Raw genomic sequence first — 57,671 nt, 5'->3', positions numbered from 1 at the left:
AACGTACCTTCATTGCATCCTTTTCAAGGATTGCAATCGGAACAAGCGCGATTAATTGCCATGCTTGGTTAGCAAACATAATTGTTTCTTTAATCGTCAGGTAATCTTTATTTGGCTCTGTTTCATTGGTATAGTTCTCCGGAAGTTCACCTGATTGATACATCGTTCTTCCAAACTCGTTCTTTATAATTAGGTTACTTCCTTTTCCTATCTTCGTATAATTGACACTGTCGAATAGATCCTGAATCCTTACATTAATCCGCAGGAATCCAATCTCTTTAGGCTTAAGAGGCTCGTATGTATCAATTAATCTACGGAGCAACGAGATCCTATTATTCTCTACATCGCTCTCGATCTGCCACCATTTCATAGTTTCAGCGTATTTTTCAGTTGGAAAATCATAATACCAGGACTTATCTTCAATCCGTTTCATGTGGTAGAGATGATAAAAGCTACTATTGTCCAAATAGCCCTCAAGTGAATTCGAATAGATCTCAGGGATCGATTCATTCTTTAAGAATAGTGACATCCCTATCTTCACACCTGTAGATTGAATCGCTACGTCAAGCTTCGGCAGCACCTTCTTAGACATCCGATCGTAATTTTCCCAGCCTTCCTCATAGCTCCGAAGATTTCGATAAAAATCAAAGTCACTGTATAATTGCGTTGATATTCGAGTAACTTCGTCCATTTTATAATCAATATTGTCACGAATCTGCAATAACGTTCCTTTAATATTCGTATTGATATGTTCGCGTAATGAATCATTATACATGGAATGAGAGACGAACCCGATTAGGGATACAGGGATAATAATAAAAAACATATACGTCAGCATTAACTTATAGCCAATCGGCACATACTTATGTCTTCTTCGCATTTTCATAGAACTTCATCCCCCATCACTTGTCGCGCTTACGATACTCCATAGGTGTCATACCATAAGCCTCTTTGAACTGTCTGCTGAAATAAGGGAGATACCGATAGCCTACCTTGCTAGCGATTTCATAGATTTTGCAGGTCGGATCTTTTAAAAGCTTGCCTGCTTGATCCATTCGAAGCTGTGTAAGTACTTCACTGAACGTTTTCCCTGTTTCTTCTTTGAATAGATAGCCCAAATAGTTAGGGGAGAAAGAGAACTGCTGCGCAATATCTTTAAGCGTAAAGTTATCGCTCATTCTGTCCTGCATCGTTTGGATGATTTCTCTAATCAATTTATGGTTCACTGAATCTGATTTACTACGCAGGTACTCGGAGATCTCAAACGTTTTGAGTACGAGCCACGAACGAATATCACTGATCGTATCGAATTGGTGTAAAACATCTAAACTATGTATTTCCATACCTAAAATTTCAAATAAATCCTCACTAACATCCTTTAACTGCTGATCCAGCTTCCAAATGATATACATTGCCAGATTATGAATCGTGAATTTGGATCTTAAACTACTTACAGAGCGGAATAACTTGTCGATCTCATCATAAATAAGTACTAACTCATACTCTTTCACCGCTTTAAACAACGTATCCATACGGGTATCTAACATACGAGCATCGATCATCCCTGGTTCACTGCTAACGGTCTCATACATTATAAGATTGCCTTTGCCAATAAACATTTTTCCGTCCACAGCTTCCATAGCTTGTCGATAGGAGATATGAATCTGTTCCATAGAAAATGTTGGTTTGCCTACACCTACAGTCATTGTGACTGGAAACTTCGCACGAATCGAGGCGTAAATATCCTCAGTGAACTTTTCCATTTCCTGCTCGTTAATCAATAATGCAATCCGATAGGACGATACCTTGTAGCAATGTGGCATTCCGTGCTTCTGACCTATTCTATTCACTTCATAAAGGAAGTCCTTGGCCATTTGATGTTTAGATAGATTATCCTGTCCTTGAAGCCAGTTGAAGTAGTCAAGCTCCAAGACAGCTACACGAACAGGCCAATTCAGCTTATCCAGACCGTATGACTTCACAAGCGATAACATTCCGGCCTGGCTACCCTCTTCCCCTTCCCATTCCCCTTCGAATAAGCGTATCAACAAATCATTTTTGGCCATTGGAATCATATGCTGATAGGCTTCTTCAACATCACGGCGTTTACGTTCATCGTCTAAATCCTGCCTTACTTTCTGAAGTGCAGCAATGAGTTCACTATCATCCATTGGCTTAAGGACGTAGCTATACGCCTTTAGTGACAGTGCTTGCTTAACATAGCTAAAATCTTGGTAACCGCTTACAAATATCACGCGTATATCCTTTTTTTTCTCTATGGCAATTCGAGCCAGCTCAAGGCCCGACATATTCGGCATATTCACATCGCTTACGATAATATCAATAACATGCTGATCTAAAATATCGCACGCGGTAAACGCGTTATTTGCTGCCTCCACAACTTCCATACCAAGCTCATTCCAAGGAATAAATTGTCTCATACCTTCTAGATCCAGCATCTCATCGTCTACTAATAATACGTTGTACATCAACAAGTCCCCCTTTGAAATGCATAAATCTGTCCCTGTAAATTCTACCATTACTCTTTCACAGTATACCATTCATAAATTTGTCTAACAGCCTATAAACAATGAATCATCAGAATACAACGTAAAAACGAAGGCTTGCCTAGTAGCAAACCTTCGTATTACTAATTATTATTTTCCTAAAGCTTTCTTGTTTTCTGTCCATACTTTTGTAACATAATCAAGGAATTTCTCATAACCAACCTTCATGGAATCATCATGTGCTTTGTCAAGAATGGCTAATGCTTCTGCATCGGTCTTCGCATACATTGATTTCGCTCTAGCAGTTAGCCAGATATCTCTAACGCTTTGTCTGATAATACCTTCTTCACTGTCTGGAGCCGGATCCCAGTTTAGGAACTCCGTAAAGTCGCCTTGTGAAGCCCACGTTACTTCCATCTGCCAACGGTTACTAAAGTCGATCTTATCAGCTGGAAGGGTTTGCAACATCATTTTCTTGGTATTATCCAAGAAAACCGTGTTTCCTACCCAAACCAAGTCACCAGCCTTACCGCTGATTTCAGACAATGCTTCTGGCTCATTTAGATATTTATCTTTATTAAATTTAGGAGTAAGTCCATCTGCTTCAAATCCATCCCAGTAAGCGTCTGGTCCTGGAGGGCCCCAGTTCAGAACCATAGAACCTTCTGCACCTGTCATCCAATCAAGCATTGCGAATACAGCTTCTGGATTTTTAGCGTTTTTAGTGATTGTAGCAACGTTCCATCCTAACTGATTGTACGTTCCCGGTGTGATTTTACTTTGATCCAAGCCCGGTTTGTAGATTGGTTTAATAAACATATAACCATCTTCCGGATTTTTCTTCTTCATCTCTTCATCAGCAGTAGCCAGCAACTTCATCGGATCGAATGTCGCAATCACAGCGAACTTGCCATTCATCGCTTTCTCTCTAATTTGGTCTTCTGTTTGGGTATTCGCATCCTGTGTCATAAGCTTCTCACGCATTAATTTAGCACCAAAGACAACGGACTCACGGAACCCTTCATCTTTGTAAATGGAAGCCATTTTGTCGCCATCAGGTACAGCATATATTCTAGTATACGAAAGGTTATTCTCTTTAAAAGAGGAGAACAACTGGTCAATACCGTTACCATCTTTCGCTAAGCCAGTCTCAAACGGAATAACATCTGGGAACTTCGCTTTAACAGCATTTAAGTAAGCATACAAATCATCCGTAGTCTCTAGCTTAGGAGAACCGAGTTCTTTGTAAATTTTCTTATTGATCGCATAACCGGCATTACCGTTTGGCTGTGTTGTATAATAATTCGGCAGCTGATAGATTTTACCATCAGGAGAACGAAGCAATTCCAAATGTCCAGCTGTTAAGTACTTTTTAAAGTTTGGATATTTATCAATGTATTCATCCAAAGGAACTAGCATATCCGCTTGACGAAGACGCTCTACGTCAGCACCTTTCTCAGTCCATACAATATCCGGCAGCTCATTACCAACAATCATCGTTTGCAGCTTCTGAGCATTATTACCACCAGAGCTAATTCCAGTGACATTGATTTTCAAATTATCTAAAATCCATTTAGAAGCAGCATCTTTGCCCCATTTCGGCATTTGATACCAGCCGTAGTTTCCGTAGAATGATACTTCAAGCGGTTCTTTCCCTAACTCATACAAATCAGCCGCTGGAGCTTCAGTTGCTGTGTTAACCGCTGTTCCTCCTTCTTTCACTGGTTCAGCAGTTGCAGCTGGAGCGCTTGAATTGTTGCCACTACAACCCGCCACCACAGTCGACAATAGCAAGGTAGACAACGTTCCGAGAAGCATCTTTCTCTTAGTCTTCAATGTATTTTCCCCTTTCAATTTGTAATCTATGTTCAAAGCAATACGCTCTAAACCCCATCTCATTCTATCATCCTACTCTTTCAATGATCCGACCAAGACACCTTTAACGAAGAATCTTTGTAGGAATGGGTATACACATACAATCGGAATGGTTGCAACCATGATCGTAGCCATCGTTAATGACTTCGACGTTATTTTCTTGGCTGAGTTAATATGAGCAATGGAACTTGCATCTACATTAGACAGCTGTTCTGAAGCAATATTAGAGAACAAAATCTGTCTCAAGATGGTCTGAATCGGCATTAACTCCTCTTTCGTAATGTAAATACTCGCTACGAACCACTCATTCCAGTGATTGACTGCTGTGAACAATGATAATGTTGCGATGACTGGCCCTGACAAGGGAAGTACGATTCGGAGAAAAGTTCCCCAGTATCCGCAGCCATCAATCTTTGCTGACTCCTCTAAACCTTGCGGAAGACCTTGGAAGAAGGTCCGGAATATGATCATATTCCATACGCTGACAAGTGCAGGAATAATAAACACCCAAAATGAGTTGAAGAGGCCTAAACTTCTGATAAGCATGTATGACGGAATGAGTCCCCCACCGAAATACATTGTAATGATACACATAATCATGTAGTATTTGCGACCCATTAGTTCGCGCTTCGACATCCCATAAGCAAATATCGAAGTGGCCAATATCGCTGTTACTGTACCAATTACCGTCCGCAATGTTGCAATGACGAATCCACCCATTAAACGAGAATCTTCAAATACGATCTTATAATTCTCAAGCGTGAACTCACGGACCCAGAAAGTAATTCCGCCTTTGGAAGTATCCATCCCCTCATTAAAAGAAATCACAAGTGAATTCCAAAATGGATAAAACGCGGAGAATGCCAGTAAGGTCAAGAATACATATATGAATCCAATAAACAATCGGTCTCCTATGTTAGTACGTTTCATAATTCAGTCCCCCTATATTGAGTAATTCATTACCACAAGCTGTTTCCCGCTCTTCTGGCAATGAAATTTGCAAAGGTAAGTAATGTCACACTGATAACGGCCTTGAACAATCCGATAGCAGTCGCATAGGAGTACCTGAAGTTATCTATACCGACACGTACAACATATACATCAACTGAATCTGATACCTCTCGTAAAGCCGGATTGGAAGCAAGGATCAAAATATCTTCAAATCCTGCATTCACCAGATTACCGATCGCCAGAATCATAAAGATGATCACAACTGGCATAATGGAAGGCAACGTAATTAAATATATCTGTTTAAAGCGACTCGCACCATCCATCGAAGCAGCTTCGTATAAGTGCGGATCAATACCAGCAATGGCCGCTAAGTAAACGATCGAGGCAAATCCAATTTCCTTCCACACATTGGTTGTAACTAAAATGCCCCAGAAATATTCGGTCATAGACAGGAAGTTAATCGGTTCATCGATAAATCTCAATTTCTCAAGCAGCATATTTATACTGCCATTATCTACGGATAGCATCGAGGTAACCATCGAGCCGATAACCACCCAAGATAAGAAGTGAGGCAAGTATGTAACGGTCTGAATAACCCGTTTAAAGAACATCTTACGAACTTCGTTCAGCATTAACGCCAAAATAATCGGTGCAGGAAATCCAAAACAGAACTTCAGTAAGCTGATTATGATTGTATTTTTCATAACCACTTCAAATTCAGGAGCATTAAAGAAGTAAATAAAGTGCTTTAATCCAACCCAATCACTGCTAATAAAGCTATTACCTAACTTGTAATCTTGAAAAGCGATTAGAATACCGTACATGGGGATATAGGCAAAAATAAAAACTAAAACAAGTGCTGGCAATACCATAAGCTGCAGATCTATTTGCTTAAAAAAGCGTCTTATCCCGCTGGTCCGATGCTTGCCGAGATTCGGTCTTGATGTCTTGTCTGGTGCGACGCTTGCGTTCGCCATATGTAAGTCCTCCTAAACCTAGATTCTTATAAATAAAGCATCTTTCATGGCTTTCTCTCTTTTTGCAGCCTTGGTTCTCCTCTACTCTCCCTCCGTTGATTTGCTATCTATGAATTAATCTTAATATCTAAGCGCTTTCAAAGGTATATGACAAAACAACTATTATTGATACTTTGACACTTTCTTGAAATAGCTCGTCCAATTTAATAAAAGCATAATTAAAAAAAGCCCTATGCAGAGATATCTGCATAGGGCTTTTCCATCAATTCGTTAGAGCATTCAATATGTTATCACTTATCTTGTCTGTAATTACTCTTTGGATCTTTCCATCATCTAGATAAACAATAGAAGGAACTGAATCTATTCCTAGCTTGGCAGCAAGTCCGGGTGACTTATATACATCTACCTTTGTGACCCTGATCTCAGTATGGGATTGTTCAAACGCCTCAAAGAGTGGTAATAGCTCCCGGCAAGAAGGATCAGTTGCATTCCATAAATAAACAACGGATGGTTTTCCTTGATTTAGAATTTGATGCTCATAGGTCTCACATTCAGAGATATACTTCTCTGCACCATACCCTGCAATGGCACCATCACCGACAGCTGTAGCCACTTGCTTAAGGAACTTATCACATACATCGCCTGCTGCGAACACACCAGGTATATTTGTTTCCATTTTTTCATTGACTAGGACATATCCATTTCGATTCAACTCAACTACACCTGATAAAATTTCTGTGTTCGGGGTATATCCAATAAATAAGAAACATGAATCAACCTTTACGTTTTGCAGTTCATTAGATTTTAAATTTTTCAGGACGACGGAATTCAAACGTTCCTCACCTTCGAAAGAACTTACCACCGTATTCCACATGAATTCCATTTTAGGGTTTTCTAGTGCCTGCGTTTTGGCAATTTCATTACAATCCATTTTCCCATGATCATGCATAACAGAAACGATTACTTTATCTGCAAACTTGGTCAGAAACATTCCTTCTTCAATAGCTGCATCACCACTGCCAACAACCATAACCGTCTTTCCCGTATTTGCTGCAGCGTCACAGGTTGCACAGAAAGAAATTCCTTTATCATATAAGAACATATCTTCATTTACTGCCCCGGTAATTCTTGGTTTTCCCCCACTGGCTATAATAATGACCTTGCACTCATAACGAACCCGAAAGGTCTCCACTACCTTAATATCTTCCGCTACCGAAACAGATTTTACATCTGTCATTTTAAAATCCACACCAAATTTCTTAGCTTGTTTATGAAATAATCCCATAAGGTCTGTACCGGTCGTTCCTTCAGGAAAACCAGGATAATTTTCTATTTCATTAGTATAAGTGGCAAGACCACCTACCAGTGATTTTTCCAAGAGAAGAGTCTTTAATTTTGCACGTCCACAATAGATTCCCGCTGTTAAACCAGCAGCCCCGCCACCGATAATGACGACATCATACTGTTCTGTCTTCTTTTCCATTCCTTTTGTCCCTCCTGTGAGTCTGTGCCTTAATAAAATAGGCTGACTCTCGTCAGCGCTACAAGCTCAGCCTATTTCACTTTTACATAAAGAATTTGGCTAATAATTTACTGCCTATAAATGCGCCAACCAGCAGGAACAATCCAAATATCCATCCTGAAAGCGATAAAGAAGCTATAGCCGTAAACAATGCACCAATATTACATCCATTAGCCAGTCTAGCTCCGTACCCCATGAGCAATCCACCAAGTACCGCTGCTACAACCTGCTTTTTGGACTTAATTTTCTTCAACTTGAATTCGGAAGCAAACAAAGTCGCTGCTAAAGCACCTAATATTATCCCTAGATTTCGAATCGAACCACCATCATTCAAAAATCCGGAAGATAATGTTTTTTGTGCTTTTTCCGAACTAAAATATGCCCATTGATCTACATTTCCGCCTGCTAATCGATACAACCAAGCTCCCCAATCTGCAAAAGCGCTAGTTACTCCCCATCCTTTAGAGAAAACAGCCAGATGTGCTGTAGCGAACACAGCAAGAAGTACAGCTCCAGTTACATAAGTAAACGGTTCTTTGAGCAAGCGCTTGTAAAAGCGGTTAGACGATATCTTCAACCAGAATTCGTTCACCGTTTCATTCACCGTCCTTTCCTACTCAGCGATCCTATTTTACCTTCTCAATAACAACTTCCCACTCGCCATCATCAACCTCTTCGATTTCCACATTATGTCCCTGTTTTCTCGCCCATTCTGGAACGTTCTTCATTGCGCAGCTATGATCAATAGCTACTACTAGTACATCACCTACATTGAGTTCAGTCATTTTCTTTTCTGTTCTCATTAACGGAACCGGACAAGCTTCTCCCATGCAATCAAGTGTAAATTCAGCCATCTTAAAAACCACCTTTATATTTTTTTGGAATAACAATAGTGAAAATATTCACGTAATAATCTAAACTAATCTGCGCTTCCCATCTTTTTCTCTTGCCATTTAACAGCTGCAATGTATAACAGAAGAATAATCAGGAACTGAACAACCAGTGCTCCAAGCCAACCGAATACATCAGGCAAAAATACAGTTGGTGCATCCTTTATAACGTTAGCTCTCCACCAACCCATATCATGTGATCCCCAAAGTGAACCAATGACAAAAAACACAAGTGAAAGCATCTGCATCGTGAATCCTTCACCTACACGCATCAATGTACCCGAAGCGCATCCACCCGCGATAACCATGCCAATTCCGAATAATACAGCACCAATGATCAAAGCCAAGCTGATTTGACCCACATTATCCATCCCAGGAATCGGTTTACCATCTAGAAACGCTGGGTACTTAATCGCTGTAAATCCGATGGTTGCAAGGGAAAAAGCAATCAGAACCGCTCTTGTAACTGATGTGCTGCCTGTAATACAGGGATCTCTAAGTGATGCAGTAAAGCAGAAACGTGATCTTTGCAAAATAACGCCAAACGAAATACCGAAAAGCAGGTAGACAACCATTTTATCGTGGGAATGGTCTAGGAAAAAACCAAACCCAATAATGAGAGCTGTGACCAGCAACGCGATGGGCAACTGACTCTTTTTAGGTTTTCTAGGAGCTCTGGTTCGGGTTGATCTCGTTTCGGGACTTACGGTTTGCCCCATAGTCTAACACCTCCATCGTTTTTATGTAATTGACTATGTGAAAATAGTAACATACTTATTTAAGCTGTGGTTATCTGCTTTCTTTATGCTGTATAAGTGTTACTAATGGCACAGATGGAGCGTAATCAAGTATGCTATAGTGTGCACTAACAGCGGGCAACAGGAGGAATAAGTATGAATATGGAAACGCTTAAATTATTTTTAGATATTGCTTCGTTAAAAAGTATATCTAAAGCCGCTCAGAAATCTCATATCACCCAATCCGCACTTAGTCAGCAGTTGAAATCATGGGAGAATACCCTGGGTTCTGAACTTTTTGTGAGAAGTAATAAAGGCGCTAGCCTAACCGAAGCAGGGATTATTGCGGAGAAGTACGTGGAGCAAATCTGTAAATTGTATGATGATATGATCACAGAAATCAATCATTTACAGCCAACACAACACGAGCTGTCCATTTATGCGATTCCGGAGGTCTGTAATTATGCTCTCCCTTGTACCTTGTATGAGGTGAAAAAACATTTTCCCAATTGCCATATCACTTTAAATGAAGGGGCATCGTCCTTAGTAGAAGAACGTTTACTTCTTGAAGAAGGTGATATCGGGTTTATTTCCGGTCCCTCTCCAAAATCCGAATTAAGCTCACATATGGTATTTTCAGATCAAGTTATGTTGGTGGCAAGCAATACGACCGTTTGCCCTGATAAAATCACATTGACTGAGCTCCCCAATTATCCTTTAATCTGGTCCTCACAGCTTCATTGTGTGCAAAGGGCTTTGAATGCAGTGGGCGAGCTTAAATTAAATATACTCTTTAATCTAGACTCTCTTGAGGCGGTAAAGCTTGCTGCCATTAGAGGGCATGGTCTCGCCTTTCTCCCTTATATGTCCATAAAAAAAGAGTTGTATAGTAAACAACTCAAGATCATTCCTATTGATCAGTTCCAGGTCAATAACGATGTCTACATGATAAAGAAACAAAATCAGCGCTGTGACAACGATACGAAACAATTAGTTCGATATATTGAAAAGACTTTAATAGATACTTTGTGTTGAGCCTAAACCTCAATCGTAATTTCCCATACTCCATTAATCACTTCTTGAATGGAATATTTTAAATTTGAACCACGACAGTAATCCGCGATAGAAACTTTCGCGCAGCTATGATCAGTAACTAGCATTACCTTTTCACCCTTCTGAATGACTTTTTGATGTTTTTTTAACATCATTACTGGTACTGGGCAGATTTCACCCAAACAATCAATTTCAATCATGAAGCTGCCTCCATTACATAGATCATTAAAGTTCTAATAATGACCCAGCATTATTTTCTTCACAAAAGGGGTTAAAGCAAGGTTGTTTAGTTGTTTGATTTCTATCCACTGTGCCCCATCAGAGTCTTGTCCGTCTCCATCGGTCTTAAGCTCAAAGTTCACATCTAACAATGAAACATTATATATGATCCCTATATGGTGTAATTCTTCTAACTGGGTATCACTGTATGGATAAATTAACGTATAGGAAATGGAATCATGAAGCAATCCTTTTAAACTTGTAATTCCGGTCTCTTCCCAAAACTCCCTCTTAAGGGCCTCATACGGCTCCTCTCCAAACTCAATAGAACCCCCTGGAAAGTCCCACTTCCCCGTATGAGGGCCTCTTGCTTTCTTAATTAGTAATACTTTATCGTTCTTCACTAAGACTCCATACACTCCAAGCTGAGTATATTTTATCATCTCCATAAATCTACCTCCCCCACAAATACCGCAGTTCCAGAAATAAACACATCCATTCTATCAGAATCTAATCGATACACTTCTACATTTACTTTCCCATCTCTACCGATTTCTTGTCCTTGTTCTACAACAAATTGGATCGAGTCCAAATGCGGATCAATATATTTTAAATAATAAGCCCCCATGACTCCCGATGCTGTACCTGTTACTGGATCTTCAACGGTTCCTGAATAAGGAGATGAGAAATGTCTGGCATGCATTAAAGCGTGCGGATCAAGCGTTTGGAGTGAAAATGGGTGTACAGATGCTTTTGGAAGTTGTGTTAAAATCTCCGGAAACAACGAGTTTATCGGCTTCATTTTATTAAAGCTATCTATACTCTTAATTGGGACTAATAGAGTCCATGCACCTGTACAGCCATAAACAATAGGCAGATCCTCTTCTATCTCATCAAGGGTTAAACCTATGGCGTATGCAAGCTTCGCTCTATCGCCGTTAAATTCAATAAACTTCGGTTGATCTTGCTTCATTTTTATTAGTAAGTGATTATTGTTGTCCATACTGAATTGGATGGGTAGCACACCCACGTTTGTTTCGATCTTTACCGAGCTAGCCTCTCCAAGTATACCCTTTGTTTTTAAAGCAAATAAAGATGCCATTGTAGCATGTCCACAAAGATTGATCTCATGGCCTGGCGTAAAATACTTAAGCCTTAAATCAGCTACATCTGATGAGATTACAAAAACTGTTTCGTTAAAACCGACTTTATGAGCTATTGATTGCATTTCACTTTCGCTTAAATGATCAGCTTCTAACACTACTCCCGCAGGATTCCCTTTGTTCGGATAGGGAGAAAACGCATCATAATGAAGCACCTTGATGTTGTTCACTGATAAGTCTCCTTTCAATTTATTTCAGTAAAGCTTGATAACTTCACGTAGTGAGAAACTCAGCAGTAAAAATTTCTATTTCTCTTAAAACTTCTTGGCGCTTAGATATTGAATTACATATATAAAAACGTTCTTTATTGTGCTCATGAAACTGTTTAATTACATTAGGCTGCTGATTGAAGAATTCTTTATAAAGAGCTTCACAATCAATTTCAGGATGAGTATCATGAAGTTCCTTGAGTTCAAATACAAGGACATCTTTTTTGCGCTGGATTATTTCACAGACCACATCTTTTGCATATATACCGTGAGTTAATAAGATTCTTAATGCCGAAAGATCATTGGCTTTTTCCTGTGAAATCTTAATTAATTCTGCTTGTATCTGTAGGATTTGTACCGTATTCCAATGATCAATTAAATCATTAAAAATCCTGTACACCCATTCTTCATCATCACTGTGTTGATTTAGTACATCTTTTACATATGGAATCATCGGATCCCCTATTTCAAGTAAAAAAACAGCTATTTCCCCCGCACCTGGCCAATTTATATCTTGTATCCATTCAAGTAAACCCGACAATATGCTTTTCACACGTGGATAACCTAAACGTATGACTGTTTCAGCCGCTCCATCCCAATAGTCTTTTGATATAGGTTGTACTAATAAATGCAAATCTTCATCCTTTATGTATTGTAGCTTATTAATTACATCTTCCTTTTCTTCTTCGGATAGATTCCATGATAACTTTTCGATTAAACTCGATATGTTTTCTATTACATCCACCTTCTCATCATCATTTCGTCATCATTGCAAGCTTCATGGATAACCTAATCGGTAGTGCAGCATTTCCCATCTGGTTCAAATCCTCCACCATAAATAAATCTTTAACCGGGTAATAAAAAGCAAAAGACCCTGTCACCCAAAGGCATAACGGATAACTCTATAGCACAGATTTCTTTCGTTTCATTATCCATATTATTAATAACACAATAATTAAAGACCCTAGTATAGAAATCCAGATCGTTTTACTTTCCAATTGACCATTGGCATATTGACCTTTATTAATGGCTTTGACAAATTCAGCTTCGTGGGTCTTAATGGCAATGATTTCTTTTGGATCGATATTCTTAATTGAATAATATGGCGTGCCCTTAGGGTAAATATTTGAAAAGTTGCCGCTATACGTTCCTTCGTGGTCTGAATATCGTGTTACTTGCCCTATCTTCTTGTCAATTTCATTCGATGGGATGAGTTCGTCGTCGGATATTTCATAAATATCACCTGAGTAAACAACAAACGAACCTGCCCAATCCGCGGAGACCGCATGTAATGGCAATAAAGCAATTATGGCTAGAATTACAATAATGAACTTCTTCATTACAACCTCCTCTATCTACGAGATTCTATTGCTTTATACAGTTCATTAAATGCTCCACCTTTATTTAATCCTTCAATAAGTTCTGCTAAGCCAGATTTTCCTACGATCCCAAACCATCTAGTAACTTCTGAATGGGCGATCTCATAATTTTCTTTTACTTGTGAGGGTTCATAAAAAGCATCTCTACTACTTAAGTCATTAATATGATCTAAGCTTAAATTTTCATTTCTTATATATCTATGATCAACTAAGGTTGCTAACCCTTCATCAAACCATACAGGTACCTTGTCCTTATTCTTTAATCTCGTTCTTAATTCACTATGCAGCAGTTCATGAGCTATTACATCTTCATTAAATCCATCAGGACCAATAACGATGTAATGCCCCCAATATGTATAATAAGTCTGTCCCGTTCGATTCTTTTGAGCATACTTCTTCAGGGCTTGAGGAGATTGAACAAATAGCATGGTTGGAGTAGAATGTAATCCGTCAAAGATCTCTGAAATTCTTTCTTTCGATTGTTCGAGATCGTTTATAATCAAATACTCAATATTCTCAGAGATGTCAGGTTCTAGATAAACTTGTTCATCCTGTTCCTCCATACTAGAAAAGTCTACCATCATCGCATGAACGGGTTGAGGATTTAACATATAGCTAGCTATTAGTAACATTATAAAGATGGATAGGAATGCGGCGATGATGAATGTCTTTTTCCTTTTTTTGATCATACCAGTAGCTCCTTTTAGATTATCAAAAATACTCTATAAGAATATTTAACGAACTCTCAATAACCTCAAGATCAGATGAGCCTATAATTTGATCAAGCACTTCCCCTTCAGAATCTATAAAGTACAATGTAGGAAAACCTGGTTCCCCATAATGTTTATAGAAAGCTCCTGTTTCATCTAGAAGTACGGGATAATCAATTTTGTATTTCTTAACATACTGTTCAACTTCTGAAACATCATCACGATAAATTGGATTAATGCCGTAGATGTTCACTTTATCCTTATATTTTTTATACAAAGAAACAATCTTTGGAGCATCTTCATTACAATACGGACACCAAGAGGTGAAAAATACTAATACCGTTGGTTTTTCCGAAAATTTGATTTGTGTTACATCCGAATTTATTAGCTCCTTTAATTCAATGTTCTCTGGACTAACTGTGGGTTTAGTATTATTGTTTACCACGATATAATTGATAGTGCTTAATGCAATACATAATATAAGTGAACTGATTATTGTGATGCTTTTTCTCAAAAGATCCACCCTTTTCATCTTTTTTCGGGACTAGTATACATTCTCTTCCACTAATCCCATCTCCTCCACATAATGCTAATCTAAATTCCTTCTATGTATATGAAAAAAGCCTCTGCTTCAGAGATTTCTTCTCTTAGACAATGGCTTGGTCTGCGGTTATTAATTTGAGCTAATACAATTAAGCTTTTTCCATTTACGAATCTTCGAACGAAAAGTCTTGAACGGTGCAACGGAATTGATATGAATCCATTTGATCATAGGCCATCTCGGATTGTTTCCTGTCCATTTCCGCACGCCTTGCGTAAAAAGTTCTTCATCACTTAAAGAATCAATCCAGCTCTGCCACTGATGTTCTGTCTCTTGAAATAAAGATCTTAACTCGTCTAATGAGTAGGCAGCATATGTATGATAAAACGATTGATATAATCCGCCAAGTTGATTCCATTTATAGTCCGGTGAAGGCATAATGACAGTTAATCCTGCTTTTTCATCCCTATCCCATTTCATCACAAGGTTCAACCAGCCCAATTGATAGGCAAGGATTTCTGCTGGAGTACGATCGACGCCTTCCATACGAGTGTCTTTTTGAGCATTCTCAATGCCCTCAAATTCAAGATCGAGAGATAGATAGGCAGTATGTATAGCATTTTTCAATACTTCTTTAGATGGGTAGTCGTGTGTAGACATCATAATTCTCTCTGACTCCTCTCTTATCAACATAAATCACCTTGAAAACCAATCATCCACCTTTAGCTCTTATAAAGTTATATTCTCACCCACAACAATACACTTACTGTCACTACCATGCCCGATCTCGTTCGTCTTCACGATAGGAAACCCGCTGATTTCCTTCAAGTACGCTTCTACGATTGAAAATTCATTATAGCTCTCAAGCTCAGTAAACGACCCAAGAATCACTCCAGCACATTTATCAAAAGTTCTAACTTGCTGAAGCTGAGCAAACAAGGAGACGATTTTGTTAGCTCTGCCACTTAAACTCTCTAAGAATAAAATCTTGTTCGAAGGGCCTGGAAAATAACTTGTTCCTGCCAGCTTCATAAAACATCGAATATTGCCGCCAATTACAATCCCACTCATCTGGTTCCCACGGACCCAATGAAAGTCGAAATCGTAAAGATCGTTATGTCCTTCGAAAAATGTTCGATAAAAAGCAGCTTGCTGCTCCGCCCCATCAGAAGATACGAGATTCATCAACTGATAGTGATAGGATTTCGAATTACTTTGTGTATGTAAAGCGTTCAAAATAACAGACAAGTCACTCATTCCGAAAAAAGGCTTCGGATGCAATCGAATATTATCGTAGTCGAGATATTCCAAGATCTGGTTCGCGGAATCCCCACCTGAAATATCAAAAATCGCAAAAATTTCATCATTATTAAATAGACGATTCAACTCCGTTGCTCTTTCCTTAGGATTGCCACTGAAATAACCATCTCTTCTAAACAAGGTGTTAGACATCACTACCTCTAGACCAACCGAGTTCAGAATTCTAATTAATTCTTCTACTTTAGGCAGGTTCTCCACTCTCACACCATCAGAACAAGCGATAAGTCCTACTTTATTCCCTGAAGTGAGTTTTAAAGCTTTGCTCATCTTAGTTAATCCTTTCATTTCTAATATAACCGATTCTCATAGCTATCCTTTAATCCCTTTGATACATCCTCTTGAGAAATCCCAAGCTCTTTTGCATGTTCTGCTATGATAACCGAAGGTTTAGGCAGCTCTGCTTTCAATGGCCAATACGTATCATCCCATAGATGTGATCTTTTAAAAGCTTTAGCACAATGCATATAACACTCTTCCACTTCAACGGCAATGCCCAATTTCGGCAGTTTACCTTGAGCCTCCATATGAACCATTATTTCTTGATCTTTGATAATCCTTGCATGTCCATTTATTCTTAAGGTTTCTTCAAGACCGGGAATAATAAATATCAAACCCACTTTTGAATTTAAAAGGATGTTGCGCAAAGAATCAAACCGTCGATTACCAGGTCGCTCAGGAATCACTAAATGTTTGTCGTCTAACACATATACAAAACCTGCAGCATCCCCACGCGGAGATACATCACAATTGCCTGATGAATCACTTGTTGCTATAAAGAGTAACGGTGATTTGGATATATAATCTCGGCAATGATGATCGATGAAGGTTATACTCTTATTGTTAACCAATTCACTGGGATACCCATACATTGACCTTAACTCTTCTTCAGAGTCTATAACTTCTTTGAAAATATTATGGTTCATCTTTCTCCCCCCTATTTTCGCAGTTTAAAAACCAAAAAATCGCTGCAGCGAAAATCCTCCTCAAAAGACGGATACTTCTCAAGCATTTCAGCAGAGGGCTTCGGCTCAATCATTTCTTCGATTTGAAATCCAGCCCGTACAATCGTATTTACATAACTGGATAACGTCCTATGAAAAATCAGAAACTTTTCCTCTTGATCTATTGGGAAGTTCTGATTATAAGTGCCCTCGTAAAAATAATTATCTACTTTCCAATAAAGCTTCTCACCAGTATCCGACTTCACCCATCCGCTACCAGGGGTTACAAAGCAAGGATGTGGAATTGAGAATATAAACGTCCCTCCATCAACTAACAACCGATACATTTCATGAATCGCCATCTCATAATCAGATAAGTCATGAATCACCATGTTAGAAACGATGAGATCATAACTCTCATTCTGAAGAAAGCTGAGATCTTCACAATTGCCATGATGGAAGTTTATCTTTAATTCCTCTGGTGATTTACTCTTGGCTATCGTTATCATGTTCTGCGAGTAATCAACGCCAGTGACTGAGGCACCTGCCTTAGCTAACATTCTGCTTAAATATCCTTCACCACAGCCTGCATCTAGCACCTTCTTATTTTCAACAGAACCCATAAGACTGAATAAAGCTGGATTCAAAAAAATTTCTCGATGGATATCCCCGTTTTTACTGTTCGAAGTTGAGATTAGTTCTGCGTATTTATCCCATCTTTTTATGGCTTCTTTACTGCCCAATTCATCATTCATTTGATCACCTCTAAATTTCTGAAATAATCCATTTTACTGTCGATAAATCCATTGTCAAAGTCAGCTGCACCAATAAGCTCACCTTCACTGAAACATAAAGCAAATAACCAAAGCTGTCTAAGCGCAACGAACATAGGTACGGCACTAATATCATTGTCACTGAGATCTCTTAAACTTATATATCCATTTAAAAATGATGCCCATAACCGTTCTACTTCATCTTTATCATGGCCGCTATGAATCTCTCTTGCCAATCTAAACTCAGCGATATCATAGGCTCTCCATCCGTAACCACAAATATCGAAATCATAATGAGTTAATTTCCCTTCGTCCGTGAAAGTCACATTCGTATTCCCATGCAAATCGCCATGGCAGATGCCCCAGTCGAGCCCCGCTTCCAGATGTACTTCAATCTGCGCTTTTAATTGTATGGCAAGGTCATACAGGAATTGATAATCCTCTTGTCGATGGCTCATATGCAGTTTGATCGTATGAAGCGGTTCCTCAATTAAATGTTCAAAATCAAGCTTACCTCTTACATGTTCACTCTTAAAGTTGTCCGTAGCTGTGTGGATTTGTGCAACTGACTGACCAAATAAATAGCTGTCTTTTACCGCATGAATAGGCTTTTCATTTCCTACTGCAAAACTAAACATAACGCCATACTTCACACCCTCAGGCACCAAAAATTCATTAAATATGATCCCATCTTTTCGAGGAATAGGAATGGAGACGTTTACACCTTTTTCGTGCAAATCGTTCAACAATTCTAATTCAAAATCAATCTCCGATCTACTCCGTCTATCCGCACGATAAACACGAAAGATGTATTTTTCCAATGCCGTTTCTAAGATGTATGTATCGTTCATGCCTCTAAGAAAATACTGCAACTGTACTGGTTCTGGAATCTCATAATGCTCTTTAATATGTAATAATAATGCGTCTGTTGCCAACAGTGAGTATGTAATAGGAAAAAAACTCAAGTGTATCCCATCCCTTTAGGTTATTGATAGTAATACTTACACCATACCATATTTAGGGAATTGAATCATTTCCTTCTTGAAGCTGTGAAACTAATGTATGGTAATATAAGTATAATAATACAGAATCAATTACATGGAGGTGTTCGAATGCGTAAATCACCGTTGATATTGAGTATGATTTTATTATCCCTAACGTTAATTATGGGCTGTAGTTCAGAAGTGGATGATGCCACTAAAGCCGCTGAGAAGTACAAAAATGTTGAATATACCATTAAGGTTTCTGATGACTTATTTTCTGAGGAATCCATTCTAGCCCGAAATGAAGAAATGAAACCGTACTTTACTGAATACTATACCGAAAAAGCTATAGGAAGCCGAATCACAACTATCCCTTTTCAAATCGCTAATAAACAAAAGCTTTCTTTAAAACCAGATAATCTAAAGTTCACCCTTTCCGAACAAAAGAAAAATATTGTTGAGTTAAAATATACTTGTGATCTTGTTATGTTGGATAAGGATGACAAAGAAAGTAAACGTGTCCCTTTGGAGGGAATACTGACTATGTTTGATGTGGATGGTCAATGGTTAGTGCAAGGAGATCGTTTTGACTCGGAGGCTTTAATGAAATTGATTTATGACTAATCACCCTTCATATACCATATTATTACTGGAACATATTATCTAACAATAGTAATATTAATTTCCAGTACATTGTAATATGATAAGGAGCTAATGAGTCATGAAGCGAACTGCGTGGATCATAGTAACATTACTTTTATTATTGGGGAGTATTCCAATTACTGCGTCAGCAAAAGCAGCAACTGCAAAATCATGGAAGACACTTTACTCTGAGTATATCAAGAAAACGTTAATGGATGCTACTAGAGATAGGTCTTATGACGGCGACTTCAATTATTTCACTTTAGTAGATTTGAACTTTGATGGTACTCCTGAACTTATACAGGGGTATTCTTTACGATTCATTCAGCCCATCAACATTGCTCTAACCGTCCAAAATGGAAAAGTCATTCCATTCAATTATCAAGGAAAACTGAAGGATATTTCAGAGGGTATATTTAATGTAGGTATGGGTGGATTTCTACCGCGCGATGAAAATCGTGGCCTGCATCTCTATAAGAACAAAAAAGATGGAACATTACGTTATATCGCTTTTGTAGATGGCAGTGGTTCGTACAATTCTAATTTGCAGGTTTTCGAGATTAGTTTCCAAGGAACCAAATTTAATGACAAAGAGATATTCTTGGCCGACATTCCAGATCAAGAAAAAACGGATGATTTGCCAAGCTATTATGTAAATCAAAAAGAAGTGAATAAATCCGCCTATGATAAGGCGTATAAGCAATATTTTTCAAACTTGACGTTAGTACCAAGTAAAGTTATCACTGCAAACTATACAGACCTGTTTAATAATGAAGTTAACAAATTCGTTCCAAATGGAATCGCTAATTTTATAAATCGTTATTCTTCATCCAAATAAAGCTTGTTGATTGATCCTCCTTCATTAGATAAAAAAGCAGACTGCTCACCATAGCAATCTGCTTTTTTGATTAAATTAGCTTTTTACTCATCCGATAATTAACTAACAGTACTCCTTTTCGTTCTACACTTTGTTTCATCATAAGCTGGTATCCCTGTCGTTCAAAAAAGGGTCTAGCTGTAATACTTGCTTCGGTATCCATTTCATGAAGACCAAGTTCTCTCGCCTTCATTTCAAGCTTGTTCACGAGAGCAGAGGCTACGCCTTGGCCTTGGAAATCTTTGTGGACATAAAGACGATCCAAATGTCCTTCCAACGTCATATCCGAAAAGCCAACTATGTACCCGTTAATTTCGGCTACATAAGTAATATTTTGACGTAAAGTAGTGCTCCAAGCATCAAGTTTGAGGGTCTTTTCCTCTTTAGGTGCCCAAGCATTAAGCTGTTCTTGTGAATAGTCTTGTTTGTTTACGAAATGAACTGTCTCATAGAACAATGAGATAAGCTGACTAATATCCGATTCTTGATAAGCTCTAATTTCCATTGTGTGTTCTCCTTGCTGGCATTGCTACAACCCCACTACATCTTTAAGCTCCAGAAGAGAACTAATCATATAGTTAGGCTTGAGGTCTTTAGGAACCTCTATATTCTGGCGATTGTAATAGCAGAAGTCAATGTCAGAATTCACAGCACCATGGTAATCATCTTGTAAAGAATCCCCAACGAACAGCACTTCATGATTGCTTAGCTGTAGATCTATTAAAGACATTTCAAAAATCCTTTTATCAGGTTTTCGGATGCCTACCTCATCAGAGATCATTATGGATTTGAATATTTCATAGATCTTACCGGCTTGAAGTCTTTTTCTTTGTGCCTCACTGATCCCATTGGTGATAATCCCCAGAGCATACTTATCTTTAAATGAAGTTAAGATCTGTTCCGCTCCTTCTTCAAAATAACAGGAATTACAAAAATAATCCCAATAAGTATCTGACAGTTTGCTATGAAAAAACTCCTCCTGTTTAAGGGTGTCTCTAAAAGAATACCTCAATACCTCTCCTATAGTCTTCACCTCACCACCACCCACAAAGTTCATCCAATGGCGAAAATTATGGCCTGAAAACTCTCCATAAAATAAAGACCACGCCTCAATATCTTCTACGAAGAGATTATGATCGTTACAGGTTCTTTTCATCGCTTCGATTTCACAAGTACTATAATTTATTAATGTATTATCTAGATCAAATATAATGGCTTTGTACATAATATCCTCCCCGAATAATGTTCTTATCTATCATAACATGAACATTAAAGTTTGGATAAAATTAACAAAAGGTTTTCATCACTCTGAGGTACTCATGAACTCTACTAGATCAATTTTCTGACCTGTTTTAGCACTTTCCAGCGCTCCAAATACCATTGCCATACTATACCGATTATCTCTACAATTTGTCTCTGCTGGACGCTCTTCTGCTAGTGAAAGGAACATTTCCTCCAAACATCCTTGATGGAAGGTTTTGTCCATATTAACAGCTTCTCCATTTACACGCTCTACATCACGAATAAATTTATCACTCTGATCTCCTGATACGACTACCTCTGCATATGGCATCTCATGACCATCCCAAATCGCAGTTCCTTTTTCCCCATTCAGACGCCAAGCTGCTTCCCAAGAGGTAGAGGCACCTTCTGCACACCAAGACCCCTGATAAGTAAATACAGATCCGTCCGACATCTCAAAGATACACACTGCCGACGCATTCCCCTTATACCATGATCCGGGAGGATTAAACTCCTGACAGTAAACGGAAATCGGATTGGCTCCACTAATAAATCGGGCCTGATCAAAGGTATGAATCGCCATATCCAGCAGCAGAGGACTTTCCATGACATCACGGAACCCTCCGAAATGAGCGCCGAGGAAAAAGCTAGAACTGATGTATCCTACTCTACCAATGGTGTCAGACTCGATTAAGTTGCGCAAAGAACGAATACGAGGGTCATAACGTCGGTTCTGCATCACAGCATGGGCATTTCCGGTTCTTTCAGAGATCTCAACAATCTTAGTGCACTCTTCCATAGTCTCGGCCAGTGGCTTCTCACTAAACACATTACATCCGAGTTCTAATGCAGTGCTAGAAATGCTGTAATGGCTTCCTGGAACTGTAACGTCAAACACAAGATTAGCTTCAGTCGCCTGAATTGCTTCTTTAATGTCAGTAAACGTCAGACAAGAAATCTCATGCTTTGCCGCCATCGCTTGTGCTGACTCCAATCGTATATCTATAAGTGCAACAATCTGAGTATCTGAACGTGATAAAGCGTATTCAATCCAGGCGTTAGCCATTCCTCCGCAACCTGCAACCGCTACACGGTACTGAGCTGTCATCATTCTCCCCCTCTATGGTTACAGCGGATTAGGTACAAAGCTACCGCCCCTGCATTGTTTCAAATAATTTAAAGCATGTACTTGTCCCATCATTTCCAGCTCATCCCGATACACAGGATCATGCCAGCCTTCAATATCAATCGTACCTTTATAACCTGCCTGACGCAAAATAGAAATAACATCAGTCCAGTTCGTATCTCCAAAGCCCGGAGTACGGTGCCATACATAAGGATTTGGCCCGTGGATACCATATTCTTTCACGATATCCCAAGCGATGGTGGCATCCTTACCATGTACATGGAAGATCTTATCTGTCCATTTACGAAGCTGCGGAATCGGATCAATCAATTGGACCATCTGATGACATGGCTCCCATTCGAGTCCTATATTATCAGCAGGCACAGCATTGAACATCTTCTCCCAAGCTAATGGATTGTGAGCAATATTCCAGTCACCTGATCCCCAGTCTCCACCCATGGAACAGTTCTCGAAAGCAATTCGCAAACCGCGATCCGCTGCTCTTTTGGACAACTCTCCAAACACCTCGGTGAACTTCGGAATAGATTCATCAATGGATACCCCTGGTAACCTTCCTGTAAAACCTGATACCATATCCGTTCCGAACAAATGAGCATGATCAATCAGTCGCTCCCAGCTCGCGATTGCATCGGAATTATCACCAGTATTCGTCAAAGGATTGCCGAAGATCCCAACAGATGAGATCACGAAGTCATGTTCTGCTGCAAGCTCTTGCACACGCTTTCCAGTTTCCACGAGATCTGTTTCCCCTGTTGTTTGCCAGAAGGTTAAGCTAAAAGATTCAAATCCATGTCCTACAATTTGTGGAATCACTCTTACAGCGTCGCCGCCGCCTACTAATGTTCCAATTCGCATTGTATCCTTCATCTTGTGACCACTCCAATATTGGTTTATAGTAAGTGCTATAACCCGAGTATAAACTGCTTCTGAGCTTAAAACTCTTATTATCTTGTGTTTATATAGTCGTATCTTGTGGGAGTTGAGTGAATTATGAGTTATCCTAATGATCTTAAAGAATATCCTCAATTAGAAGAAAAAACGTATCCATTCCGATTATTTTTTAATGAATGCAAGAACGCAAAGATCGGTCAGAATATCCTGTATTTACACTGGCACGAGCATTTCGAAATCATCATTATGCAAGAAGGCAGCGCCATTTTTCACATAGACAGCAAGCCCTATGAACTGCATGCCGGAGAGGTATTGTTTGTTCCCTCTGGAGGATTGCATGTTGGGTACAGTCTGCGGGATGATCATGTTCGTTTTATCTCCGTCGTATTCCATAGTTCTTTATTTAAGGATTGGAAGCAGGATCCTCAGCATGAGCAGTTTGTAATCCCTTATTTAGAGAATCGTTATCAGCTGCCGGTCAAACCTGCAGAGCTTGTTCCGACCTGCTCCACATATTTTTCTCTTCTGGATACCATCGTTGATGAAGTACTGCAGAAGGGACCTGCTTTTCAACTGGTCATCAAGAATCAACTGCATTTACTCTTTGTGCTGCTCTCTCGCACCTTTCTACCTGAACAAGTATCCGGTAGAACGAATGAGAGGCACTCCTTTAATCGCGAACGTTTTAAGCCACTACTAGAGTATATGGAGAACCATTTCGATGACAAAATGACCGTAGAAAGCGCCGCAAGATCCGTAAATCTAAATCCATATCATTTCTGCAAAACCTTTAAGAGGCTAACAGGTCGAACCTTCATCGATTATGTTAATCTTTGCCGAGTAAATGAAGCAGAGCGATTGCTTCTCGAGACCAATTTTACAGTGACTGAGATTGCAGGAAGAGTCGGCTGCGACAATCCCAATTATTTTACCAAGCTGTACAAGCAGTATAAAGGGATTACCCCTTCAGGGGTTCGAAAATAGGCGATTCTTTCTATTCACGAAAAATAGCACCGTTTGCCTCTCCCAAACGGTGCTGGCTATTGGATTATTCCGTAGTAGTAAGCTGTAACCTCCGCACACTTGCAAGCGCGGGAAAAGATTCATCCACCATACCGGTACTCCATAGCTCAACCTGCTGTCCAACCTTCAAATCCTTAAAGCTAATCGATTCTCCAGCTTCATTAAACATTGTTGACTTCTGATTGAATGAGAACCAGTAAGAGGGATCTTCCATGCCAGGTTCAAGGATGAGAATCCGCTTCGCCTGTTTGGTATCGATATCTACGATTTGACCTATTACATGTGGTTCGCCTAGCTCTGAAATGTCGTAGGTCAACATATCCGGAGCGATCCATTTTTCTATCTCAAGTATGGCCGTGTCAGCATAATCAGATGGAATTGTGATCGTTACTTTATTACCAATCGTGTCCACACCGGAACCGTATAGATTAAGCTTCTGGTAGAGTTCTTGTTTATGCAAAAGCTCTTGTGCAGCTAATAACTCTTGCATCGAATATTTAACATCATGGAGCTCATAAGTACCTGCCGCGAAAGTCTGAGCAAACCGCTGCTCAATCTGCGAGTTCAAACCCACTATATTGATATGAACCTTATTATCCTGTAGATAGATATCTCCGTTAGGAATCTTCTGAGCGGATAGGAAAGCTTTAATCGCTTCAGGATCACTGGAGTAAAGCACTTTTTCAGCTTTATGATCTTCTATTCCAGCGCTCGCAGTAGGCGAGATATCTGGAGTTGCAGTAATTGCAACAGCTGGAGCCGGCTCCTTATTCGACTGTTGATCTTCTGAACATCCACTTATAAATAGTATAATAACAGAAATCCATATCCAGCCACCAAGCCACTTATGCATCCTTGTCACTCCCTCACTCTTTATCTTCTCAAACGGAGATTGGAAGTGATAGGTTGCAGATTCAGAATGAATTCTTTAATCTAATGTATAAGGAGCGAGTCCAATCGGAAGAGCTTCAGGACGGGTGCAGGTACTCTTCATTTCGTAGAATGAATGAGTATCTGAAGAATCATGGAATGCCCACATCGCTTCTAGTACATGATAAGCCAATTCTCCACTGGCGCGGTGCTTTCTTTCCGTCCGAATGGCATAAGCCATATCCGCTGGACCAATTCCGCGTGTATTTTGATCATATCCAGCTAACAGCGTTTGCTCTGTCCATTCATTCTCACCTATGAGCCTGAATTTCACCGGACCGCCAAAGTTATTAGGATCCGGCACTTGAATCGTTCCAAGTGTTCCGTAGATTTCTATATGCGGCAGGTTACTGCCGCCAAAGATATCAAAACTTGTAATCAGCGTTGCTATGGCTCCATTCTCAAATCTTAATGTTCCGGCAACGTGAGTTGGAATTTGAACAGGAATTTTATTACCCGATTTCTTCTCACTTGTAATCGTGCGTTCGACTAGCGCTTTACCAGTCATCCCGCTAACCGTACGAATTGGACCCAATAACTGCACCAATGCTGTCAAATAGTATGGTCCCATATCGAACATTGGACCTCCACCAGCGGCATAGTAGAATTCTGGATCTGGATGCCAATGCTCATGTCCACGCCCCATCATAAATGAGGTAGCTGCAACGGGCTCGCCAATTACCCCCTCCTCGATCAGTTTCAATACGGTTTGGATGCCCGATCCAAAGAATGTTTCCGGTGCGCTGCCTACTAGTACGCCCTTTTCTCGAGCCGCTGACAGAACTTGGCGTCCTTCTTCTCTCGTCACAGCAAGTGGCTTCTCAACATACACATGTTTACCCGCTTCGATAGCTTTCAGGCATACATCCGCATGAACAGCTGGAATCGTCAGGTTGATAACGATCTCTATCTCCGGATCATTCAGTAATTGCTCTGTGGTGTAAACGCTTGGAATATTGTATTTATCGGCTTGTTCCTTCGCTCTCTCCAAGTCCAAGTCCGCACATGCAACTAGATCAAGAATCTCGAACTTCTGGCAATTCTCCATATAGATACTACTGATTTTACCGCATCCGATAATGCCTACTTTGACTTTATCCATTCGATGATCGCTCCCAGAGATTATTGACTGTCTGCCATTCCGCTATAGCTACTACTAACCGCTGAAATATGGGATTGCGCGTGAGCTTTACCCTCGGCAGCCCATAGCAGTCCTCTGCGCATCATTTCCTTTACCTGTGGCATAGCTACAATATCGGCATGATGTCCGAGTGAATTATAATACACTCTGCCATGACCCCAACGTTTGGTCCAAGCTACTGGCATATCCACGTCTTTGTTGAAGGAATGTGGGCCTTCAACAACTGGAAAGCGAGTCGTTGCAAGTACTTCTACAGCGGGATCTACATGCAGATAATATTGCTCTGAGCAAACGGTGAAATCTTCTATTCCATCTACCAAAGGACTTGAGCTTTGACGAATCTCTACGGTATAGTTAACTCCGTCATTGCCGGGATGAGCTACCCATTGCCCCCCTGTCATAAACTGCCAATCCACATTATTTCGGAAAGAATCACACATCCCGCCATGGCAACCCGCAAGACCCGTTCCGTTCTGAACAGCTGCAGAGACATTATTCACAAGATTCTGTTCGATTGTACCCATCGTCCATACCGGAACTATTAAATCTAGTCCAAGAAGCTTCTCCGCATCGGCAAAAGCCTCAAGTGTATTCGACACCTCAACTTCAAACTGTTCCTCTTGCAGTACCTTAGCGAATATATCAGCTACCTGTTCAGGCTCATGACCGTCCCAACCGCCCCATACTATCAATGCTTTTCTCATCTTCAGCACTCCTTCTAATAGAGGTTGTTCAAACACGCATTTTTGTTGATTACATCTCAGAGATTTCGACCCACCGGCGCTGTTCAATAGAGCGTTCTACCGCTTCTAATACAGCTTGGCATTTCACTCCATCATGGAAATTAGGTACAGGCTGACGTCCTTCTTCAATCGCGTTAGAAAGCTCCAACATTTCGTGAATAAACGTATGTTCAAAACCAATCGTATGACCCGGCGGCCACCAAGCCTCCGCATATTCATGAGCTGGGTCCGTTGCTAGCACACGCCGAAAGCCCTGAACATCCTCTGTATCTGAGGTTAAATAAACCTCGAGTTCATTCATTCGCTCGAAATCAAATTTCACACTGCCAAGGCTTCCGTTGATTTCAAAAGAATTGGTAGAGCGATGACCTGCTGCGAATCTTGTAGCTTCAAAGCTACCTAAGGCACCGTTATCAAAACGGGCTAAAAACAATGTGGCATCATCTACAGTTACCTTGCCCTTAGGAGCATCCTTATCCCCTTTGGCACTTAATCCGGTCATTTCAGCAGCAAGTGGACGTTCTTTAATGAAGGTCTCACTCATACCGATTACTTCCTTCACATCACCTACTAAGAAATGTGCCAGATCAATGAGATGCGCACCCAAGTCACCATGTGAGCCTGAACCCGCAATCTCCTTCTGCAATCTCCACACTAACGGGAACTCCGGATCAATAATCCAGTCTTGTAGAAACCAAGCCCGAAAATGATAGATCTTCCCAAGCCGCCCGCTCTCTACTAGCTTCTTAGCAAGTCTAACCGCCGGTGAAAAGCGATAATTAAAACCAACCATATGTGTAACCCCTGCATCTTCAGCGGCTTGCAGCATTTCACGGGAATCCGCCAAGGTCAGTGCGAGTGGTTTTTCACAAAAAATATGTTTACCAGCTTTAGCTGCTGCTAGAGCAATCTCCTTATGTGCATTACTAGGGGCATTTATATCAATAAGATCGATATCCTCACGAGCGATTAGATCTTTCCAATCCGTAACACAATCCGACCATCCTAATTGAGTGCCAGCCTCTGCAAGCGCTTCAGCATTCCGTCCACAAATCACAGACATCTCAGGTTTAAGCGCTTTCGGGAAAAACATTGGCAAACTGCGATAAGCATTACTGTGCGCCTTACCCATAAATTTATAACCGATCATTCCAATGCGAAGCTGTTTCATCTTATTCCTCCTCAGATTTCTTAGATTTAGATGAAGCTCGTATTACTAGTTCAGTCGGTAAGTTAATCTGGATAACTTGGGAGGGGGTTGATATTTCTGAGCGACTATTCCCCTGTAATTCTAATACCTTAGATACAGCAATTTCTCCTAGCTCATAAAAGGGAACACGCACACTGCTTAAGGCTGGTGTAGTAAGCTCAGCAGCATCTGAATCATCATAACCCACCATGGCTGGGATGCGATCTCTTGGGATGCCTAGTTCCTGTAGACCTTGCTGCAATCCAATGGCCATGCGATCATTGGCCGCTACAATGGCATCAATCTCATTCAGCAGAGGCAACATCTTCTTGGCAGCAATAGCACCGCTTTTACGACTGAAGTTACCTTCGAATAGAAGTGATTCATCTAAAGGAAGGTTAGAATCCTCCAAAGCGCGCAAATAACCAGTTAAACGATCTCGGCTGTTCGAATAAGATGCTGGCCCGTTTAGAAAGGCAATCCTCGTAAAGCCCTGATCCAGTAAGTGCCTGACCGCTTGCCAGCTTCCTTCGACATGATCAGCATCCACCTCGTGAAAAGCCTCTCCTTCAAAATGCTGATTAATCAGGCAAAACGGATGACCTTCCTCCTTCAAACGTCGAAGTGAGGCTAGCTCACCTGGATCCTCTTTGGCACCGAGTACAATACAAGCATCAATCTTCCGCATCTTAAACAATTCGTTATAGTCCACTCTCTCTTCGGCATTTCGAAACAGCATTAACAGATCATAACCCTCTTCTCGCGCCTTACTCCCAATTCCACTTAATATTTCTGAAAAATAATAAGTGGAGAACAAGCGTGCATTTGGCAAATAAGGCATTACTACACCAAGGTGCCCACTTCTTCTACGAGCAAAGCTCTGCGCGAGTGAACTAGGGGTATATCCCAGCTTGAGCGCAGCTGCCAACACTCGTTCCTTCGTTTCTTCCTTGAGCGGGCCTACGTTGTTTAACACGCGAGAGACTGTGGCTTCTGACACTCCGGCAAGCTCGGCAACCTCTTTACGGCTGGCGATAGAAATCCCTCCTACGAAAGCGCATTCAGTAAATGTACGCGCGTACATTCTCTCATGAACAAAGTCCCTCGTCAACCCTTATTTTGGATATTCATTCATAATAAAACCCCTGAATTAATCAGGGGTTTTGCTCATTCTAAACGGTGTATTCTTAGGGTTCAGGGATGCCCCATCAACCACGCTTGTACATGCTTTAGGAACTTTTTAGTGGCGGGAGATGCGTATTTCATAGAATGTACAGCGATTCCAAGTGATCTGAAACTACGTTCTTCCAATTCAAGCATCGTTACATTATAATTCTGACGGGTTAATACAAGCTCTGGCAAAATACTAATTCCGAGTCCCTTCTCCACCATGGCCATAATGGCATAATCATCACCTGCTGAGAACTTAATATTCGGTTTGATGCCCGCCTTATCCAGTACACGCCTTACATCATAATCTGAACCTGCCTTCGGGATGATGAAATCCTCTTTAGCAATTTGGGATAAGGAGAGAAAAGGTTCTGCACTAAGCGGATTTTCTTTGGATACGATTCCTAACATCCGGTCCTTTTTTAAGGGAATCACTTCGAACTTCTCACGCGTAGGCAGAGAAATAAAACCACAGTCAACGACTCCAGCCTCGATCCATTGCTCAACCTCTAAATAACCACCTTCCATCAACCTGATTTCGATATAGGGGTACTCACTGCGAAATTGCTTAATCATTCCTGGCAGCCAATGCACGGATACACTCGTGAATGTACCGATGGTAATGGTCCCGACCTCTAGCCCATGTATATCTGCTACTTCCTGCTTCAATTTTTCATTCCACTTCAGAATTTCACGGATAGGCTGTAGTACTTGCTCCCCGTTTACCGTCAATTTAACGCCAGATCTATTTCTAATTAATAACGTGAAACCAAATTCCATCTCCAAGCTACTAATCGTGTGGCTAATTCCAGATTGCGTAAAGCCCAGTACATCTGCTGCTTTTGTTAAGCTACCTAGCTCTACAACTTTTAGAAAAATCTCATACTTATTGATGCTCAACCTCTATCCCTCACCTTTTTAATTTACATAAGTTTTACTCATGTATCCTATGATAAACATTCAGTTACCTTATGTATAGAGCCGTATTATACTGAATTGAGTTGAAAATGAAGAAGGATGGATGACGCGATGAAACCGCTCAAAGCTGAGCTGATGCTGTTAGTTGTAACATTATTTTGGGGTTCCTCCTACATATTTATGAAAATGGGGTTAGGCACGTTAGGCGAATTCAATCTGATTGCACTCCGCTTCGGACTTGCTTTTATATTAGCCACAGTGATCTTCCACAAACGTTTAAGAAAAGTTGACATCAAAACATTGAAATATGGTGCTCTACTCGGATTCTTACTCCTCGGTGTGTTCACATGCATAACGTTCGGACTGAAGACTACGACAACCTCCAACGCTGGATTTTTAGTAGCCCTGACAGTCATATTTGTACCGATACTAGATCGTATACTTTTCAAAAAAAGAGTCGCACCTCCGCAGGTTTTCGGCTCCGTACTCGCTATAGCTGGAATTGGACTTCTTACGTTAAACGCTACCTTAAAAATTGGGCCAGGTGACTTCCTCTGTATTCTTTCGGCGGTGTTCTATGCGGTACAGATCTTATTTACAGGCAAGGCTGTAAAAGAGTGTGATTCACTGAATATTGGAATCTTACAGTTGGGTTTTGCCGGAGGGTTCGCTCTAGTGTTATCTGCGCTATTCGAGACACCTTCACTTCCTTCGACCTTACCAGCATGGATTGCGATCCTCGCACTTGGGATTCTCTGTAGTGCCTGTGGCTTCATCCTACAACCCATTGCTCAAAAATATACTTCACCTACACGCACCGGACTGATCTTCTCCCTTGAGCCGGTATTCGCCGCGTTGTTTGGCTATTGGTTCGCCGCTGAAAAGCTATCGATACAAGGATATGCTGGTGCAGCTCTTGTTCTACTAGGCATTGTAGCATCGGAGCTACTCGGTAAAGTTACATTCAGCCCTAGGTGGGCTCAGAAGAAACCAGAACATCTATAGGATGATTTTCTCATACAAAAAAGGCGTCGTTAGCTATACAAGCTGAACGACGCCTTTTTTTATTATCTAAGATTATCGTATAAATTAATGTCCCATCATCATTGCTGCATCTGCTTTCTGACTCTCTTCGGAGGAGGAATCATTCGAGGAAAGCTTTGGTTTGCGCAGGATAATACTCATAAGTACACCGACTACAGCTATACAACCAGATAGAAAAAATACATCATCAAAACCTAGAACTGCTGCCGATAAAGGATTACTTCCTGCTTTCAATGCTCCCATATGCACAGTGATTTGACTTGTCAGATAACCCGTCAAGCCTGCTACGGCAAAGGCCACAACCACCTGCTGTGCCGCTGCTGTAAGCGATGTGACCCGGCTCACCAATTCACGCGGTGCGGCATTTAGAACATGTGTATTGAGTGGCATCATCGCTATACCCATCCCAAATCCTAATAAAGCAAGATACATCATAATGGTGTTTAGACTTGTAGTCATCGAAATCCCAGACAGTAGGAATAGGGTAACTGTAATGATGCTCAGACCCACAAAAGCCAGCGGTCGTGCCCCTATCTTATCAAACAATTTACCACCAAGCGGCATGCCGATTACACAAGCTAAAGCTTGCGGAAGCAGAATCAGCCCCGTCTCTAGTGGTGTATAAGCCCGAATCTGCTGTAAGTATAGCGGCACGAACAGCATGGAACCAAACAGTGCGGCTTGCATGACCCATGTTAAAATAATGCCGCGGGTGAAATCTGAGGAGCGAAAGACGCGCAGATCCAGCAAAGGCTGTTTATGCCGCAGCTCAACGATTATAAATAGAATCAGTGCAACACCCCCAACAGATAATCCAAGGATTGCTGGAGTCGATGACCAACTATTCGACCCGCCTTCATTTACTCCATAAGCTAGCATGGAAAACGCAATCGGTGCCAGTATAATGCCAAGTATGTCGAGGTTGCCTTTACCGATCTTCTCCGTCTTGGGCAAATACTTAACACCAAGAATAATACCAACAATCCCAATCGGCACGTTAATCAGGAAGATCCAATGCCAGCTAACATATTCAACAAGCCATCCGGACAATATCGGGCCAAGTGCAGGTGCAAGCAGCATGGGAATCCCAAGCATTCCCATAATCGATCCTCTTCGTTCTGCTGGAGCTAACTTAAACACCATAGCCATCCCAATAGGAGCTACCATCCCCCCACCAAGTCCTTGGATCACACGAAAAATAACAAGCTGCGAAGAAGTTTGAGCCACAGAACATAACATGGAGCCGAGAATGAACAACGTGAGCGTCACCAGAAACACTTGTTTAGAACCGAAGCGATCTGTCATCCAGCCTGCGAGCGGTATTACAGCAGCTAAAGCTAACGTGTAACCTGTAATCGCCCACTGAATCGTTTTTAAATCTGAAGAAAAATAGTCCACCAGTTTGGGTATAGCCACATTCACGACGGTTCCATCCAGAATAACCATAATCATTCCGACGATAATAGCAAGAAGCGGGGGGAGGATCGCTCTTAGCGAGAAGGGCCGTTCTTCTGTCGGGCTACTCTGAGTAATTGATTTTGTCATCCAGTACTCCACTCTTTTCTCTAATTTAGTTAAATGCTTTAACAATTATTTCAAATTTTAATTTACCTTCGATGAATGTGAAAGTCAACAAATAAAACCCTTTTTTACAATAAAAATACATTGCATTTACGTTCATCTCAGTATGTTTATTGAAACACAAAAAAGGCTATGCATGGCTCCAAGAAGAAATCTCTTCTTAAGGGACGCACACATAGCCTGTTGTTCTAAACCTAAATCTTTATTATTCTCAAGATTAAATGGAAGGAAGGTTTCCTTTTAATTCAACAATCTTACCAGACTTATTGAGAACAAACTCAAGGGACGCATCCGTTACAGCAAAGCCAAGTACACATTGTATTGACATTTGATCTTCTTTTTGAATACTTTCAGTAGACTTTATCCCATGGTAAGTACCAGCTCGTGCAGTAAAATCAGCCCAATATTTCTGTAAACCCGTAGTGGAAAGCGAACGCTTCATTTCATCACTAAAGAATCGATTCTCTAACTCTTGAAATTGTCCAGTGCTCAGCAGTCCCGCTATCACACTTGCTGTAACCTCAGGCGCATAAACTTCCACTAGATTAGCTTCAGCATTATAAGAGGTTACCAGTCCTACACTAGTGAAAAAAGAGAGCGGAACATATAAGTGTTCCTTCCTAAACACAACATTATCCTTAAAGTCTCTTTTCTCTTTATCATTAATGGTAATATAGTCGTTTCCTACTTTATATTCAATCTTTTGTTTGACTCCGTTTAATGTAATGGTGTCCGTACTTTTTTGATAAGTGGTTTGATATTTCAAGACGCTTGATGCCTCTCTAAGGGGTAGCATGACCGTAGAACCGTTTGGATACGCTGAATATTGATCTGATTTCAGAACCTGACCATTCAAAACCACCTTTACTTCACTAGCATCTGCCCAAGCCGTAGAAGAGGTAGTTCCTCCAAATCCATTTACCAATAACAGTACACTTAACACTACAACAACCGCGATTTTGTTCATCCGTTCGAAACCTCCCTTTTTTTGACTATTAGTATTATGTGCGTTTCCAGCATCTGCTAATCCTAATGGTAGTAAAGCTCAACAAAAAAAGTGAATCGCTTCTTACATGGACATTCAAGTTCTAGGTTATTCCACCTTGAAGTCAAAATATTGTTTAGGATAAGGTTCCTTGATCAACGTAAAATGCCACCATTCTTTGCTGTAAGGTTTAAATCCCTGTTTTACCATCGCCTCTTTGAGGATCGCCCGATTTGCTTTCTGAGTCTTGTTGATTAAGGGCGTATCGTAATAGGAGATGTCTCCGAAAAAATCAAAAGGGCTTCCCATATCTACTTCAGCTCCCGTTTCTTTATTTACGATCGTTAAATCGACGGTGCTACCTCTGGAATGGCCTGATTTTTTAGCTATAAAACCAAGTTTAAATAGATTACGTTTATCCAGTCGCGGATAATATTGCTGTTTCATTTTAGTATCGACGGCATTCTGTGACCATCTTACAAAATGATTCACCGCCGTCTGCGGACGATAAGCATCATAAATTTTAAGAATATACCCTTTGTCCGCTAAATCCTCACTTACAGCCTTCAAAGCTGTTGCCGCTGTCCGCGAGAATATCGCTAAAGGCGCCTTGTAGCCATCAATCCGCTTCCCCACAAAATTATTATCTCCGTAATATCGAATCTCATATTGTGCCGTTGGAATCACTTCATCCAGATAGACAAAACCTTGCGGTAAATGGTTCTTCTTCTCCATATGCATTTGCTGCAGCACAGAGTCTGTTGAAGAGCCGACATAAGCAGCATCAGCACTACCCATAAACATACTGTTTGTCCACAACAACAGCACGACTGCGAAAACAGCGATTCTTATTCCTTTTGATCCTATTCTCAATTAATCCAGCCTCTTCTCAGATGTTGTCTTTACATACTCTAATAATTACGAGTTTACGGTTTCAACTAGAAATTTTTCTATTACAGGAGTGAATTTATTATTCGTAGAATTAAGTAATTGTAGTAGCTTTTCTAAAATCGAAAGAATTCTAGTATCAACTTTGCTGTTTTTCAGTGCATTCTCATACGCCTTTTTTACTTCTGGTTTGATAACTTGCTCATCATAGTCATATGCAGGTGTATTACTTGTTCCATACAATAAGCGGGACGTTGCAATGAGAAGTTCTTTTTGAAGAACGGTTGAACGGTTAGAAGCAGGATATTTCGTCACAAAATCCTCTATTGCAAGCGCTCTATTCGTTAACTCGGTCCAACTGATTACAATCGCTGCATCAGATACACTCGGTTGATTAGATTCGGTGGCCATGATGTCAATATAAGCTGCGATGTCCTTCGTAATATACGGCTTAAAGATCTTAAATCCCTCATAATGCATCACCGGATAGTACATGCCCTCACTGGTCTCCAGCTTATATCCCTTATCCCGGCCTTCAATTAACACATTGCGTACGTTGGCATCTTTGATCGTATTAAAGAGTGAGGTATAGGTTAGATTTTTGCTTTTGGAAAAAGCACTGTTTATCTCTTTCTGCATCTTGTCCGGAAAAACCTTTTCTGAGTATACAGATAAATGTGCCTTCTGTGCATTCTCGAGCTGAAGTGTCATCTGAGTCGCTGCCCAGGTATCCACTTCTTTGATATGGTTAATTAAATAATTACGTGCGTTAGCAAGAGATGTCGACTTCTGTACATACTGCTGGAATTGATTATAAACGCCTGCAGATTCCGTTGCCGTTGCGGCAGATACTGGCTCTATACCCAAAGTACTGAATCCTGTCACTGAACCAAGGGCTATAGCAATACTTAACAAGCCGGATTTTTTCCAGTTCAATAGATGACCTCCCTTTTGCCATATATGTAATTGTACTTAATATTTAGACATACGGGAAGATCCTGAATCTAATCCAGCACAGTATTATCTTGGACGCCTTCAATATCCTTCCTACGATAAATGCCCATCAAAAGTCCAATCGCAGCATATTCAAACCACACATGACTCCCATAGCTGAGGAAAGGAAATGGAATTGAGGTCAGCATCATTCCCCCACTCAAAACAGCAAGACCATAGGCAAATCTTATGGCAAGAAAAAATGCTAAGCCAACAACAAGTGCCTGTCCGTAAGGTTCACGAATCGCTCGTATCGTTGAAAGAAGCTTAATGAAAAGCCAGGTTATAACAGCTACCAGAAGCAATCCACCCGCCCAACCAAAGCAATGGATAAGATAGACTGGCAACATATCGGAGTAGACATACGGCAGCTTTTGTTCTACTGATCCGAATCCGTGACCCCACCAACCAGCTGAGCTAATCACTTCACGCATGACTTGATAAATATATCCATAACCTTCTGGATCTAAAGATGGATTTATAGCATTTATGAATCTAGCCAGTAAGTATTCACTATTTATAATAAAAAGTAGTCCAGCTATTAAAAAGAACCCTAACAACACGACGCTCTTTAACCAATCGCGAATAATCCATAAATACAGTACTAGTGAGGAGACAAGATACAACACTAACTCTGGAAGAGCGTTTAAAGAGATAAGCAACAAAGCGGGGAGTAACAAAATACCTACTTCGAACAGCCCACTTCGCCAAGTTTTCTTGATAGCTGCTTCCCTACTATTTACTAGAATCCCTACTAGCGCGACAATCAGCATAAAAGGACGATAGGATGTCATGTCAGGTAAAATGTTAAATATAGAAGGACCATAATTAATTCCATTTACTGTTACTCCCCAGAACATACTTGTTAAAATTCCTGTTATAGATAATCCATATAACACCCATGAAAGTCCCTTTAATCTTCTGAAATCAATGAAATACAATCCAAACATCAATACAATCCCAATGAGTATATTTATGGACTGCCGTCTAAGCGCATTATCTAAAAAAGAACCTTTAACAATATCACTATAGCCAGCATCCACTGAGCCCATTCCGATTAAACTAATCGCGGACAACAAAGCAATAACTCCAAACAATCCCCAAGGAACTCGTGGTTTATGTATTTGGTGAAGTTCCTTCCCTAACGTTTGCGGGTTCCCCATTTGTGCGATTGCCCAAGCTATTGCTTCATCCCGGGGCATGCCGGTCGCTTCTTTTTCACAGATCAAATCTTCTAGATGACTAGCTAATTCTTGGCGTATCTCTGGATGAGTTTTTTTCGCTTTAATCTCTGCACATACTTCGTCCAAAAATTGCTGCTGCCTCTCTTTCATCATACACCCCCCTCTCCCAGAACAGAATCAACTGCACCTTTGAACATAACCCATTCTGCCCTTTTCTCCTTGAGCTTCTCTTTACCGTCATCCAATAATCTATAGTACTTACGCTTTCTTCCGTCTACCTCCATCCAGTAGGCTTCCACCCAACGTTCGCTTTCCATCGCATGCAGAATCGGATACAAGGTTCCTTCTTTCAAAGAAAAAACACCCTCTGATCTCAGCTCCAGCTCTTTGATCAGCTCATAACCATATAATGGTTTCTCCAATAAAAGAGTCAGAATCAACGTACCCGTACTGCCTTTCAGCATTTCTTTACTTACTTTCAATGGTCTACACCTCCTGATCTCTAAATAACTCCAGTGACTAATATATCTGAATATCACGAATATTTTTTATTCTTGTATACCTAGGACAACTATACATCGTAAATCTATGTATGTAAAGTTCCCACAGTTTTAGTACGTAAAAAACTACATTAGCAATCTGGAGTTTTATGTTCCTCACCTTATTTATCAGGATTAGACACAATGATTTTGACAAATGAATATCCTAAAAAAAATAAAACAGATATATTTATTCAATATATATTGACACAATATATATCTAACCGATATATTATAAGCATGATATACAAATATTTCTAAACAACAAGGAGGTGCTATTTTGAACAGTCAGGATGTTATTTTAGGCATGCTTATGAAAGAATCGAAGACTGGTTACGAAATAAAAAAGTTATTGGAGGATGTATTCTCTAATTTCTATAGTTCTAGTTATGGAACGATTTATCCCACACTTGCTCGCATGGAAAAGGAGGGTTTGATAACTAAGGAAAATGTGCAGCAGGAAGGTAAGCCTAATAAGAATCTTTTAAACATCACGGATAAAGGAAGAGATAGTTTTAACGCCTATTTGCTAGCCCCACTAGAGGCTGACAGTATTAAGAAATCTGATTTTATGATGAGGCTATACTTTGGTGAATTTGTTGGGTATGACAAGGTTATTCTTTGGTTGAAGCAGGTACAGGAGGAATCACAACATAAGTTAGATCAGTTACTTGAGCAGTATTCACTTTATAAAGATGAAATGCATCCAGCACAGATCATCTGTATCCAAATTGGCATTGAAGAATATAAAGCAAAGCTCAAAATCATTGCCGAAGGGTTGTCAAACATGGAGCAGTTAGTGCTTACGAAGTAAGTTTTGTACGTACCAAGTGAAGATGTAACGCTCAGAAAACTTTTAGGAGGAATTGTTAATGAAAACAATTTTTATAACGGGTGCTTCGTCTGGCATTGGGAGAATTACAGCAAAACATTTTGCTGAAAGAGGATGGAACGTCGTAGCCACGATGCGTTCCCCTGAACAAGAAAGTGAACTTATTACACTTGATAATGTATTGGTTTTACAGCTTGATGTTGAGAAATCAGATACAATTCAACCTGCGTTAGCGGAAGCGATTAAGCGGTTCGGTAAAATTGACGTTCTTCTCAATAATGCTGGTTATGGAACAATGGGTCTTATAGAAGTAGCTACAGATGAGCAGATCAGAAGGCAGTTTGAAGTGAACGTGTTTGGTCTTATCAGTATGACTAAAGCCATATTGCCACATTTTAGATCTAATCAAGATGGTTTGCTAATCAATATCTCTTCTATGGGTGGAAAAGTAACCTTTCCTACAATGTCTCTGTATCATTCAACGAAGTTCGCCGTAGAAGGTTTTTCTGAATCCGTATCTTATGAATTAGCATCACAGAACATTAAAGTTAAGTTAATTGAACCAGGTGCTATTCAGACGGACTTTGGTGGAAGATCGATGGAGTTCTTTTTTAATGATACATTAACGGATTATAAACCCTTTACTACTGCATTTTTGGGTAAATTGGGTGAGATGGAAAAACAACCCACCTATGCTTCGCCTCCAGAAATTGTTGCGGAAACAATATATCAAGCCGCCACTGATGGGACAAGTCAATTCCGGTACATTGTTGGAGAAGATGCAAAAATGCTCATTCATATGAAAGAAAATACAGATGAAGAAGAGTATCTGACTAATATAGCCCAGCATTTTTCTTAAAAAGAAGTTAGGTGGCGGACGCTTCTCGGTATTCTACCGGGGAGAGGTCCCTCTTTCTTGTTATGATTTAAAAAATCCCCTCCGATTAACAGTGGTATGTTCATACGTACATGAACCTTCTCCACTATCTACCGTAAGGGGATTTTACAAATTTAATGATTAATGCATTGGTGTATTCATTTTATGATTAACGACTACTCTTTTCACGAAGAATGCAAGAATTAGACCTACAATCGCCATACTCATTCCAAAAATAAATGCATTTTGTACACCTTGCGTGAATGCAGGCAACATATTAGCTGGATCGGCTGGATCGGCCACAGTCTTCAAATAACTCTTAGAACCTGCGGACATAATGCTGACAGCTAATGCAGTACCGATCGCACCAGCAACCTGCTGCAATGTATTCATGATCGCTGTACCATCTGGATATAATTCTAACGGCAACTGGTTAATTCCGTTGGTTTGTGCAGGCATAAATACCATCGACACACCAATCATAAGCGTGCTGTGAAGTACGATTACGAATACGACCGTAGAAGCTACAGTAATACTGGAGAAGAACCATAAAGCTGTAGCTGCAATAATCAGGCCTGGAATAACGAGCCATTTGGGACCGTATTTGTCGAACAGTCGACCCATGATTGGGGACATCAATCCGTTAATAATCCCTCCTGGAAGTAGCAGCAAGCCTGCCTTGAACGCTGTATACCCTTGACCCTGTTGAAGATACATTGGAAGAATCAACATGGATGACAGGATAACCATCATACAAATAAACACCATAGCCACACCAATGGAGAACATTGGATATTTAAAAGCTCGCAGATTAATCATAGGCTGCTTCATCTTCATTTGGCGCAAACCGAACAATAAGAGTGATACCACACCTACTACGATAGCTATGATTACTTTTGGACTTCCCCAACCAGCTTCTTCACCGGCGCTACTGAAACCAAACACGATTCCACCAAACCCGATTGATGATAACACTATGGAGAGGATGTCGATCTTCGGCTTCGTAACCTTCGTTACATTCTGCATGAAGAGGATCCCGAATATCAATGCGATAACCAGGAATGGTAGTGACAGCCAGAAGATCCAGTGCCAGCTAAGGCTTTCAATTAGAAGACCGGCAATAGTAGGACCGATCGCTGGTGCTACCATGATAACCAACCCTATCATCCCCATCGCGGCACCCCGTTTTTCAGGAGCAATGATAATAAGGATCGTATTGAACATAAGTGGTAAAAGAAGCGCTGTACCCATTGCTTGTACCACACGCGCTGTTAATAGGAACTCAAAACTAGGTGATACTGCAGCTAAAAACGTTCCAAGTATTGAAAAACATAATGCAGCAACAAACAACTGTCTAGTCGAGAACCACTGAAGCAGCATACCCGAAATCGGTACTAGAATTCCCAGTGTAAGCAGATAAGCCGTCGTCAACCATTGTGCTGTTGCTGGAGTAATTTGAAGGACATTCATAAGATCACTTAAAGCTACATTCAGTGCGGTTTCACTGAACATTCCGATAAATCCTGCAAGTAGTAAAGAGACTAGAATCGGAATGGTTTTAAACTTCTTTACTTCCTTTTGTTGCTTTCCTTGCATAGTTGCTTCCACTCTTAATCCCCCTGATGTTCTTATCTATTGTCTATCTCTAACCAAGTATTGCTGGGATAATCTTCGCCGCCGCGAGAAGCGGCTGTTCATCCCGTAAAGTCAGCGTCTGAAGAAGCGCTCCTTCAAATAATGAGACTATTACTGAAGCCTTATCGGCTGCAGTGTTGCTCTCCACACCTTCTTCCAGAAGGCGTTTCTTGATCACATCCTGCAAGTCTATAAACACAGATTTACATGCAGTCCGCAGCTCCTCACTAATACAAGAGGTCTCCGCCGCTAACCAAAAACTAAATGGAACAATCCCCTCAAATGAAGATTCCACTGCATCCATAGCCATGCCTAGAATAAAATCCTCCATTGCTTCAGCTGCACTATTGCTGCTCTCCATATGACAGTTCAGTTTCTGAGCGACTGTTAGACTAGTCCGGTTAATGCATGTTAAAGCCAGCTCTTCTTTACCGTGGGGGAAGTAATAATAAAGAGATCCCTTCGGTGAATCGCTGTCTTTAATAATCTGATTTAGTCCTGTTGCATGATATCCCTGAGAAAAAAATAATTTCGAAGCGGTGTCCAGAATCGCCTCACGCGTATTCGGCTTGTTCGACAAGCTGACACTTCCTTTGCATTATAACAATTGGTCTACATAATAAAACCATATTTTTAAGAGATATGTCAACATATAAATTACTTAAATTCAAAGTAATCTACTTCCCATTCCCTCAACCTCAGCGTATACTATAATTATTCCAATAAGAAAGGTGTGAATAAAATGCAAGACGTGCCCAAAGGAATTCCACGACCATTAGTAAAGACTAATCAGGCGTTTATCGTCATTTCTGTAATATTGACATGGCTAACAGGACAGCACTGGATTCTTGCGCTGCCCTTGTTTGCCGGATTGCTCGGACTCTTGTTCGGCTATAATCCCATTATTAAACTGGCTGCTAAGTTTCTGACAAAAGAACGTTCGCACTATGTACTCGAAGACTGGTCACAGCAACAGTTCAATCAAACGATTGCTGTCTTCTGTCTCACAGGTGGTCTGATCAGCTTCATCGCGGGGTGGACGATTGCTGCTTATATTTTCACAGCGCTAGTTGCAGTGGCAGCCACTGTTGCGATACTTGGTTTTTGCATCGGATGTTTTATCCATTATCAGTGGAGAATGTACAATTACAGACGTAAACAGAGCAGCACACATTAAATCTTAATCTTTCTCTTCTCCAACAACATCCCAGCGATGGCGAAATTTTAGTAGCCTTGGATGAAGTGATGAAGGTGCAGATGGTAACAATAAGCGGATCTTTACAATCCATTCTTCAAAAGAGGAGTAAGACGCAAACTGATTCGCCACCTCAGGTGTTAGATACAGAAAAATCGGCGAAGGATAGATTTCTGCAAGATGCCGAAGCGCGGAATCAAGCGGAGTATATTTCTTTCGCTTTCCCTCCAAACTCTCAACCGTGATGAAGCTAAGTCCTTGCTCCCTCTTCCATTCATGCAGCCGGTCCTCACGCTTATAATAAGCGCTCACCGGCTCTTTGGTCATCCGTCTCACCGTTTCTTCATGAAGCGGATATAGCACTAGCTTAGTGAAACGCCGATCGGTGGCCGTTTTTGCCGCGATTACAAGTTCCTGATCTGTTATATGTTCAAAAGAATCGTAAAACACTAACGTCCCTTTACGTTGTTCAACCGGTGGCTCATAGCCGTAGGGAACATGCTGAATGTCTCTTTTCAATGAAATCCCTCCTGCTTGTTCTATTTATAAATCATATCATGTGACAATAGCAGGGCTATCATTCTTATCTTGCAGCTTAAGCAGTTCTCACTTCCCACCCGCCTCAAACAATTCCTGCTTTATCCCAAGCTAATTTAAATTCCGCTACACTCTGAAACCGCTGCTCACGCTCCAGGCTAACCGCCCGTAAAGCAATATCGTAGTGCGCTTGGCTTGCTTCCCATTTTGCAAACGACCGGTCGGAGGCTCCTCCTAAAAGAACAAATGCTGTTGCGCCCATATTGAATACATTGGTAACTTCATCAATCGGTGCACCCAAGATAAACTCTTCTGGTGACTTGAATCTCGATGAGCCCCAGAAGTTCTCTCCCAGGTCATTTACAGTTGGCTTAGCTCTATAAAAATCAATATCACAAATCCTTGTTTCATCGTTCGCGAAATTATAAAGAATACTTCCATCGTAAAAATCGACAGCGACATAGCCCTGCAACTCAACATGTTCATGAAATGCAAAGATTACGTCTAAGGACGCTAAACGTTTTTCAATAGATAGTTGCTTATAGCGGTAAAAAGGCGATTCCGGATGGCTCAACTTAGCTTCTCCCGCAAACAGCCAATGCGAATGTAAACATTCACCTTCAAACCATTCAAACACCGCTGCATATCCTTCTCCAACTTCAAAATGTGACACCAGAGAGATCAGTGTTTCAGATTCAAGCATATTATACAACGGAATAGCTTTAATCAAATTATCAATAGCATCCGAGGAGTTCCCATCGTAAGTCAAAGGCTTTGCACCAGCAAATTTCACAAAATACTTCTGACCTTCCTTCTCCACACCAAAAGAAAGATTGCCCGAATCCTGCTGATCGAACACTTTGAACACCCTGCCAAGTTTAGATAACCAAGCAAAATCACAAGGCTCTTGCAATTGAAAAGTTACTGCATCGATTTCGTATGTAAAATATTTTTCGCTCAAATGTACCTCCGCATTTACTAACCTAAGTTAGCTCTATTTTCATAAAGATTCCGGCGATGATTGTTTCATGAGGACCTATTCTTTTGACAATTTCATACGGCTTAAACCCTAACCTGGAGTATAATAACATCCCTTTAGTATTCACATTATGACAAACTAAATGTAACTCTTGAAGCTGTAAGTCCTCTTTAGCAGCAGCAAGCATGGTCGAATCAAATACTCCGCGGCTCCCTTACCTCTATAATCGGGTGAAACAATAACATTTCCTAGCCAGTACAAATCTTGTTCTTGTCATATTGCGGCATAGTCCGTAAATGTGGATTTTCGATAACTGTACGTCATTCCGTTTCCTACCTTCTTAACTTCAATCATGATCTTGCTCGATATTTAAGCACTAGAATAATAACCAGCAACACAACACATAAGGACATCGTATTCGTAATCAAAAAAGCTAAACCTACTCCCGTAACAGCCAAGCTTATCGCGTATGCTTCCATTAGACTAATTCCGAGCAGCATAAGTAAATACGACTTCAAATTTAAATCGGCTACGGATTTTGATTTGAGGATTTGAATTATTTGAGGAATCCATCCCAAAGACAGGATCACCCCACCTATTAATTGCATGATTGCAAACATAGAGCACCTCCACGGATTTTATTACTGTTGTATTCCGGGCGGCTCCATCTGGTTCCATTCTATGTCAAAATAAAAATAACAAACAACGTTCAGTTAATCTGCTTCATGAAGCTTACTATATGCATAAGAGGCGGCTCCAATCGTTCCGGCCCGACTCCCAAGCTCTGCTTGAACAATTTCACACTTACTGCCGGATAGCTTCAACGCATGCTGGCTTACAGTTTCTCTTACAGTTTGGAGCAACTTATCGCCCGCTGCTGCCATCCCCCCACCTACAATAATAAGATCAGGGTTGAGCATATTCACTACATTCGCTAATCCAAAGCCAAGTATAGTCCCTGTCTCCTGCATGACCTCCATAGAGAGAGCGTCTCCGAGTTCGTAGGCTTCAGATATCATTAGCGCGGTAATTTGCTCTTCTTGATTATTTGTCCAGGTCTGAATCATGCTGGTTCGGCCTTCCTTCAGCTTCTCTTTAAAAGTGTTCACCATGCCAAGCGCGGAGACATATCGTCCCAAGCAGCCCGAGCTCCCACATTTACAAGGTCGTCCGTTCCTGTACATATTCATGTGCCCAATTTCACCAGCGCTAAAAGACGTGCCGTAGATTACTCTCCCGTTGTTCACAATACCCGATCCTAAACCCGTTCCCAAAGTAATCAGAACTAGATTGTTATAACCTCTGCCTGCACCTTGCTGCCATTCTCCATACAGATTAACCCTTACATCGTTATCAATGAAAATAGGGAAATCATAAAACTGCTTCATCTCGTCAACAACATGTACTTGCTCCCACCCCGGAAAATTTGGCGAGAAAAAAGAAATGCCCTCTACCGGATCAAGTAATCCGGGTACTCCGATTCCCATACCTTCTACTAAATCTAACGAAATATCCGCTTCAACCGTAATCAGACGAACAGCTTCTCTAATCCGTCCCAGTACATGTGATGGACCTTTAGCTGCCTCTGTAGGTGTAGATATTTCTTTTACAGCTATAAAATCGAAATCGTAAATTCCTGCTTTGATATTCGTTCCACCGAGATCAATTCCTAAAATGTAGCGTTTCATAAGAACCTCCAGAATTAGAAATAACTTCACCTTTTATTATGAATGTCTGTAGGCTGAAACTATAGAGGGAACATACAAGTTATATGATAAAGTTCCAACATTTCTATTACAAATGACTACTACTAACTGTCGCTTCTACTTCGGCTAACATCAATCTGTTCACACCCATCTTAATCTGATTCTCAGTAAGATTAGAATAGCCTAGTAGAAACACAGGTCCCTTAGGTTTACTCTCCAGAAAATAAGAGGATGCAGGATATACACGAACTCCGTAACGGAGCGCCACTTCAGCTATACGATTCTCTTCGGCATCCGACTCCAGCTCAATCAGTAAGTGCAGCCCCGCTTCCTCGCCATAATATCGCACTCGACTCCCAAATTCAGTATTCAAGCTATTTACGAGACAGGCTCTACGAGAGGCATACAGCTTACCCATCTGTGTAACATGCCTTGCATAGTGACCATTCTGAATAAATTCAGCTAACGCTTCCTGATCTAAAGCAGAAGACATGCGATCTGTAATCCATTTAACGGCCAAAAAAGGTTGAAGCAAAGCCGGAGGCAGCACAACATAACCTATCCGCAGAGAAGGAAATAATACTTTACTAAAGCTGCCTACATAAATGACTCGACCCTCAACATCTAGACCAGCAAGCGCGGATAATTTTGGACCCTCGTACCTATATTCACTGTCATAATCGTCTTCAATAATAAAAGCATGATTAGCTTTCGCCCAATCCAACAGCTGAACTCTTCGTTTCAAGGACAGTGTGGTCCCAAAAGGAAACTGGTGAGAAGGCGTAACATAGACTAGCTTTGGCGATTTTTTAAGATTACCTTCTTTATCGTTATCACTGTTTGACTGGATCTCTTCCACACAGATGCCATCTTGATCTACTTTAACAGGTATGACCTCTACCCCAGCAAAAGAAAATATTTCACGCACAACGCTATGTGAAGGATCTTCAACAATGACTTGATCACCTTTAAATAAGAAAATCCTCGATAAAATATCAAGAGCTTGGGTAGCTCCAGAAGTAATCACGATTTGTTCTGGAACAACGGGCATAGACCGCGTGGAACGTAATAAACGAGCAATTTCTCGGCGTAGTCCCAGTGAACCCTCCGCAGGGCCATAGCCTAAAGTATCCGGTGAAGCGCGGCGGCAAGCATTCATTAGAGCTTTTTGCCATTGATCCATAGGAAACGCATCCCAAGCAGGTACACCATGTCGAAAATCGCAAAATACCGGGTTCAAATGATCAACTTCTCTAGTAGAAGGAGGATTAAGCGTAAGGATATCAGGTCCCTTCGTTATAAAATTGTAAGGGCTCTCATAATCTTTTGTAACTTTCTCCTCCAACGTCAACTCCGCAATAAACGTTCCCGCCCCTTTTCTCATCTCCAGATACCCTTCTGCCTGTAGTAGCTCATAGGATTGAAGGACCACGCTTCTGGATACTCCAAGCTGATTGGCCAAAGTTCTAGACGGAGGCAGGGGGTCCCCCCCGCTTAAAGCTCCTGAATGGATAGCATTTCGAACTTGCTCGTAAATTTGACGGCTAAATGGTATCTGTCGTTCTTTATCGAGTGTGATCAGCAAATCATGCTTCATAAGAGGTCCTCCCCTTCTGTTCCGACTTTTGATTTAAAAATATAGGGTTAGCATTTTTACGAGTATTGCTGCGGAAACAGAGCCTAGAATCACGAAGAGCAGCGGAATTTTTCTAATTAATACCAGTATAACAGCGACAGTCCCTGATGCGATACCCACAAGATTAACATCTGGGTCTACCTGAATGATTCCAGGCACCGTTAACGCACTAAGAACCGCTATGGGCAAATACTCCAGTAGCGCTTGGACTTTGGAAGAACCATTTGTATGGTTCGTAAGCAGTAAAGGCACAAAACGAAATAAAAATGTAATAACAGCCATACCTATGATGATTAATATAGTCATACGGATACCCCCTTCTCCGCTTTGACTTGCCCTTTAATTAAGGAGCCCACTGCCATGCCGATCAACATAGCTATAAGAATCGAAGAGTTTCCCAGCAAAGGATTCAGTAGCCAAGATGATCCTGCAGCTGATATACATATAGCCATATTCCGTAAGCTGCCTTTCAATTGAGGTACAACAAGTGCAATTAGTAAGGCATATAATGACGTGTTTAGCGCCGGTAAATATAAAGCTGGGATATAGGAGGCAAGGGTGATCCCCGAAGCTGTTGCTATCAGGTTAGCGACATAGGGAGGGATTTGTAGGCCTAGCAGATAAGGAAGTCCTAATGGCTGGTTCATTTTTTCATTCTCCGTTTTACGATTTACTCCTTCTCGAGGGATCATACTAACGGCATATACCTCTTCTGTTAAACTGAAGCCAATCCAAGTTCTCGCTAGTACACTGATGTTACGATTTAACTGCCCTCCAAAGGATAAGCTGATAAACAAATATCTGAAGTTAATGATCAGAGTAAGCAGTAAAATCACTGGAGCGGCGGCTCCTGCGGCAAGCATTTTTACACCGATAAATTGACTTGCCCCCGCAAATACGAGCGCTGACAATAAGAATACTTCCAGACTTCCTAGACCTAACCCCTTACCGACCAATCCAAACGTAAAGCAAGCTGGGATAAATCCTGCAACAATTGCGATAGAATCTTTTAGCCCTGTTCTAAACATTACTTTTTGATCATTCATAAGTTTCTCTCCCTTATCGTTGTTACTAGAGAGAGCATACTTGGATACAGTTCCAGTGGAAATAACCACATTGGTGCGTATGTACCATACCAATTTCTTTCTCACAAAAAAAAGACCGCCCTCTAGAGAGCGATCTTAAATGTAGGTTTAAACCTCCAGTGGACTTTCAACAATCTCGTTGATTTCCTCTAAAATCTGCGATTTAATCTGGTCTACTCGATCAAAATTCAGGGTAGAAGTATAGATTTGCTTTAATGCAACTAGGAATACTTTTGCGTCTGTAAGATGTTGTGTGGATTGTTTCATGGTACTCGAATATCGCTCTTTAATGCCGGCTATAGCTTCGGAATATTCTTCATCTGTACCAGGCAGTATACAGCGGGAATACATATCGACGATCTCGTCGGTTGCCCGATCTGGGTAGTACTCATGTGGAGCCGTACTATCAAAAATAGCAAAGCCAAGCTCACGCACAATAATCATATCAAGGCTATTAGGATCGAATCCACAGTGGTAAATCTCAACATCGAAACCACGTTTGATGCCTTCAGCCGCTATTTTCTTCAATAGTGTAGATTTTCCAGAGCCCGCACGTCCTTTAACCAGATATCTTTTTAGGCCTGAGGTTAGATTAGGAACAAAATCCACTGCCCCCTTAGGCGTCGCCGCACCTAAAAAACGATGATCTACCCGGCTGGATTTTTCAGATTTCTGATCACCATACAAAAGCTTAATATACTCCTGTGTCAGCTCGTCGGCTGCTTGAAAATCCATTTTCGCGATATAAATTGCTTCCCATTCGTCATGAATGCGAAGAGCTTCAGCAAAGCCAGCATAAGCCAATTCATGTTCTTGTTTAATGGCTCCGACTAAATTATCGATTTCCAACTTCTGCTGGCACAACTGGAACTGATCAGCAGCCTGCTCCAAATCTACGAATACGATGGACTCTTCAGGCAGTTCAGGGTTTATTACTCGCGGAGCTGTTCCATCCACAATTCCTATATTTAATTTGGGAATAATCACACCGTCGAATGAATCGTTATCTGATGCAGTGTGGATGAACCAGATCTCATAACCTTGTTGATTCAACTGCTCTCCAATTTCTCTAATCAGTTTGGTCTGCCCCGTACCTGGGCCTCCTTTTAAAACATATAGACGCGTTAAACTTTGCAATGACGACTCATAGAGGCTGTAAAAGCCGTGAGCCGTATTCCCGCCAGCAAAGAAATTGAGGATTGTTCCGTTCATAATCGCACACCTTTCCGGGCTAATGTCATGGTTCATATTTCATCGTATTATGGTTCCCTGGGAAAGGTGACACTTTAAGTGAGATGTGGTCTTACTTCATAAAATGATCCATAAATCTCTTAATGACTGGAACATCAGGAGGTGATAACTCGCTAGGCAATTCTCCATAATTAAAAAAACGGACTTCTTGCACTTCAATTCCATCTTCTTTAAGCGCACCGTCAAATTCTGTACATAGATAAGCGGCTACAACATTATAAACTTCATCACCGTTTGGATATTTGTAATAAAGCTCTTGTCCAGAAAACATGTCGAACAATTCAAGCTCCTTGGCCTGTAAACCTGTCTCCTCAAAAAGTTCCCTTTTAGCAACCTCTTCCAAAGTCTCCCCAAGCTCCATCGAGCCACCTGGCAACCCCCAGCAACCGTTGTCCGTTCTACGTTGTAATAGTAATTGCTGCTCGCTACACAACAAAACACAGGCTCCTGCCATAATAAGCGGCCTGCTACCTACTAGTTTTCTTAGCTCCATAATATAATTGCTCATTACACAGCATCCTTTTCCTAAATGGCTTGTTTTTTTGTTCTTTTCCAGAAATTCATCTTCAGTAAGTCCAGATCCGATCATCATCCTGCCAATAATAAATGCTGTAATCTATATCTCGCATAATACACTCCGAAAAGTAGTTATTTTAGTCTGTTTATATACTTAAATGCTGTTGAAGTTTTGAGTAATCATAAATATCCACAACTGCACCGTGTTCAAAATTAGGCTTAAACAAAAACTCAATGATTTGTTGTGCTGTTTCCTGTGCTGTTGTGAGCATCCCAGTATCCTTAACCACCTCAAATATCTCTGCTGATGGAAATGTTGATTTATCCTGGCTTCTAGCCTCTTTTTGCAGATTGGTATCAATCATTCCTGGCCAGATCGATACAATTCCAACTGGTGTTTTGGAGTGATTCTGTTCTAGTCCCACACATTGTGAAAAAACATCTAGTCCAGCTTTCGCTGCTGAATACAGACTCATGCCAGGATGATGATTTTTAGCAGAAGAGGATGATATATTTAAGATCCTTTTGTCGATTAGATGACCATTTGTATGCTTTATAAACATTGAGGTTAGTATAATGGGAGCTAATAAATTCACATTTATATTTCCCATTATTTCATCAACCCTAGCTGTATCAATAAATGAGACAGGAGCAATCATTGAAGCGTTATTAATAAGGTAGATTCCCTCCGCTTTTGATACGTCAATAGAATTGAAAATACTCCCCATCAGAGATTCAATCAGATGAATGTGATTCAAATCAAACTCATAGTAGGTTATATTACTACTTTTGCTCACTAAACTCTCATTTCTTTCACGTGAGATACAAAACAGATAGTGATCAGGAGAGACTAATTGTTCTGCTATTGACTCTCCAATTCCTCTTGAAGTCCCTGTAATAATGAAGTATTTCATAAGGGCAATCCTCCTCGAATTGTAACCTGATACTAATACCAACTACTAGAGTATCCCATTTAAAGAATCGCCTTGTCAAATACATCCATTCTGTGTATGTTCTCCCTAATATAAAAAAAGCTACCTCATGGTAGCTCTATAAATCCTGATTACTTGATATTTATTTCGTTTTTGGAACATGAAAACCATTGTTTTGCGCGTAATTTTCAATACTCCAGATGCCGATTCCCTGCTCTCTTGCTTTATCCTGTATAGCTCTAAATTGATCTACGTATTTCGTATTAGGTGCAAATACATATGCCACACGTGCATAACCCTGCTCTAGCAGAAGCTCATTAAACATTTTGCCATCGATATAGAGATAACAGAGTAGACGACCATATTTATCTCGTTCTGATACATCTAGTTCAATTTGCACATCTTTATTAGTAAGCATCTTTTTGGCATAATCAGAGGCTTCTATCGAAAATGGCTGTGGCTCAGGAATGTTCGGATTAACGGATTCAGGGGTATCGACTAGTAGCAAGCGTACTGTTTCTTTTTTACCGTCGATAGTCAGCTTCATGGTGTCACCATCAACTACCCGTGTTACCTTAGCATCTAATAAACGTCTGTTATCCTCTTGTGTATTCTTTGCAGTAGGGCTAGGACTTGTTGTTATAGATGGAGATGGAGCTTGAGCTTGAGCTTGATCTGAAGTAGACTGCTCGGCGAAAGTGCAAGCGGTAGCTGTTCCGAGTATGAGGGTGATTGCTAAGCAGATTTTTAATAGATACGTTTTACTCATGGTTAAACCTCTTTCTTATACATATGTAATAGCTTCATGGGGTCTAATTAAAATAAATCAAAATAGTAAAAAACACAAGTTTGTAATACTTAATATAGAAAACAACGACAGCTATGTATCAGAAAAATAAGATACATGGCTGTCGCTGTTTTAATAAATTCATAATCTCCGTTAATCACCCAGCTTAGCTTCTGTTACGTTTAAGTTAGAAATTTTTATTTTGAATATGATCGATAAGAAAGCAAGCAGGGAAAACATAATTCCGATCCAGATGAGTTGATGTATTCCTTCATGAGAAATAAACCAACCACCGATAGCAGTACCTATAGTAATTCCAAGGTTGGAAAATGAAATAAACAAGCTGTTACCGAATTCGGGAGCTTCTTTTGCCTCGGTCGTTAACCATGCTTGACTGACAATGAGTCCGCCGGAATGCACTGCCCCCCATATGATTATGATAATAACCATCGGAATGAAATAAGATCCTAGATAATAAACGAAGAGGTAAGTTACCGCATATAGCAGAGGAAACATGATGACGGTCTTTGGAATGCTTTTATGCAAAAGGCCCCCAAATATAAAATTCCCAAAAATCATGACTATACCAAAGGCCATCAACATGATACTAATCCATGATCCATTCATATGTGTTACTTGACCAAGATACTCAGCGAAGTAACTATATACAGAAAACATAGCTGCAAAGATAAAAATAACAGTCACAATATTTAACCACAATAGGGGTTTGCGTAGTATACCAAGCTGCTTGCCATAAGACATTTTTTCTTTAACAGGCATGGAAGGAAGCCAAGCGAGTATCCCTAAAAAGGCAATTATACTTACAACAGCACCAAACAGGAAAGCAACTTCTAATGATATTTTGTCCGCGAGATAAGAAGTCAAAGGCACACCAAAAGCAAACCCGACTGTGATTCCGGCGAAAACCTTTGTAACTGCTTTAGTACTCTTTTCTGGTGGGACAAGTTGAGCAGCGGTCACAAGAGCAACTGAAAAAAAGACAGGATGAAAAATAGCAGGGATAATACGAAAAATCAGCATTACTTCAAACATTGTTGTATAAGCGTACACAACATTTGAAATTGCAAAAATTAGTACAGCCGTTAATAGAATAACTTTACGATTAATACCAGAAGCCAGTAATGTTAGAAATGGACCAGAAATGGCAACAACTAAAGCAAATATACTTACAAGCCATCCAGTCTGTGAAGTCGATATATTAAATTTTTGAGTTATCTGCGGAAGAACACCTATAATTCCCATTTCCGTAGTGATAATACCAAATACACCTAAAGCCAGAATAATGATAAGCAACGGGTTAATCTTTTTCATTTTTAAAATAATCCTCCATTTATATTCACATATACAGATTTGTAGATATGTATTATCAAAAAAAAGTCTTCCCTCCTCTCATTTATAGTTTCTGTTTAATATACTCGGAAAATTCCTGAATTGTCTTCTCGTTCCGACGATAGTACGTCCACTTCCCAATTCGCTCAGATTCCAACAAACCAGCTTTTTGCATTGTCAACAAATAACTCGAGATAACAGACTGTGCAAGTCCCGCTTTAGCTTGAATATCTCCCACGCATATTCCAGTTCGAAAACTAAGGCCTTGTTGTAAATAAGGCTTCTCATCAAAGAATTCCTCTGGAGTTTTTAACCACATCATAATCTGACTACGCGTCTCGTTAGACAAAGCTTTAAATATCACTAAAGGTTCCATGCATTTTATTATATCTACTTTTATAGATTTGTAAATGCAAAATTTATTTAGTGCATGAGATATTTCCAAATTAACCAGCAAATCAGTACGGATACCCACGAAATGAAACCGAATATAATCACGATTTTGTTTTCGCTCCATCCATATTTTAAGCTGAAATGGTAATGAATCGGAGCCATTCGGAACAGCCGCAGCTTAGTTCGTTTATAGTACCAAACTTGTAATATGACCGACAACTGCTCCGCAAAATAGACGAAAAACAAAATCGGAATCAAAAGCTCGACCTTCTCAATGACAGCTAAAATGGAAAGAGAGCCACCGATCGCCAGCGATCCTGTATCGCCCATAAACGCTCTTGCCGGGTAAATATTGTAAAGGAACAGCCCCAGCAGACAGCCAATCATGACAAGGGAAAATGTCTGCACTTCAGGTTTGTCCGAAATCATAAAAAAGAAAAAATACGTTGGAATGGCTACATTGATCAGTAGCCCATCAAGACCGTCCGTAAAATTGATGGCATTTGCGGAGCCCACCACAAACAGCAAAATGATTCCGACATAAAGGTACAAAGGCAATTGCAAATAGTGCCCTTGAAATAACCCAATATCGCTCGTCAGGCCGAACGAATGGAACAACACATACAAAATGGTTCCAGTAAAAATAAATTGTAACACTAGCTTTGAGCGACCGGTGATGCCGGACGGATTTTGCCAAAAAGCCTTTTTGAAATCATCGAGAAATCCGACTGAGCTGAACAACAAAAACGTGACGCATAAGAGTAACATTAGAGGTCCGGGATGAAACTGTAACGAGATCGCTATCCCGATAAGCAGGACCAACCCTGCCATAAGCGGTGTACCACGTTTGGCCTGATGATCCGCAGGTAACTTTGAGCGAATTGGCTGCGTTAGCCTCAGCCTGTGCAGTGTCCAGATCAACAACGGCGTAAATATCGCCACTAGAAGAAAAGACAGGCCGGAAATAGCCATAATTCCAAACATATAATAAACTGCCCCCTCTTTGAAAAACAATATTTTAAAACTTCCACTCCAAATACTCTACTCTGGAACCTAACTCACACTCACGAAATTGATTTGAGAGTTATTAAGATCGCTTGAATTATGTAAAGTTTTATCCCTCTCACTTGTATCTTTAGTAAAATGATATATGTAAATAAAACTTTGATAAAGAGAAAGTATTCTGTTTTTATTTCCTATTTTTGCTCCTCATTAAGAAATACTTCCGATCAAAAAATAAAGGACTGCCTATCGGCAGCCCTTCATTTATTTCGCATCCCTCTCTGTTTTCAAATCGATAATTACCTAAGAGTCTAGCTCTGCTAATTCCTGAAGGATTTTCTCAATATCACCTTCAGGATTTAACGCTTTGATCATCTCTTTTGTAATAGCTGCACCCTCATAAACTTGTGCAACAACCTCTAAGGGGAGTGTGAGTTCAAAATAACCTTCGGCAAATTCCACAAAATCCTCAGCTGTGCGGAAAATAGTCCCTAGCAAAAAGTCCGAACCATCTTCTGTCCCCGCTGGAATCTCTACCTTCCCCTTTTTCCACGTCAAGTCATTATTTTCACGCCAAAAACAAAAAGTAACATCATCCTTAGCTATCGCCTCATCTTCAAGAATAGACAATAGTGAGGTGGGGACTTCTTCATAGATTCCTGGCCAAACTTCATGTTCGTCGCGCGCATATGGACTTACTTCGGATTCATGATCAAAACCTTTAATTATCGTTCCTTGAGGTGCAAAAATAATAAACAAATTATCACCTGAGCCATTATCGATCGATGCTAGAGAAACATTCTTATCAGATTTAGAATCAAAACTATGATAGCGAAGCCATTCCTCTGAACATAGGACAATATTTAGAGAAGCAAGTATTTTCATGAGTTTTTTTAAGTTTTCGGGTGCTGGTAAAATATCTAACACATTCATCTATGATTCCTCCCCATACTAGTTATTAATGATTTTAGCATATTGATGAATTAGGAGTGAAAAAAAAGACTACCCGAAGGTAGCCTTTCCAACTTAACAAGACAATAGCTTAGCTTAAGATCCCGCGCCCTTATATCTTCTAACCCCATAACTCCAAGCTAACAGACCAATCCCAAGGAATATCGCACCTACAACAGGTGTCATCAGCGCCAGGCTCGTCATTTCTTCACGCTGCAGGAAGAGCGCTGCTGGATAGACTCCGACGAATGCAAACGGGATAATCCAAGTTAGAAGTACCTGAATAGCACGATTGTAAATCGTTACCGGATAACGGCCATAGGTCTGAATATTGTACATTAGAGGAAGAATACCCGTTGGTGCATCGGAATAGAAAGACAACGAAGTCAATGTTGTATAAATCCCAGTATAGATGGCGACGGCACTTAATGTAAGAATGATCAGAGCCGGTATCGTCCACCATTCAAAGGGAAGACCCAAATTACTACCACTGATGGCCATAATAATAATACCTATGAATGAGCCCATTAGTGCTGGTGGATCAACATTTTCCAAGAAGATCTGGAACAAATTATGCGCCGGACGTGTCAAAATACGGTCCATCTCACCTTTGACGATATAACGCTCACTAAATCCCCATAGATTCACAAAACAACTAAACACCCCAAAAGGCACCATAAAGAACCCATAGACGAACACTACTTCGTTCTGATTCCAGCCGCCAAGGCTATCCGTATGCATGAAAATTACTAGTATAAAGATAAAGTTTGTAGCCTGAAAGAGCAAATCTGATATGACCTCTACCCAAAAATCGGCGCGATAGGTGAGCCGGGACTTCATATAGTTTTTAATGTATTCAATTAATAATCCAAGGTAATACACGTTTCCTCAACCTCCCTGCACGAAGAGACGCTGCCGCGCCGCATGATATAACCAGACAATTGGAATTAGTAATGCCAGGAACCAAACGATCTGTATCCCTAGTACATTCCAAATCCCAACCCCTTGCACCCGTCCTGTAAATACAGAACCTGGCAAGTAAGTAATCGCCTGAAACGGCAGCACCTTAAGTATAGAAGATAGCCAGTCAGGAAACAGACTGATCGGCACGATCAGACCAGAGAACAGATCAACAATTACCCGCTTCATACGCATCATGCCCTCATTATTCTCAACAAAGAAAGCCGAGAGCCCAGTAATAATATTGATCTGTGAATTAATCAAAAAGCTGAAAAAGAGCATTACAAGAAAACCCGCCCAAGCAGATGGTGCTGTAGGTAATTGAACCGGGAACAACAACATCGCTATAGCCATACCCGGAATCATAAACAAGAGGAAGCGGAACATTCCCTCTCCGAGTCCTTGCATCATTTTGACTAAGACATAGTTATAAGGCCTTATAAACTGGATAGCGATACTTCCGTCTCGTATATCCGTAGAGATCTCACGATCTAGATTATTAAAATAAAACGCACGAGCCATCCAAGAAACAGCGACATAAGACGTCATTTGCGTTGCGGTAAAGCCACCAAGTGAATCCCCATTACCATAGATGGCCATCCACGTGAAATAGTTAACCCCGATATTCAGTGAATAGATAAGAATACCTGAGTAGTAGTTAATCCGATAAGCAAGCATGGTAAGGAACCGGATACGTATAAAATCTAAGTACGCCCCAAATAGTAATCTACGACTATTCTCTGGAGGACCACCTGAAGACGAACCTCCTGAGGACGAGGACATAGCTGTTGAAGCATTAAGCTTATCAGACATGTAAAGCCTCTCTTTCATCCTTCAGAGAGGCAGCTTGTTTCTCTGGTTTATCCGCAGACCCGGATTGATAAATACTGCGAACAATATCGTCCGTATTCGTCTCAATGATTTTGATATCAGTAATGTCGGCTTTCCCTACTACCCGTCCCAAAACATCGGATACATTTATATCCAGTGGTATCCAAACCGATGCTCCAAGATCGTTGTCTGCAGACCAAGTAACCGGCATCCCTTCAGTCCAAAGCTCAAGTAATTGCCGTTTCGTTGCATTTCCGAATTGAAATTGAACTTCACGTCCGGTTCCCCAGCGCTGTTTCAGATCTTCTAGTCCGCCGTCATAAATAATTCGACCATCAT

At 40.6% G+C, this 57,671-nt stretch carries 65 protein-coding genes (2 of these 65 cut by a window edge); 8 read left to right on the top strand and 57 right to left on the bottom strand.

Translation table 11 applies throughout. From position 1 onward, the window contains the following. The 9 genes from NYE25_RS03810 to NYE25_RS03770 form a co-directional block, all read right to left on the bottom strand. Window positions 1-886: the 5' portion of a sensor histidine kinase gene (locus NYE25_RS03810; RefSeq protein ID WP_341145144.1), read on the bottom strand. Its footprint begins 863 nt before the window's first position; the window shows 886 of its 1,749 coding nt (coding positions 1-886); its start codon is at window positions 884-886; its stop codon lies beyond the left edge, outside the window. 16 nt (window positions 887-902) lie between these two features. Then, window positions 903-2,489 carry a response regulator transcription factor gene (locus tag NYE25_RS03805; protein ID WP_042187852.1) on the bottom strand — a complete coding sequence of 529 codons (1,587 nt, stop codon included), beginning with the start codon at window positions 2,487-2,489 and terminating at the stop codon, window positions 903-905. Window positions 2,490-2,657: 168 nt separating this feature from the next. Next, window positions 2,658-4,343 (bottom strand): extracellular solute-binding protein, encoded by a 1,686-nt coding sequence (locus NYE25_RS03800; RefSeq protein WP_143759369.1) that lies wholly within the window; start codon window positions 4,341-4,343, stop codon window positions 2,658-2,660. Window positions 4,344-4,415: 72 nt separating this feature from the next. Further along, window positions 4,416-5,312 (bottom strand): carbohydrate ABC transporter permease, encoded by an 897-nt coding sequence (locus tag NYE25_RS03795; protein WP_042127373.1) that lies wholly within the window; start codon window positions 5,310-5,312, stop codon window positions 4,416-4,418. A gap of 29 nt (window positions 5,313-5,341) precedes the next feature. Beyond that, a complete protein-coding gene (locus tag NYE25_RS03790) occupies window positions 5,342-6,310 on the bottom strand; it encodes an ABC transporter permease (RefSeq protein WP_042127372.1) in 969 nt (322 codons plus the stop codon). Window positions 6,311-6,572: 262 nt separating this feature from the next. After that, window positions 6,573-7,793, bottom strand: coding sequence for an FAD-dependent oxidoreductase (locus NYE25_RS03785; RefSeq protein WP_076286368.1), 1,221 nt, complete (start codon window positions 7,791-7,793; stop codon window positions 6,573-6,575). 82 nt (window positions 7,794-7,875) lie between these two features. Then, complete coding sequence (locus NYE25_RS03780; protein WP_256716256.1) at window positions 7,876-8,436, bottom strand: YeeE/YedE thiosulfate transporter family protein; 561 nt, start codon at window positions 8,434-8,436, stop codon at window positions 7,876-7,878. Between the two features lie 22 nt (window positions 8,437-8,458). Next, entirely contained in the window at window positions 8,459-8,686 is a 228-nt protein-coding gene (locus tag NYE25_RS03775) for a sulfurtransferase TusA family protein (RefSeq protein ID WP_036678256.1), read from the bottom strand. Between the two features lie 65 nt (window positions 8,687-8,751). Next, window positions 8,752-9,441: a YeeE/YedE thiosulfate transporter family protein gene (locus NYE25_RS03770; RefSeq protein ID WP_076286369.1), complete on the bottom strand. Its 690-nt coding sequence runs from the start codon at window positions 9,439-9,441 to the stop codon at window positions 8,752-8,754. 174 nt (window positions 9,442-9,615) lie between these two features. On the opposite strand from NYE25_RS03770, the gene NYE25_RS03765 reads away from it, so the two are divergent. Beyond that, window positions 9,616-10,494, top strand: a complete 879-nt coding sequence (locus NYE25_RS03765; RefSeq protein ID WP_076286370.1) for a LysR family transcriptional regulator — start codon at window positions 9,616-9,618, stop codon at window positions 10,492-10,494. A gap of 2 nt (window positions 10,495-10,496) precedes the next feature. Here NYE25_RS03765 and NYE25_RS03760 read toward each other — a convergent pair whose 3' ends face one another. The 12 genes from NYE25_RS03760 to NYE25_RS03705 form a co-directional block, all read right to left on the bottom strand. After that, window positions 10,497-10,712 carry a sulfurtransferase TusA family protein gene (locus NYE25_RS03760; RefSeq protein ID WP_076286371.1) on the bottom strand — a complete coding sequence of 72 codons (216 nt, stop codon included), beginning with the start codon at window positions 10,710-10,712 and terminating at the stop codon, window positions 10,497-10,499. A gap of 33 nt (window positions 10,713-10,745) precedes the next feature. Beyond that, complete coding sequence (locus NYE25_RS03755) at window positions 10,746-11,180, bottom strand: NUDIX hydrolase (RefSeq protein ID WP_256716255.1); 435 nt, start codon at window positions 11,178-11,180, stop codon at window positions 10,746-10,748. Next, a complete protein-coding gene (locus tag NYE25_RS03750; RefSeq protein WP_341145143.1) occupies window positions 11,171-12,064 on the bottom strand; it encodes a PhzF family phenazine biosynthesis isomerase in 894 nt (297 codons plus the stop codon). Before NYE25_RS03750 ends, NYE25_RS03755 begins: the two co-directional genes overlap by 10 nt. 43 nt (window positions 12,065-12,107) lie before the next feature. Next, on the bottom strand, window positions 12,108-12,848 hold the full coding sequence (locus NYE25_RS03745; protein WP_081393225.1) for a DUF5071 domain-containing protein: 741 nt from the start codon (window positions 12,846-12,848) through the stop codon (window positions 12,108-12,110). Window positions 12,849-13,005: 157 nt separating this feature from the next. Next, entirely contained in the window at window positions 13,006-13,443 is a 438-nt protein-coding gene (locus NYE25_RS03740) for an LPXTG cell wall anchor domain-containing protein (RefSeq protein ID WP_143764137.1), read from the bottom strand. A gap of 11 nt (window positions 13,444-13,454) precedes the next feature. Further along, the gene (locus NYE25_RS03735) at window positions 13,455-14,171 is read right to left on the bottom strand and encodes a hypothetical protein (protein ID WP_076286373.1); all 717 of its coding nucleotides are present in this window, start codon (window positions 14,169-14,171) and stop codon (window positions 13,455-13,457) included. Between the two features lie 22 nt (window positions 14,172-14,193). After that, window positions 14,194-14,706, bottom strand: coding sequence for a TlpA family protein disulfide reductase (locus NYE25_RS03730; RefSeq protein WP_341145142.1), 513 nt, complete (start codon window positions 14,704-14,706; stop codon window positions 14,194-14,196). Window positions 14,707-14,865: 159 nt separating this feature from the next. Continuing rightward, window positions 14,866-15,393 (bottom strand): ClbS/DfsB family four-helix bundle protein, encoded by a 528-nt coding sequence (locus NYE25_RS03725; RefSeq protein ID WP_076286440.1) that lies wholly within the window; start codon window positions 15,391-15,393, stop codon window positions 14,866-14,868. A gap of 69 nt (window positions 15,394-15,462) precedes the next feature. Further along, entirely contained in the window at window positions 15,463-16,320 is an 858-nt protein-coding gene (locus NYE25_RS03720) for a S66 family peptidase (RefSeq protein ID WP_341145141.1), read from the bottom strand. Window positions 16,321-16,340: 20 nt separating this feature from the next. Beyond that, window positions 16,341-16,976: a pyridoxamine 5'-phosphate oxidase family protein gene (locus NYE25_RS03715; protein ID WP_076298917.1), complete on the bottom strand. Its 636-nt coding sequence runs from the start codon at window positions 16,974-16,976 to the stop codon at window positions 16,341-16,343. A gap of 11 nt (window positions 16,977-16,987) precedes the next feature. Beyond that, the gene (locus tag NYE25_RS03710) at window positions 16,988-17,749 is read right to left on the bottom strand and encodes a class I SAM-dependent methyltransferase (RefSeq protein ID WP_341145140.1); all 762 of its coding nucleotides are present in this window, start codon (window positions 17,747-17,749) and stop codon (window positions 16,988-16,990) included. Further along, complete coding sequence (locus NYE25_RS03705) at window positions 17,746-18,732, bottom strand: phosphotransferase enzyme family protein (RefSeq protein WP_341145139.1); 987 nt, start codon at window positions 18,730-18,732, stop codon at window positions 17,746-17,748. The genes NYE25_RS03710 and NYE25_RS03705 overlap by 4 nt, the downstream gene beginning before the upstream one ends. Before the next feature lie 147 nt (window positions 18,733-18,879). On the opposite strand from NYE25_RS03705, the gene NYE25_RS03700 reads away from it, so the two are divergent. Continuing rightward, window positions 18,880-19,374: a hypothetical protein gene (locus NYE25_RS03700; RefSeq protein ID WP_042187835.1), complete on the top strand. Its 495-nt coding sequence runs from the start codon at window positions 18,880-18,882 to the stop codon at window positions 19,372-19,374. A 97-nt stretch (window positions 19,375-19,471) separates the two neighbouring features. Beyond that, window positions 19,472-20,230, top strand: coding sequence for a hypothetical protein (locus NYE25_RS03695; protein WP_341054482.1), 759 nt, complete (start codon window positions 19,472-19,474; stop codon window positions 20,228-20,230). Window positions 20,231-20,300: 70 nt separating this feature from the next. On the opposite strand, the gene NYE25_RS03690 is transcribed toward NYE25_RS03695, so the two are convergent. The 4 genes from NYE25_RS03690 to NYE25_RS03675 form a co-directional block, all read right to left on the bottom strand. After that, entirely contained in the window at window positions 20,301-20,774 is a 474-nt protein-coding gene (locus tag NYE25_RS03690; protein WP_341145138.1) for a GNAT family N-acetyltransferase, read from the bottom strand. 24 nt (window positions 20,775-20,798) lie between these two features. After that, window positions 20,799-21,494, bottom strand: coding sequence for an HAD family hydrolase (locus tag NYE25_RS03685; RefSeq protein WP_339270989.1), 696 nt, complete (start codon window positions 21,492-21,494; stop codon window positions 20,799-20,801). Window positions 21,495-21,572: 78 nt separating this feature from the next. Continuing rightward, window positions 21,573-22,619, bottom strand: a complete 1,047-nt coding sequence (locus tag NYE25_RS03680) for a Gfo/Idh/MocA family protein (protein WP_076286381.1) — start codon at window positions 22,617-22,619, stop codon at window positions 21,573-21,575. 18 nt (window positions 22,620-22,637) lie between these two features. Next, window positions 22,638-23,525: a sugar phosphate isomerase/epimerase family protein gene (locus tag NYE25_RS03675; RefSeq protein WP_042127341.1), complete on the bottom strand. Its 888-nt coding sequence runs from the start codon at window positions 23,523-23,525 to the stop codon at window positions 22,638-22,640. Window positions 23,526-23,648: 123 nt separating this feature from the next. On the opposite strand from NYE25_RS03675, the gene NYE25_RS03670 reads away from it, so the two are divergent. Then, window positions 23,649-24,533: a helix-turn-helix domain-containing protein gene (locus NYE25_RS03670; RefSeq protein ID WP_341125330.1), complete on the top strand. Its 885-nt coding sequence runs from the start codon at window positions 23,649-23,651 to the stop codon at window positions 24,531-24,533. Between the two features lie 64 nt (window positions 24,534-24,597). Here the strand turns inward: NYE25_RS03670 and NYE25_RS03665 are convergent, their stop codons facing one another. From NYE25_RS03665 to NYE25_RS03640, 6 genes are all read right to left on the bottom strand, one after another. Further along, window positions 24,598-25,425, bottom strand: coding sequence for a hypothetical protein (locus NYE25_RS03665; RefSeq protein WP_341145137.1), 828 nt, complete (start codon window positions 25,423-25,425; stop codon window positions 24,598-24,600). Window positions 25,426-25,500: 75 nt separating this feature from the next. Further along, complete coding sequence (locus NYE25_RS03660; RefSeq protein WP_341145136.1) at window positions 25,501-26,604, bottom strand: Gfo/Idh/MocA family protein; 1,104 nt, start codon at window positions 26,602-26,604, stop codon at window positions 25,501-25,503. Window positions 26,605-26,624: 20 nt separating this feature from the next. Continuing rightward, complete coding sequence (locus NYE25_RS03655; RefSeq protein ID WP_341145135.1) at window positions 26,625-27,347, bottom strand: ThuA domain-containing protein; 723 nt, start codon at window positions 27,345-27,347, stop codon at window positions 26,625-26,627. Window positions 27,348-27,396: 49 nt separating this feature from the next. Continuing rightward, window positions 27,397-28,557, bottom strand: coding sequence for a Gfo/Idh/MocA family protein (locus NYE25_RS03650; protein WP_341145134.1), 1,161 nt, complete (start codon window positions 28,555-28,557; stop codon window positions 27,397-27,399). Between the two features lies 1 nt (window position 28,558). Beyond that, window positions 28,559-29,659 carry a LacI family DNA-binding transcriptional regulator gene (locus NYE25_RS03645; RefSeq protein ID WP_341145133.1) on the bottom strand — a complete coding sequence of 367 codons (1,101 nt, stop codon included), beginning with the start codon at window positions 29,657-29,659 and terminating at the stop codon, window positions 28,559-28,561. 110 nt (window positions 29,660-29,769) lie between these two features. Beyond that, window positions 29,770-30,645 carry a LysR family transcriptional regulator gene (locus tag NYE25_RS03640; protein ID WP_042187813.1) on the bottom strand — a complete coding sequence of 292 codons (876 nt, stop codon included), beginning with the start codon at window positions 30,643-30,645 and terminating at the stop codon, window positions 29,770-29,772. Between the two features lie 129 nt (window positions 30,646-30,774). Between NYE25_RS03640 and NYE25_RS03635 the strand changes: the two genes are divergently transcribed. Next, a complete protein-coding gene (locus NYE25_RS03635; protein ID WP_341145132.1) occupies window positions 30,775-31,668 on the top strand; it encodes a DMT family transporter in 894 nt (297 codons plus the stop codon). An 84-nt stretch (window positions 31,669-31,752) separates the two neighbouring features. Here the strand turns inward: NYE25_RS03635 and NYE25_RS03630 are convergent, their stop codons facing one another. The 6 genes from NYE25_RS03630 to NYE25_RS03605 all read right to left on the bottom strand — a co-directional run bounded on the left by NYE25_RS03630 (window position 31,753) and on the right by NYE25_RS03605 (window position 37,820). Next, on the bottom strand, window positions 31,753-33,252 hold the full coding sequence (locus NYE25_RS03630) for a DHA2 family efflux MFS transporter permease subunit (RefSeq protein ID WP_042187809.1): 1,500 nt from the start codon (window positions 33,250-33,252) through the stop codon (window positions 31,753-31,755). A gap of 253 nt (window positions 33,253-33,505) precedes the next feature. After that, window positions 33,506-34,255, bottom strand: a complete 750-nt coding sequence (locus tag NYE25_RS03625; RefSeq protein WP_076286390.1) for a stalk domain-containing protein — start codon at window positions 34,253-34,255, stop codon at window positions 33,506-33,508. Window positions 34,256-34,381: 126 nt separating this feature from the next. After that, complete coding sequence (locus tag NYE25_RS03620; RefSeq protein ID WP_218641855.1) at window positions 34,382-35,146, bottom strand: M15 family metallopeptidase; 765 nt, start codon at window positions 35,144-35,146, stop codon at window positions 34,382-34,384. Window positions 35,147-35,191: 45 nt separating this feature from the next. Further along, the gene (locus NYE25_RS03615) at window positions 35,192-36,097 is read right to left on the bottom strand and encodes a hypothetical protein (protein ID WP_076298910.1); all 906 of its coding nucleotides are present in this window, start codon (window positions 36,095-36,097) and stop codon (window positions 35,192-35,194) included. Window positions 36,098-36,165: 68 nt separating this feature from the next. Beyond that, the gene (locus NYE25_RS03610; protein WP_081382797.1) at window positions 36,166-37,491 is read right to left on the bottom strand and encodes an FtsW/RodA/SpoVE family cell cycle protein; all 1,326 of its coding nucleotides are present in this window, start codon (window positions 37,489-37,491) and stop codon (window positions 36,166-36,168) included. Continuing rightward, window positions 37,488-37,820, bottom strand: a complete 333-nt coding sequence (locus NYE25_RS03605; RefSeq protein ID WP_076298908.1) for a PadR family transcriptional regulator — start codon at window positions 37,818-37,820, stop codon at window positions 37,488-37,490. The genes NYE25_RS03610 and NYE25_RS03605 overlap by 4 nt, the downstream gene beginning before the upstream one ends. A gap of 337 nt (window positions 37,821-38,157) precedes the next feature. On the opposite strand from NYE25_RS03605, the gene NYE25_RS03600 reads away from it, so the two are divergent. Together NYE25_RS03600 and NYE25_RS03595 are read left to right on the top strand one after the other, a co-directional pair. After that, window positions 38,158-38,691 (top strand): PadR family transcriptional regulator, encoded by a 534-nt coding sequence (locus tag NYE25_RS03600; RefSeq protein ID WP_076298907.1) that lies wholly within the window; start codon window positions 38,158-38,160, stop codon window positions 38,689-38,691. 58 nt (window positions 38,692-38,749) lie between these two features. Then, window positions 38,750-39,568 (top strand): SDR family oxidoreductase, encoded by an 819-nt coding sequence (locus NYE25_RS03595; RefSeq protein WP_076298906.1) that lies wholly within the window; start codon window positions 38,750-38,752, stop codon window positions 39,566-39,568. Window positions 39,569-39,727: 159 nt separating this feature from the next. Here the strand turns inward: NYE25_RS03595 and NYE25_RS03590 are convergent, their stop codons facing one another. Both NYE25_RS03590 and NYE25_RS03585 read right to left on the bottom strand, forming a co-directional pair. After that, on the bottom strand, window positions 39,728-41,182 hold the full coding sequence (locus tag NYE25_RS03590) for a DHA2 family efflux MFS transporter permease subunit (RefSeq protein WP_042193817.1): 1,455 nt from the start codon (window positions 41,180-41,182) through the stop codon (window positions 39,728-39,730). Window positions 41,183-41,231: 49 nt separating this feature from the next. After that, window positions 41,232-41,801 carry a TetR/AcrR family transcriptional regulator gene (locus NYE25_RS03585; protein ID WP_076298905.1) on the bottom strand — a complete coding sequence of 190 codons (570 nt, stop codon included), beginning with the start codon at window positions 41,799-41,801 and terminating at the stop codon, window positions 41,232-41,234. Window positions 41,802-41,963: 162 nt separating this feature from the next. Here NYE25_RS03585 and NYE25_RS03580 point away from each other — a divergent pair, with 162 nt between their 5' ends. After that, window positions 41,964-42,398, top strand: coding sequence for a DUF4395 domain-containing protein (locus tag NYE25_RS03580; RefSeq protein WP_076298904.1), 435 nt, complete (start codon window positions 41,964-41,966; stop codon window positions 42,396-42,398). A 3-nt stretch (window positions 42,399-42,401) separates the two neighbouring features. Here NYE25_RS03580 and NYE25_RS03575 read toward each other — a convergent pair whose 3' ends face one another. The 18 genes from NYE25_RS03575 to NYE25_RS03490 form a co-directional block, all read right to left on the bottom strand. Further along, window positions 42,402-42,935, bottom strand: coding sequence for a hypothetical protein (locus NYE25_RS03575; protein ID WP_042187799.1), 534 nt, complete (start codon window positions 42,933-42,935; stop codon window positions 42,402-42,404). 103 nt (window positions 42,936-43,038) lie between these two features. Continuing rightward, window positions 43,039-43,914: a serine/threonine protein kinase gene (locus NYE25_RS03570; protein ID WP_341145131.1), complete on the bottom strand. Its 876-nt coding sequence runs from the start codon at window positions 43,912-43,914 to the stop codon at window positions 43,039-43,041. 368 nt (window positions 43,915-44,282) lie between these two features. Then, window positions 44,283-44,552 carry a PQ-loop domain-containing transporter gene (locus NYE25_RS03565; protein ID WP_076286400.1) on the bottom strand — a complete coding sequence of 90 codons (270 nt, stop codon included), beginning with the start codon at window positions 44,550-44,552 and terminating at the stop codon, window positions 44,283-44,285. Window positions 44,553-44,645: 93 nt separating this feature from the next. Continuing rightward, on the bottom strand, window positions 44,646-45,620 hold the full coding sequence (locus NYE25_RS03560; protein WP_341145130.1) for an ROK family protein: 975 nt from the start codon (window positions 45,618-45,620) through the stop codon (window positions 44,646-44,648). Between the two features lie 106 nt (window positions 45,621-45,726). Next, window positions 45,727-47,235, bottom strand: a complete 1,509-nt coding sequence (gene pdxR / locus NYE25_RS03555) for a MocR-like pyridoxine biosynthesis transcription factor PdxR (RefSeq protein WP_341145129.1) — start codon at window positions 47,233-47,235, stop codon at window positions 45,727-45,729. A 33-nt stretch (window positions 47,236-47,268) separates the two neighbouring features. Beyond that, window positions 47,269-47,580, bottom strand: coding sequence for an AzlD domain-containing protein (locus tag NYE25_RS03550; RefSeq protein WP_042187788.1), 312 nt, complete (start codon window positions 47,578-47,580; stop codon window positions 47,269-47,271). Further along, window positions 47,577-48,425 (bottom strand): AzlC family ABC transporter permease, encoded by an 849-nt coding sequence (locus NYE25_RS03545; protein WP_341145128.1) that lies wholly within the window; start codon window positions 48,423-48,425, stop codon window positions 47,577-47,579. Before NYE25_RS03545 ends, NYE25_RS03550 begins: the two co-directional genes overlap by 4 nt. A gap of 42 nt (window positions 48,426-48,467) precedes the next feature. After that, window positions 48,468-49,571, bottom strand: a complete 1,104-nt coding sequence (locus tag NYE25_RS03540; protein ID WP_076298901.1) for a PRK06851 family protein — start codon at window positions 49,569-49,571, stop codon at window positions 48,468-48,470. A gap of 91 nt (window positions 49,572-49,662) precedes the next feature. Further along, window positions 49,663-50,118, bottom strand: a complete 456-nt coding sequence (locus NYE25_RS03535) for an NUDIX hydrolase (protein ID WP_341145127.1) — start codon at window positions 50,116-50,118, stop codon at window positions 49,663-49,665. Between the two features lie 154 nt (window positions 50,119-50,272). After that, window positions 50,273-51,040 carry a (S)-benzoin forming benzil reductase gene (locus NYE25_RS03530; protein ID WP_341054427.1) on the bottom strand — a complete coding sequence of 256 codons (768 nt, stop codon included), beginning with the start codon at window positions 51,038-51,040 and terminating at the stop codon, window positions 50,273-50,275. 160 nt (window positions 51,041-51,200) lie between these two features. Beyond that, window positions 51,201-51,827: a thermonuclease family protein gene (locus NYE25_RS03525; protein WP_341145126.1), complete on the bottom strand. Its 627-nt coding sequence runs from the start codon at window positions 51,825-51,827 to the stop codon at window positions 51,201-51,203. A gap of 171 nt (window positions 51,828-51,998) precedes the next feature. Continuing rightward, complete coding sequence (locus NYE25_RS03520; protein WP_341145125.1) at window positions 51,999-53,177, bottom strand: MFS transporter; 1,179 nt, start codon at window positions 53,175-53,177, stop codon at window positions 51,999-52,001. Window positions 53,178-53,259: 82 nt separating this feature from the next. Next, entirely contained in the window at window positions 53,260-53,571 is a 312-nt protein-coding gene (locus NYE25_RS03515) for an ArsR/SmtB family transcription factor (RefSeq protein ID WP_060624147.1), read from the bottom strand. Between the two features lie 47 nt (window positions 53,572-53,618). Next, window positions 53,619-54,572: a phospho-N-acetylmuramoyl-pentapeptide-transferase gene (gene mraY / locus NYE25_RS03510; RefSeq protein WP_341145124.1), complete on the bottom strand. Its 954-nt coding sequence runs from the start codon at window positions 54,570-54,572 to the stop codon at window positions 53,619-53,621. A gap of 321 nt (window positions 54,573-54,893) precedes the next feature. Continuing rightward, window positions 54,894-55,523 (bottom strand): hypothetical protein, encoded by a 630-nt coding sequence (locus tag NYE25_RS03505; protein ID WP_341145123.1) that lies wholly within the window; start codon window positions 55,521-55,523, stop codon window positions 54,894-54,896. A 114-nt stretch (window positions 55,524-55,637) separates the two neighbouring features. Further along, window positions 55,638-56,381 carry an ABC transporter permease gene (locus NYE25_RS03500; RefSeq protein ID WP_179085851.1) on the bottom strand — a complete coding sequence of 248 codons (744 nt, stop codon included), beginning with the start codon at window positions 56,379-56,381 and terminating at the stop codon, window positions 55,638-55,640. Window positions 56,382-56,429: 48 nt separating this feature from the next. After that, the gene (locus NYE25_RS03495; protein ID WP_042193809.1) at window positions 56,430-57,179 is read right to left on the bottom strand and encodes an ABC transporter permease; all 750 of its coding nucleotides are present in this window, start codon (window positions 57,177-57,179) and stop codon (window positions 56,430-56,432) included. A 127-nt stretch (window positions 57,180-57,306) separates the two neighbouring features. Next, a protein-coding gene (locus tag NYE25_RS03490; protein ID WP_341145122.1) for an ABC transporter ATP-binding protein crosses the window boundary here: on the bottom strand, window positions 57,307-57,671 show its 3' end. 691 nt of this gene lie beyond the right edge of the window; 365 of the gene's 1,056 nt are visible here — the last part of the coding sequence; the start codon falls outside the window, past its right edge; its stop codon occupies window positions 57,307-57,309.

It is taken from the genome of Paenibacillus sp. FSL E2-8871 (assembly GCF_038000345.1).
In the GTDB taxonomy this organism is placed as follows: Bacteria; Bacillota; Bacilli; order Paenibacillales; family Paenibacillaceae; genus Paenibacillus_AQ.
Note: the sequence above shows the minus strand (reverse complement) of the source record. Positions and strands in the feature narration are given on the sequence as shown.

Bases quoted from the DNA above. Each gene is read 5' to 3' on its own strand.
- NYE25_RS03805 (WP_042187852.1), bottom strand. From the start codon at position 2,489: ATGTACAACGTATTATTAGTAGACGATGAGATGCTGGATCTAGAAGGT.
- NYE25_RS03795 (WP_042127373.1), bottom strand. From the start codon at position 5,312: ATGAAACGTACTAACATAGGAGACCGATTGTTTATTGGATTCATATAT.
- NYE25_RS03790 (WP_042127372.1), bottom strand. From the start codon at position 6,310: ATGGCGAACGCAAGCGTCGCACCAGACAAGACATCAAGACCGAATCTC.
- NYE25_RS03785 (WP_076286368.1), bottom strand. From the start codon at position 7,793: ATGGAAAAGAAGACAGAACAGTATGATGTCGTCATTATCGGTGGCGGG.
- NYE25_RS03775 (WP_036678256.1), bottom strand. From the start codon at position 8,686: ATGGCTGAATTTACACTTGATTGCATGGGAGAAGCTTGTCCGGTTCCG.
- NYE25_RS03770 (WP_076286369.1), bottom strand. From the start codon at position 9,441: ATGGGGCAAACCGTAAGTCCCGAAACGAGATCAACCCGAACCAGAGCT.
- NYE25_RS03765 (WP_076286370.1), top strand. From the start codon at position 9,616: ATGAATATGGAAACGCTTAAATTATTTTTAGATATTGCTTCGTTAAAA.
- NYE25_RS03760 (WP_076286371.1), bottom strand. From the start codon at position 10,712: ATGATTGAAATTGATTGTTTGGGTGAAATCTGCCCAGTACCAGTAATG.
- NYE25_RS03755 (WP_256716255.1), bottom strand. From the start codon at position 11,180: ATGGAGATGATAAAATATACTCAGCTTGGAGTGTATGGAGTCTTAGTG.
- NYE25_RS03740 (WP_143764137.1), bottom strand. From the start codon at position 13,443: ATGAAGAAGTTCATTATTGTAATTCTAGCCATAATTGCTTTATTGCCA.
- NYE25_RS03735 (WP_076286373.1), bottom strand. From the start codon at position 14,171: ATGATCAAAAAAAGGAAAAAGACATTCATCATCGCCGCATTCCTATCC.
- NYE25_RS03725 (WP_076286440.1), bottom strand. From the start codon at position 15,393: ATGTCTACACACGACTACCCATCTAAAGAAGTATTGAAAAATGCTATA.
- NYE25_RS03720 (WP_341145141.1), bottom strand. From the start codon at position 16,320: ATGAGCAAAGCTTTAAAACTCACTTCAGGGAATAAAGTAGGACTTATC.
- NYE25_RS03715 (WP_076298917.1), bottom strand. From the start codon at position 16,976: ATGAACCATAATATTTTCAAAGAAGTTATAGACTCTGAAGAAGAGTTA.
- NYE25_RS03710 (WP_341145140.1), bottom strand. From the start codon at position 17,749: ATGAATGATGAATTGGGCAGTAAAGAAGCCATAAAAAGATGGGATAAA.
- NYE25_RS03700 (WP_042187835.1), top strand. From the start codon at position 18,880: ATGCGTAAATCACCGTTGATATTGAGTATGATTTTATTATCCCTAACG.
- NYE25_RS03695 (WP_341054482.1), top strand. From the start codon at position 19,472: ATGAAGCGAACTGCGTGGATCATAGTAACATTACTTTTATTATTGGGG.
- NYE25_RS03690 (WP_341145138.1), bottom strand. From the start codon at position 20,774: ATGGAAATTAGAGCTTATCAAGAATCGGATATTAGTCAGCTTATCTCA.
- NYE25_RS03685 (WP_339270989.1), bottom strand. From the start codon at position 21,494: ATGTACAAAGCCATTATATTTGATCTAGATAATACATTAATAAATTAT.
- NYE25_RS03680 (WP_076286381.1), bottom strand. From the start codon at position 22,619: ATGACAGCTCAGTACCGTGTAGCGGTTGCAGGTTGCGGAGGAATGGCT.
- NYE25_RS03675 (WP_042127341.1), bottom strand. From the start codon at position 23,525: ATGAAGGATACAATGCGAATTGGAACATTAGTAGGCGGCGGCGACGCT.
- NYE25_RS03670 (WP_341125330.1), top strand. From the start codon at position 23,649: ATGAGTTATCCTAATGATCTTAAAGAATATCCTCAATTAGAAGAAAAA.
- NYE25_RS03665 (WP_341145137.1), bottom strand. From the start codon at position 25,425: ATGCATAAGTGGCTTGGTGGCTGGATATGGATTTCTGTTATTATACTA.
- NYE25_RS03660 (WP_341145136.1), bottom strand. From the start codon at position 26,604: ATGGATAAAGTCAAAGTAGGCATTATCGGATGCGGTAAAATCAGTAGT.
- NYE25_RS03655 (WP_341145135.1), bottom strand. From the start codon at position 27,347: ATGAGAAAAGCATTGATAGTATGGGGCGGTTGGGACGGTCATGAGCCT.
- NYE25_RS03650 (WP_341145134.1), bottom strand. From the start codon at position 28,557: ATGAAACAGCTTCGCATTGGAATGATCGGTTATAAATTTATGGGTAAG.
- NYE25_RS03645 (WP_341145133.1), bottom strand. From the start codon at position 29,659: ATGTACGCGCGTACATTTACTGAATGCGCTTTCGTAGGAGGGATTTCT.
- NYE25_RS03635 (WP_341145132.1), top strand. From the start codon at position 30,775: ATGAAACCGCTCAAAGCTGAGCTGATGCTGTTAGTTGTAACATTATTT.
- NYE25_RS03630 (WP_042187809.1), bottom strand. From the start codon at position 33,252: ATGACAAAATCAATTACTCAGAGTAGCCCGACAGAAGAACGGCCCTTC.
- NYE25_RS03625 (WP_076286390.1), bottom strand. From the start codon at position 34,255: ATGAACAAAATCGCGGTTGTTGTAGTGTTAAGTGTACTGTTATTGGTA.
- NYE25_RS03610 (WP_081382797.1), bottom strand. From the start codon at position 37,491: ATGATGAAAGAGAGGCAGCAGCAATTTTTGGACGAAGTATGTGCAGAG.
- NYE25_RS03595 (WP_076298906.1), top strand. From the start codon at position 38,750: ATGAAAACAATTTTTATAACGGGTGCTTCGTCTGGCATTGGGAGAATT.
- NYE25_RS03590 (WP_042193817.1), bottom strand. From the start codon at position 41,182: ATGCAAGGAAAGCAACAAAAGGAAGTAAAGAAGTTTAAAACCATTCCG.
- NYE25_RS03580 (WP_076298904.1), top strand. From the start codon at position 41,964: ATGCAAGACGTGCCCAAAGGAATTCCACGACCATTAGTAAAGACTAAT.
- NYE25_RS03565 (WP_076286400.1), bottom strand. From the start codon at position 44,552: ATGTTTGCAATCATGCAATTAATAGGTGGGGTGATCCTGTCTTTGGGA.
- NYE25_RS03560 (WP_341145130.1), bottom strand. From the start codon at position 45,620: ATGAAACGCTACATTTTAGGAATTGATCTCGGTGGAACGAATATCAAA.
- pdxR (WP_341145129.1), bottom strand. From the start codon at position 47,235: ATGAAGCATGATTTGCTGATCACACTCGATAAAGAACGACAGATACCA.
- NYE25_RS03550 (WP_042187788.1), bottom strand. From the start codon at position 47,580: ATGACTATATTAATCATCATAGGTATGGCTGTTATTACATTTTTATTT.
- NYE25_RS03540 (WP_076298901.1), bottom strand. From the start codon at position 49,571: ATGAACGGAACAATCCTCAATTTCTTTGCTGGCGGGAATACGGCTCAC.
- NYE25_RS03535 (WP_341145127.1), bottom strand. From the start codon at position 50,118: ATGAGCAATTATATTATGGAGCTAAGAAAACTAGTAGGTAGCAGGCCG.
- NYE25_RS03530 (WP_341054427.1), bottom strand. From the start codon at position 51,040: ATGAAATACTTCATTATTACAGGGACTTCAAGAGGAATTGGAGAGTCA.
- NYE25_RS03525 (WP_341145126.1), bottom strand. From the start codon at position 51,827: ATGAGTAAAACGTATCTATTAAAAATCTGCTTAGCAATCACCCTCATA.
- NYE25_RS03520 (WP_341145125.1), bottom strand. From the start codon at position 53,177: ATGAAAAAGATTAACCCGTTGCTTATCATTATTCTGGCTTTAGGTGTA.
- NYE25_RS03515 (WP_060624147.1), bottom strand. From the start codon at position 53,571: ATGGAACCTTTAGTGATATTTAAAGCTTTGTCTAACGAGACGCGTAGT.
- mraY (WP_341145124.1), bottom strand. From the start codon at position 54,572: ATGTTTGGAATTATGGCTATTTCCGGCCTGTCTTTTCTTCTAGTGGCG.
- NYE25_RS03505 (WP_341145123.1), bottom strand. From the start codon at position 55,523: ATGAATGTGTTAGATATTTTACCAGCACCCGAAAACTTAAAAAAACTC.
- NYE25_RS03500 (WP_179085851.1), bottom strand. From the start codon at position 56,381: ATGAAGTCCCGGCTCACCTATCGCGCCGATTTTTGGGTAGAGGTCATA.
- NYE25_RS03495 (WP_042193809.1), bottom strand. From the start codon at position 57,179: ATGCTTGCTTATCGGATTAACTACTACTCAGGTATTCTTATCTATTCA.